The sequence below is a fragment of the Roseomonas chloroacetimidivorans genome (assembly GCF_049629625.1).
Classification (GTDB): domain Bacteria; phylum Pseudomonadota; class Alphaproteobacteria; order Acetobacterales; family Acetobacteraceae; genus Roseomonas; species Roseomonas chloroacetimidivorans.
Genome location: NZ_JBNBZS010000001.1, coordinates 113787 through 169036, shown reverse-complemented (window position 1 = coordinate 169036; position 55250 = coordinate 113787). Strand labels below are relative to the sequence as shown.

Genomic DNA, 55250 nt, shown 5'->3' with positions numbered 1-55250 from the left:
GCGCGGACATCGAGCCTGCCATCCTCCGGCGCCGCCATACGGAGAAGCCCGGCCTTTCCCATTGAGCGCGCGAGGGCCCGGACGGCGGCGTCCGTCTCGCCTTCCGAGAGGCGCTCGGCGTTGGCGGCGGCCCAGGTCTCGACCTCAACCGCCCAGTCGCGATGACGGGGTTCGAGGAAGGGCCAGGAAAGGAAGTCGCGGTCGGGCATCAATCGCCCTCGAAGACCGGGCGGCGCTTGGCGGCGAAGGCCTCGTAGGCCCGGCGGAAATCCTTTGTGGTCATGCAAAGGGCCTGGGCGACGGCTTCGGCCTCGATCGCCTGCTCGATCGACATGGCCCATTCCAAGGCAAGCATTCGCTTCGTCATGGCATTGGCGAAGCCGGGACCTTCCGTGATCTGGCGGGCCAGTTCGGCGGCGCTTTCCATTAGCGTCTCGGGCTCGACGGCGCGGGAGAAGAATCCCCAATCCAGCCCTTCCTGCGCGGACATGGAACGACCGGTGTAGAGGAGTTCCGAGGCGCGGCCCTGGCCGATGATGCGGGGCAGCATGGCGCAGGCGCCCATGTCGCAGCCCGCAAGGCCAACACGGTTGAAGAGGAAGGCGACCTTCGCGCGCGGCGTGGCGATGCGGATGTCGGAGGCCATGGCGATGATGGCGCCAGCCCCGGCCGCCACGCCGTCCACCGCCGCCAGAATGGGCTGCGGGCAGGCGCGCATGGCCTTGACCAGATCGCCGGTCATGGCGGTGAACTGCATCAGGCCCTTGGTGTCGCGATCCAGCAGCGGGCCGATGATCTCGTGCACATCGCCGCCGCTGCAGAAATTGCCGCCGGAGCCGGAGACGATGAAGGCGCCGACCGTGTCGTCCTGCACGGCGGCGCGGAAGATCTGCACCAGTTCGGCATAGGATTCGAAGGTCAGCGGGTTCTTCCGCTCCGGGCGGTCGAGCAGGATGAAGGCGGTCTTGTCCTCGACCGTCAGGCGGACATGTTGGGCCGAGAAATCCTTGAGGCTCATGCCCCGTCCTCCGAAATGGCGGCGCGCACGCCGCGGCGGGTGCGGTCCAGCAGGCGCAGCAGCGCGGCGCGGTCGGTGGCGGAGAGGCCGCCAAGAAGCTCCGCCACCCAATCCTCATGCGCAGCCGATTGGCGGGCGAATTCGCGGCGGCCCTGCGGCGTCAGGCGCAGGGTAACGGCGCGGCGGTCACCCTCCACGGCGCGGCGCTCGATCAGCCCCTCTTCCTCCAGCCGCGCGGAGAGGCCGGTGACGTTGCCGCCCGTGACCATCATGCGGCGGCTGAGCTCGCCGGGGGTCAGGCCGTCCGGGACGCGTTCGAGTTGTGCGAGGAAGTCGAAGCGGGGGAGGGTGGTGTCGAAGCTGGCGCGCAGGCGGCGGCGTATCTCGGCCTCGATCAGGCGGGTGCAGGAAAGCAGGCGGAGCCAGAGGCGGAGATCGTCCTTATGGCCAGCGGGGGCGGGGCCGAGGGCGGTTTCGGCATCCACATGGGTGTCGGGCGGGGTCATGGAACCTCGCCTCCGTCCACGGCGATGGCGCGTCCGTTCACCGCGCTTGCCGCGTTGCCGCAGAGAAAGAGAACGGCGGCTGCCACTTCCTCCGGCTGGACGAGGCGGCCCTGGGGGTTGTGCTTCGCGAGTTCCGCGCGGGCCTCGGCCTCCGACCGGCCGGTCTTTTCCATGATGAGGGCGACGCTTTCGGCGACGATGTCGGTTTCCGTGAAGCCCGGGCAGACGGCGTTCACAGTCACACCCTTGGTCGCGACTTCCAGGGCGAGCGCGCGGGTGAGGCCGAGCAGCCCGTGCTTCGCCGCGGTATAGGCGGTGACATAGGGGTAGCCGCGCAGGGCGGCGGTGGAGGCGATGTTCACCACCCGGCCCCAGCCGGCGGCGAGCATGGCGGGCAGGACGGACCGGGTAGCCGCGGCGGCGCCGAGCAGGTTCACGCGCAGCATGCGTTCCCAGAGCTCGTCACCGGTTTTCAGGAATGGCGCGCTTTCTGCCGCGCCTGCGGCGTTGACCAGGATGGCCGGGGACCCGCTGCGTTGCAGCACGGCGGCGAAGGCGCCCTCGGCGGTGATATCGGCGATGGCGAAATCGGCGGCGTGGCCGGAATGCACGGCTGCGCACAGCGGGGCCTCGCGCCGGCCGAGCACGGTGACGCGCGCGCCCGCGCGGGTCAGTGCACCCGCCACGGCCAGGCCAATGCCCGAGCCGCCACCGGTGACGATCGCATGGCGTCCGCTGATGCCGTCCATGATCCTCGAACCAGAGGGCGATGCTTGAAGCCTAAAGGAATCCTGCGCCGGGCCGCAAGCGGGAGTTGAAAGGCAAGAAGCTTGAAGCCTAAACTATCTCCTCACTGGCTCCCAGGAGGGTCTTCCATGCGGATCGCAGTCATCGGCGGCGGCCCGGCCGGGCTCTATTTTGCCATCCTGATGAAGCGCGACCGGCCCGAAGCCCGGGTAACGGTGGTGGAGCGAAACCGGGCCGACGACACATTCGGCTTCGGCGTGGTGTTCAGCGACCAGACGCTGGAGACCTTCGAGAAGGCGGACAAGCCGTCCTACGAGGCGATCACCGACGCCTTCGCCTATTGGGACGATATCGAGATCCACGCGAAAGGGGCCGTTCACCGGATCGGTGGAAACGGGTTCTGCGGCTGCTCCCGCCGTACGCTGCTGATGCTGCTGCAGGCACGGGCGCGGGAGTTGGGGGTGGAGCTGGAATTCCGACGCGAAGCGCGGCCGGAGGATTTCCCTGATGCCGATCTGATCGTGGCGGCGGATGGCATCAACAGTGCGGTGCGGCAGAGCGACCTGGAGCATTTCTCGCCAAAGCTGGACCTGCGGCCCAACCGCTTCGCCTGGATGGGCAGCACCCGGCCCTTCGATGCCTTCACCTTCTTCTTCAAGGAGCGGCCCGAGGGCATCTTCATCGCCCATTGCTACCAGTACGAGGCCAATGCCAGCACCTGGGTGCTGGAGACTGATCCCCAGACCTTCGAGCGGGCGGGGCTGGGCGCCATGGATGAGGCCCGGAGCGCGGCCTTCCTGGAGGAGGTGTTCGCGGAGGAGTTGCAGGGACACCGCCTCATCACCAATCGCAGCCTGTGGCGGCAATTTCCGATGATGCGCTGCGCGCGATGGTCCAAGGGAAATGTCGTGCTGCTGGGGGATGCCAAGGCGACGGCGCATTTCTCCATCGGCTCCGGCACCAAGCTGGCGATGGAGGATGCCATCGCGCTGCATGCGGCCTTCATGAAGGGCGGTTCCGTCGAGGAAGCGCTGGCGCGCTTCGAGGGCGGGCGTCGCGAAGAGGTGGAGAAGACCCAGCACGCGGCGGATGTGTCGTTGGTCTGGTTCGAGCATGTCCAACGGTTCTGGCACATGCCGCCGACGCGCTTCGCCTTCGGGGTGATGACGCGGTCCAAGGCGATCACCTGGGACAACCTGGCCCTGCGCGCACCGGAGTTCGTGGAGGAATCACGCACGCTCTTTGAGGAAGAAGTGCGCGCGCAGGGGCTGCCCGCGGTAAAGGGCGCCCCGCCCATGTTCCAGCCTTTCCGGTTGCGTGGGATGGATCTGCCGAACCGCGTCGTCGTCTCCCCGATGTGCCAGTATTCGGCGAAGGACGGGATGCCGGATGACTGGCACCTCATGCATTACGGCGCGCGTGCGACAGGCGGGGCCGGTCTGATCTTCACGGAGATGACCTGCGTCGCGCCCGACGCGCGGATCACGCCGGGCTGTACGGGACTGTGGAATGACGCGCAGGAGGCGGGCTGGAAGCGGATCGTGGATTTCGTCCATGCCCATAGCGGCAGCCGCATAGCCCTTCAGCTCGGCCATGCCGGGCAGAAGGGCGCGACGAAGCTGATGTGGGAGGGCATGGACCAGCCGCTGGAGGAGGGGGCCTGGCCCATCGTCTCCGCCAGCGCGCGGCCCTATTTCCCGAACAGCCAGGTGCCGCGCGAGATCACGCGCGCGGAGATGGACAAGGTGCGCGACGACTTCGTGGCGGCCGCGCGGCGCGGAGCCCGGGCAGGTTTCGACATGCTCGAATTCCATTGCGCGCATGGCTATCTGATGGCCAGCTTCCTTTCACCGCTGACCAACCAGCGCACGGATCAGTATGGCGGCAGCCTGGAGAACCGGCTGCGCTATCCGCTGGAGGTGTACCGGGCGATGCGGGCGGTTTGGCCTTCCGACAAGCCGATGAGCGTGCGCGTCTCTGCTACGGATTGGGCGGATGGCGGCATCACGGATGAGGATACGCTGGCCATTGCGCGTGCCTTCGCGGAGGAGGGCTGCGATCTGCTGGATGTTTCCACCGGCCAGACCGTAGCGGACAGCGCGCCGCATTACGGGCGCATGTATCAGGTGCCCTATTCCGACATGATCCGGAACGAGGCGAAGGTGGCCACCATGTGCGTGGGCAGCATCACCAGCGCCGACCAGATCAACACCATCCTGGCCGCCGGGCGCGCCGATCTAGTGGCGCTGGCGCGGCCGCATCTGGTGGACCCGGCCTTCACCATCCAGGCGGCGGCGCGCTACGGCGTCCGTACCGCCTGCCCGCCGCAATATCGCTGGGGACAGGAGGCGCTGCTGCGCAACGCGGCGCGGGAAGAGGCGGATCTGCTGGAGTTGCGGCGCAAGGCGCGGCCGAAGCGGCACGCCAAGGCGGGCTAGGCCGGGCAACCCCTGGCGGCGCGCGGCCGTTCCTCCCTCATGGCCTGGAGGAGGACGGCATGACCCGCATCATTTCTGCCCTGTTTGATAGCCGGGACGAGGCCGAAGCAGTGGTGACGCATCTGCGTGTGCACGACCACGTTCCGCCTGAGCGGATCGAAATTCATGCCTCCAACGCGCAGCCGGTGGAGGATCAGGGCTTCTGGCCGTCGCTCGGCCATTTGCTGATGCCTGATACGGAGCGCCATCTGGCGTCTGAGGGCATCCGGCGCGGCGGGACGGTGGTGACCGCGGAGGTGGAGGAGATGCTGGCCGACCATGTGATGCAGGTGTTCAACCGCCATGGCGCGGTGGACCTGGAGGCGCGGGCGGCGAGTTGGCGGGAGGAAGGGTGGCAGGATGACCCCACCGCGATTTCCGAGGCCGACCTGCCGGCCAATAGCTCCTTCGCGGTTGGGGCGGCGAGCATGGCCGGTACCGGCGTACCGATGGTGGATCGCGAAAATCCCGTGACCGGGCCGGGCTCCGGCCTCAAGACCTGACCAGTTCGAGCACGGCGCGAGCGGCAGCCTCGCTGGGGCTTCCGCCGGCGGGTGGACGCAGCATGGAGAGGACGCGGGCGAAATCGGCGCGCTGCGCCTCGGCGGCGGCGCTGTCCGTCAGCAGGCGTTCCAACTCGGCCGCGAGGCGATCGGGGCGGCAATCCTGCTGGATGTATTCGGGGATGACTGGCGCATCGGCCAGAAGGTTCACGATGCTGGCGTAGCGGACCTTCACGAGGCGCCGCACGATCTCGGCGGTGATGGGGTTGACGCGGTAGCCGACCGCCATGGGCACCCCGGCCAGCGCGACCTCCAGCGAGGAGGTTCCGGACTTGATCAGCCCGGCCGAGGCCGCGGCGAAGGCATCGTGCTTCTCGGCGAGGTCCCGGACCAGGATCGGACCGGGGGCCCAGCCGGCGGCGGCCTGGCGCACCGCCTCCTCCACCGGGCCGGCAAGGGGCACCACAGGGCGCAGGCCCGGCACGCGGGCGGAGAGGAGGCGCAAGGCTTCCCCGAAAATGGGCAGCAGGCGGCGGATCTCGGTGCGGCGGCTGCCCGGCATGACCAGCACCACGCGCTCCTCCGGCCGGATTCCGTGGGCCGCGCGGAAGCGGGCAGCGTTGCCCTGGTCGGCGCCGCTTTCCAGCACGGGGTGACCGACAAAGGTGACGGGAATGCCCGCGCGCTCGAAGAAGGGCGGCTCGAAGGGCAGGAGGGCCAGGATACGGTCCAGGCGATGTGCCATTTCCTTCACGCGGCCCTGGCGCCAGGCCCAGACCTGGGGCGCGACATAGTGGATGACCGGAATGCCCATCGGCTTGATGCGCTTGGCGAGCCGCAAGGCAAAGCCGGGGCTGTCGATCGTGACCAGCGCGGCCGGGCGGAGGGCGGCGATGTCGGCAACGGTCTGGTCCATGCGGCGGGCCAGGCTGCGGAGGTTCGGCAGGACTTCGAGCAGGCCCATTAGGGCGAGTTCGCGCATGGGGAAGAGGCTTTCCAGGCCCTGCTCCGCCATGCGGTCGCCGCCAATGCCAGCGAAGGAGAGGTCGGGGCGCATGGCGCGCAGGCGGGCCATGAGGCGGGCGCCGAGCACATCGCCGGAGGCCTCGCCGGCCACGATGTAGAGGGGCACGGAGCCCGGCGGGCCGCTGGGGCGGGGCGTATCGCCGGCGGCAGGCCCGGCCCAGTGTGAAATGTCCGACATGGAGGCTGCATAGGCGGGTGGCGGGCCGGGGGAAAGCGGCGGCGGCGGGGCGGCGGGCCAGGTGGGCAGCCGATCCAGAAAGCCCGACGCTGGAGCGTCAGCTTCCCGCCTCATTCCGGTTGTCACGAGAATCTCGTCGTGGCTCGGAGGCGGACATGGCCACGTAGAGCCTTTGCCCTCCTCGGCCCCGGCCGAGCCGGATCGGTCTACCCCCTCGCGGTGCCGAGCAGCTTGTCGAACTGGCGGCGAACGGCGCCATGGCATTCGCAGGAGGCCGCCTCGAGCCCCTCACGGTCCGTGATGGTCATCTGGCCGTGGCCGTAGCGAATGAGCCCTGCCTGCTGGAACAGCCGTGCCGCGACGGTGACGCCGGGGCGGTGGACGCAAAGCATCATCGCCAGGAACTCCTGGGTGATGGGGAACCGGTCGCCCTCGGCCCGGTCATGCGCTATCAGCAGCCAACGCGCCAGGCGCTGATCCAGGGCGTGGTGGCCGTTGCAGGCCGCGGTCTGGGTCACCTGCTGCTGGAAGGCCAGGGCATAGCGGAGCAGGAGTGTCCGCAGGGCCGGGCTTTCTTCAAGGGCCCTGTGGAACGCGCGCGCCTCCAGTCGCAGCGAGGTGCCGGAGCACTGCACCATGGCCTCGACCTGGCTGCTGTCGCTGCCGAGCAGGAGGGGCAGGCCGACCATGCCCTCACTGCCTACGATGCCGACCTCGGCAGATCGGCCATCCGCGAGGAGAACCAGCATCGAGGACCAGCCGGTCTCTGGAAAGTAGACGGCCGTGATCGGCTCGTCGGGCGCCGACAGGATGTGACGCACTTCCAGTTCTAACGGCTCAAGCTGCGGCCATAGGTGGGCAAGCTCCTCGGGCGGTAAGGCCGCGAGCAGGCGGTTGCGGGGTGTCGGAACGGCGGATCGCGAATAGGCCAAGGTAAGTTCCCGAGCGACGGTGTCGGCGGGAGCACTGGCTACTCTCAGCCGCCCGCGCCGGAGACCGCGGCGGGCGATAAACGGGATATGGGAGTTCTCGGGCGCGCCGCCAACGAATGATTTGGCCTGCTGGCAGCGGGACAGGCATGCCGCCCTCGCTGGCCGGTTCTGTACGACATCCGACAGCCAGCCCCGACGGATTGCGGCAAGAGACCCGCCTTCTCGGAAATGGATCGTGGCGTCCATGTCGTTAATGTATTCGGGGCCTCCGGTGCCGCACGATGGTGAGCCGCCTCGCGGGACCACCCAGCATCCTCCGGCGCAGACGCCGAACGGCGCGGGAGAGATGGCCGGGCTACCGGATGCGGAACGGCGGATCGCGGAGCTGGAAGCGGAGAACCGGGAGCTGCGGGCCGAGGCCGAGCGGCTCCGGCGGGTGCTGGACAGCGCCAGGGATCACGCGATCGTCACACTGAACCTTGCCGGCCAGATCACCGGCTGGAACGAAGGCGCCCGCGCCATCCTGGGTTATGGCGATGCCGAGGTCCTGGGGCGATCGGGCGAGTTGTTCTTCCCGGCCGAGGATCGAGCCCAGGGCGTGTTCATGGGCGAGCTGTGCCGGGCGATGGAGGAGGGCCGCGCCCCGAATGAGCGGTGGCACATCCGCCGCGACGGCAGCCGCTTTTGGGCGAGCGGGGCCATGCTGCCGCTGCTGGACGGGAATGGTCAGCCGGAGGGCTTCCTGAACGTCCTGCGGGACAACAGCGCGGTTCGGGCCGAAGAGGAGCGCAGGGCGCTGCTGATGGCCGAGATGGGGCACCGGGTGAAGAACACCCTGGCAGCCGTGCAGGCGGTGGCATCCCGGACCCTTCGCCGCGCCGGGGTGCCCCCGGACGTCCAGGAAGCGTTCACCGACCGGCTCATCGCCCTCGCGCGGTCTCATGACCTGCTGATGCGTGGAGGCTGGGAAGGCGCGCCGCTGGCCGATGTGCTGGAGCGTGCCCTCTCGCCCTATGGCGGAACCGAGCGCGCGCGGCTGGAAGGCCCGCCGGTGAGATTGATGGCGAACGCCGTGGAAATGCTCGGCCTGGCCTTCCATGAGATGGCGACCAACGCGGCCAAATACGGTGCCCTTTCAGTGCCGGAGGGGCTGGTCGCGGTCCGGTGGAGCTTGCGGCGAATCAAGAGCGGCAGCCGGTTGGTGGACATCGTCTGGTCCGAGCGCGGAGGGCCGCCGGTCCTTCCGCCTGCCAGACGGGGATTCGGCTCTGGGCTGCTGGAACGCGGGCTGACTCATGACCTCGGCGGCAGCGTGAAGCTGGACTTTCATCCCGAAGGGCTGGAGTGCCGGATCTGCCTGCCGATTGGAGCGGGGGCAGACGGAGAATGAGGCTTGGAGAGGGGATCCGAAAAGAGTCGTGAACCGCCACATGGCGGAAACGGGTCGGCTCCAGCAGCTCGGCCAGAGGTCTTTTCCCACCTTCCGCGATCTCCGGCCGGGCCGGCAGCAAGCTCCGGAACGCGGCGGCAGTTTTTCCAGCAAAGCGTGCCGCTTGTTGCATCCGCGAGATGTGGAAAGCGTTCTATTTTTCGCGCATGACCACGGGGCGGGCAGACCAATGACCGAAATGACGATCGAGCTTTCTGACGAGCTTGCCGAGGCCATCGAGCAGAAGGCGGCGGCGCTGGGAACCACGCCGGACCAGCTGCTTTCCGCCGTGGTGACCGAGGCGGTGGCCGAGATTCCGGAGCTCGAGGCGGACGACGACTGGCAGTACCGCTGACGCGTTGCTGCATGGTGCTGCGGCCGTGCTTCCAGCCGCAGCACCATCAGCCGACAGATCTGAGGGTGGCGTGCCCTACATGATCGGCGTGTAGCGGGCCATTTCCATGAAGATGTCGCGCACGGCGTTGCCGAGGGAGCGGGTCAGCTCATCCAGATCGGATACCTCGGTGATCCGCGCCTCGGCCGATTCGAGGGTTTCGCTACCCAGCAGCAGCGGCAGCACCCCGGCGGCGCGGGCGAGGCCGATCAGCAGGCTGTCGCGATGCGAGGGCGGATGGTCGTCGAAGATCACGGCCATCAGCCGCGCCTTCACCTCCCGTTCCTCCCTGTCGGAAATGGTGGGGTAGCGGCGCTCCGGGAAGATCCACAGGAAACGGCCCTCCTCTTCCCGCAGGATACCGCGGGCAACTAAGCGGGCGAGGATGGCCTCGCGGAAGCTGTCGGCCTCACCGCCCAGGGTTTCGATCCACCAGCGGCTGTCATGCGGCAGGTCGGCGGGCTCGTCCGGCAGGTGGCCGGGATCGGCAGCGATCCGGGCCAGGACGGGGTCCAGAAGCGGATCGCCGGTGGGGGTGGGATTGGTGACGAAGAGGCGGCCCGGGGCCGTGTCGATGCGATCCTCCAGCGCCAGCTCCGCCAGGATGGCGGCGGCGACAGCATAGCCCGAAGCGGGACCGGCCATCTCGTGCATCCGGCCGGTCCGGTCATCCAGCATCAGGAGGATCAGCTCCTCCGGCATGGTCAGCGGCATGGGAAACCTCGATTCCGTTGCGCGACGCCGGGGAGCAAGCGCCCGTGATAGGCGGGCCGTCAACCGGCTCCGCCCGCAAGGGATCGTTAGTGGCTGTGGCCGTAGAGGGCGGCCGGATCGGCCAGGACGGGCTCCAGCGGCTCCACCGAGCCCTCCTTCAGGCCCCAGGAGAAGCAGGAGCGGCGGCCGGTGTGGCAGGCGACCCCGTCCTGGTGAACGGTGGCGAGCAGCGCATCGCCGTCGCAGTCCAGGCGCAGCTCGATCAGGTGCTGCACCTGGCCGGAGGTCTCGCCCTTGCGCCAGAGGGCCTTCCGGGAACGGCTGTAATAAGTGACCCGGCCAGTGCTGAGGGTTTCTTCCACGGCCTCCGCATTCATCCAGGCCAGCATCAACACCTCGCCCGTGCCATGCGCCTGGGCGATGGCGGCGACCAGCCCGTTCACGTCGGGCTTCAGGGCGGCCAGGAAGCGGGCCCGGGCCTCGGGGGAGGGGGGCTGCCATGGGGCGAGATCTGCGGGGCGTTTGGGGGGCGTGGCCATGCGGCCTATATAGGCAGGGCCGGCGCCGGCGTCCTCCGCGCCGCGCAAGAGGACCGGATGCCCCACGGCGACCACCATCACGACCATGCACCAGCCAACCGCCTGACCGTCCTGCGCGGGGCGGAGGAGGCCTGCACCCGGCGCGGCGTCCAGCTCACCCCGCTCCGCCGCCGGGTGCTCGAGATGGTGCTGGAGGCGGACCAGCCCGTGGGGGCCTATGCCCTGCTCGACCGGCTGCGGGCGGAGCGGCCCGGCGCGGCGCCGCCCACCGTCTATCGCGCGTTGGACTTCCTGATGGCACAGGGGCTGATCCACCGGATCGAGCGACTGAACGCCTTCATTCCCTGCGCGGAGGCGGCGCATGGTCATGACCATGAGCACCCCCATCAATTCCTGATCTGCCGGAATTGCGGGCGCACCGCCGAACTGTCGGACGACTCTGTGGCCGCCGCCGTCGCGGCCGCCGCGCGGGCAGCTGGCTTCAGCCCAGCGCGGGCGACGGTGGAGGTGGAGGGCACCTGTGAGGCCTGCGCCGGCTTAGCCTGAACGTTCCGTTATGAATTTTGCGGGGGGCCGTTCCGCGGGCCCGGTCTCTCGCGCACACTGTCTTCCCAAGATTGACGACGCCGTCCCGCGCCGCATCCCGCGGCCGCAGGGTCCTTGCCTGATCTCGGGGAGACGACGCCATGCATGCCATCACCCGCCGCACCGCGCTGGCCGGCCTGGGGGCCGGGATCGGCGCCGCCGCCTTGGCGAGGCCGGCCGCGGCTCAGCAGACCGCACTGATTCGCAAGCCCATTCCCTCCTCCGGCGAGATGATCCCGGTCGTTGGGCTGGGCTCCGCCCGCCGTTACGAGGAAGCGAAGACGGAGGAGGATATCGCGCCACTGCGCGAGACCTTCCGGCGCTTTCACGCCCTGGGTGGCACGGTGCTCGACACTGCCCCTTCCTATGGCAACGCCGAGGCGATCATGGGCGGGTTGGTGGCCGATCTGGGCATCCGGCGGGATCTGTTCCTCTGCACCAAGGTGGGTGTGGACAACCCGGAACAGGGGAGGGCGCAGATCGAGCAGTCCTTCCGGAACTTGCGGACGGACCGGATCGACCTGCTCGCCGTGCATAACCTGCGCGACATCACCAACGAACTGGCGATCCTGCGGGAGCTGAAGGCGGCCGGGCGGATCCGCTATGTTGGCGCCACGACGTCCTTCGACCGGCAGTATGAAGCCTTCGAGGCGATGATGCGGCGCGAGGCGCTGGACGCCATCCAGGTGGACTACGCGCTGGACAACCGCAATGCTGCGGAGCGGATCATCCCGCTGGCCAGGGATCGCGGCATGGCGGTGTTCATCAACCTGCCCTTTGGCCGTGGCAGCGTGTTCCGGGCCACCCAGGGTAAGCCGCTGCCGGACTGGGCGGCCGAGATCGATTGCACGAGCTGGGCGCAGGTGATGCTGAAATACATCGTCTCCCATGAGGCCGTGACCTGCGCCGTGCCGGGCATGGCCCAGACCCGCTATGTCGATGACAACCTGAAGGCTGCCCAGGGGCGCATGCCCGATGCGGCGCTGCGCCGACGGATGGAGCAGTATATCGATGGCCTCTGACCCCCCCGCCGCGGCGGGCGAGGGCGGCTGGCTCTATCAGGGGCTGCGGCGGATCATCGATGTCCGCCCGGCCGAGGCGCGGGCGCTGGCCTGGTCCTGGCTCTACGTCTTCTCGCTGTTCCTTGCCTATTACGTGCTGCGGCCGATCCGGGACGAGCTGGGCGTCGCGGGCGGGGTGCGGAACCTGCCCTGGCTCTTCACCGGCACGCTTGTGGCGATGCTGGCGGTGAACCCGCTTTTTGCCTACGCGGTGCGGCGATGGCCACGCGAGCGCTTCATCGCCATCGCCTATCGTTTCTTCATGCTGAACCTGCTGGTCTTCATGGCGCTGCTGGCCGTCGCCACGCCCGAGCAGCATGTCTGGATCGGGCGGGCCTTCTTCATCTGGGTTTCGGTCTTCAACCTCTTCGTCGTCTCGATCTTCTGGTCCTTCGTGGTGGATGTATTCGACGGGGAGCAGGGAAAGCGGCTTTTCGGTTTCCTCGCGGCCGGCGCCACGCTGGGCGGGATCGCGGGATCAAGCCTGACCTCGGGATTTGTGGAGAGGATCGGGCAGACCTGGCTGCTGCTGGCCTCCATCCTGCTGCTGGAGGTAGCGGTGTTCGCGGTGCGGCGGCTGTCGCGCATCAGCGACGCATTCCAGCGTCCGGTGCAGGGCGACGATCCCCATAAGGCGGTGGGCGGCGGCATTTTCGCGGGAATGACGCATACGTTCCGCTCCCCCTATCTGCTGGGGATCGGTTTCTTCATCCTGTTCTACTCCGTTACCTCTACCTTCCTGTATTTCCAACAGGCTGAGATCGCGGCGGCGAATTTCCCGGGCCGAGCGGCGCGCACCGCCTTTTTCGCCGAGATCGACCTCTGGGTGAATGTGCTGACGCTGGTTTTGCAGGTATTTCTGACAGGGCGGCTGATGGGCTGGCTCGGCGTGGCGGTGACGCTCTGTGCCCTGCCACTGTTCAGTCTCTTCGGCTTCGCGGCCCTGGCGATGGCACCGACTATGGCGGTTTTCGTAGTGGTGCAGGTGGCGCGCCGCGTGAGCAACTTCGCCCTTGCCCGGCCGACGCGGGAGGTGCTGTTCACCTCGGTGCCACGGGAGGACCGCTACAAGGCGAAGAATTTCATCGATACAGTGGTGTATCGGGGCGGCGACCAGGTGGCGAGCTGGGCCTATACGGGGTTGATCGCGATGGGGCTAAGCATGACGGGAATATCCGTCGTGGCGGTGCCGCTCTCGGCCGCCTGGCTGGTGCTGAGCTTCTGGCTGGGGCGGCGGCAGGAGCGGGCGGGGGGGCGGAGCATTCCTGGCACGGCGTCGCCCATGGGGTGAAGGGAGCATGTGCCGATCCGGCCCGAGGTGGTCGTCCGGGTGTTTGCCCCGTCCCGCGGTCCACACTGTCCGGAACGCCTAAGGGCAGGCGGAAGCCTTCACAAGAAGTGATGCGCTGATTAGGAGGAGGAACGACTCCTCCAGTAGCGAGCAGCCCGCAGCGCACATGACAGACTTCAAGGTCGCCGTCCTCATTCCCTGCCACAACGAGGAGGTGGCGATCGGCTCAGTTGTTGCGGGTTTCCGCGCCGCGGTGCCGAACGCGACCATCTATGTCTACGACAACAACTCGACCGACGGTACGCGGGCGGCCGCGGCCGCTGCCGGCGCGGTGGTTCGTTCGGAAAACCAGCAGGGCAAGGGTAACGTGGTCCGGCGCATGTTCGCCGATGTGGAGGCCGATGCCTATTTGCTGGTGGATGGGGACGGTACCTATAACGCTGACGACGCGCCTGCCCTGCTCCGCCTGCTGGTGGAAGAGCACCTGGACATGGTGACCGGCGTGCGCGTGACCGATGCCGCCGCAGCCTACCGGCCGGGCCATCGCCTGGGAAACCGGGTGCTGACTGGCGTGGTCCGGCATGTCTTCGGAGACCGCGTGACGGATATGCTATCGGGCTACCGATGCTTCTCCCGCCGTTTCGTTAAGTCCTTCCCGGCCCTGGCGGCAGGCTTCGAGACGGAGACGGAGTTCACCGTTCATGCGCTGGAGCTCCGCATGCCGCTGGGCGAGTTGCGGACCGTCTACAGCGAGCGTCCGGCCGGCTCCTTCTCCAAGCTGCGGACTTACCATGACGGATACCGTATCCTTCGGATGATCCTCGCGCTGGTTCAGCGGGAGAAGCCGCGCCTGTTCTTCGGTGTCATCGCCGGCGTCACGGCCCTGGCGGCGGTGGTGCTCTTCATCCCGGTGCTGGAGGAATTCCTCGCCACTGGCCTCGTGCCGCGGCTGCCGACCTTCGTCGCCTCGGCGATGCTGATGATGCTGTCCTTCCTCTCCATCGCCTGCGGCCTCATCCTGGACACGGTGACGCGCGGGCGTATCGAGGCGAAGCGGATCGCCTATCTTTCACATCGGGCCCCGGGAAACGAGCCAGGCTAGGGCGAGCCGCCGCAGCCTGGTTTGAGCTGCGGCTGACCCATGCCGCCTAGCGAGACAGCCGGTCCAGCGCCTGGGCCAGGTCGGCGATCAGATCCTCCGTCTCCTCCAGCCCGATATGGATGCGGATGGCCGGGCCGCCGAGGGCCGGATCCTTCGCCGTCCGGGTGATGGAGGGTGCCGTCGGTAAAGCGAGGCTTTCATATCCGCCCCAGGAGGCGCCGATGCCGAAAAGGGCGAGCGCATCCACCACGCGCTCCGCATCCGCCTCGGAATAGCGGGGCTGGAGAACGACGCCGAACAGCGAGCAGGGGCCCGCGAAGTCACGTGCGTAGAGCGCGTGCTGCGGATGGGAGGGCAGGGCGGGATGCAGGAGCCGCAGCACCTCCGGGCGGGTCTCCAGCCAGCGCGCGACCTTCAGGCCATTTTCGGCCTGCTGCTTCAGACGAACCGGCAGGGTGCGGAGGCCGCGCAGGCACAGCCAGCAATCATCGGGGCTCGCGAACTGTCCAAGCTGGTTCGTGGCCCCCTTTATGATCTCCCAGTCCTCGGGCGTGTTCACGGTCACGCTGCCCAACAGGATGTCGGAATGGCCGCCGGCATACTTGGTCAGGGCCTGGATGGAGACATCCACGCCATGGGTGAAGGGCTGGAAATTGTACAGGCCCCAGGTGTTGTCCATCAGCACCTTGGCGCCCGCGGCGTGGGCGGCGCGGGCGATGGCCGGGATGTCCTGCAGCTCGAAGGTGTGGCTGCCCGGGCTCTCCGTGTAGACGACCTTGGTGTTGGGGCGGATCAGGGCACGCATCCCGGCCTCGTCCACCACCGGGTCGTAATAGGTTGTCTCGATGCCCCAGCCCTTCATCAGCCCATCGGCCAGGTTGCGCGCCGGGCCATAGACGCTGTCGGGCATCAGGCAGTGGTCGCCAGCCTTCAGATAGGCGAGCAGCGGCACCATCACGGCAGCAAGGCCCGTGCCGACAATGACGCAGCGCGTGCCCCCCTCGATCTCGGCAATCATGTCCTCAAGCATGTGATGGGTCGGGCCGCCAGCGGTGCCATAGGTCAGCACCTGCTCGTAGCGCTGCTTGGCCGCCGACTTGCGGGACTCGCAATCCGGGAAGAGGACGGTGGAGCCGCGATGGACCGGCGGGTTGACGAAGCCATGCACCTTGGCCCCCGCGCGGCCGAGATGGGACATTCGGGTTGCGAAGCCGAGACTCTTGTCGGCGGAATCGGCCATCAGGCGTGGTCCTTGGTGGTCTTGGGTGTTTCGGGGCGCAGCGCCCATTCGGTCCAGGAACCGTCATAGACGGAGCCCTCGGGCAACCCGGCCTCGACCAGGCCGAGCGCCAGCACGCAGGCTGTGACGCCCGAGCCGCAGGAGAGAATGACCGGGCGCTCGCAATCGGCGCCGGCCCGCGCGAAGCGGGCGCGAAGCGCATCGGGCGGCAGCATGGTGCCATCCGGCGCCAGCAACTCGGTGAAGGGGATATTGGCGGCGCCTGGCATGTGGCCGCTGGGCAGGCCGGCGCGCGGCTCCGGCGCCGTGCCGTCGAAGCGGCCCGCCGCGCGGGCATCGAGGATCAGCGCCTCGCCGCCGCCCTGGCGGACGATGCGCTTGATATCGCCGATGCCGCGCAGCCGGTCGGCACGGAAGTCAGGAATGAAGGTGGCGGAGGGCGGGCTGGGGGGCTCTCCGGATTCGACCTTGCGGCCCTCCCGCTTCCACTTCGGCAGGCCGCCATCCAGGACGAAGGCGGCGTCGTGCCCCATCAGCCGCATCAGCCACCAGCCGCGGGCCGAAGCACGCAGCCCGTGCTGGTCGTAGAAGACCACGCGGCTGCCATTCGAGATCCCGAGCGCCCCGGCCAGCTTCGCGAAGCGCGCGGGCGTCGGGACCATATGCGGCAGGTCGCTGTCCGGATCCGCGAAGAGATCGATATCGAAGAGGCGCGCGCCGGGGATGCGAGCTTCCCGGAAGGCGATGAACTTGTCGCCGGGTTCGTTGGGCAGGAACAGCGTGCAGTCCAGCACCACCAGGTCTGGCTTGCCGAGCTCGGCCTCCAGCCATTCGGTCGAGACGAGTTCGCTCATTTCGGATCCTCCGCCAGCACGATGTGGATGCGCCGGTTCTGCTTGCCCTTGCTCTCCATCTTCGTCACCTCCACACGGCCGATCTCGCCGGTGCGGCGCACATGGGTGCCGCCGCAGGGCTGGAGGTCCACCGGGGATTCCTCGCTGCCGATCCGCACCAGGCGGACCTGCCCGGCGCCGCGGGGCGGCTGGACGGAGAGGGTGCGGACGAGGCCGGGATTGGCGTCCAGCTCGGCCTCGGTGATCCAGCGCTCGCCAACCGGGTGATCACCGGCGATCAGCGCGTTCAGCCTCTCCGTTACCCATTCCTTGGTAGGAGGCTCGGGCAGGTCGAAGTCGAGGCGAGACTTCTCGGCGCCGATCTGGTTCCCGGTGGCGTAGATGCCGGGCATGGCAGCGCAGAGCAGATGCAGGGTGGTGTGCATCCGCATGTGCCGGTGGCGCCGGGTCCAGTCGAGCCTGACCGCGACCTTGGCGCCGACAGGCGGAAGGGCGGCACCCGGGGCGGGGATGTGCAGGGCGGAACCGTCCGGCGCCTTGACGGTGTCGGCCACGGGCATCTCGCCCCCTTCCCAGGCCAGGATGCCCGTATCGCCGGGCTGGCCGCCGGCGCGGGGATAAAAGACGCTGTGGTCAAGGACCACGCCGGCTTCGGAGGCTTCGAGGACGATGGCCTCGTTCTCCCGGGCATAAGCGTCTTCGCGGAAAAGCGGGGTGGTCTGCATCACTTGGTCCATTCGGCCTTGAGACGGGCGTGGTTCACCTGGAGCCAGAGCAGGGCCAGGGCCGCGGGCGCGTTACGGATACGGTTTTCGGCGACCATCGCGAAGGCCTCGGCGGCATCCACCACCATCACCGCCGTTTCCTCATTCTCCGCGGCAAGGCCGCCGACCTGCCCGGGACCGCTTTCGAGCGATACCTGGGCAAGCTGGAAATGCACCTTCTCGTCCGAGGAGCCCTGCACCAGCATGAAGGTGCCCATCGGCTCGATCCGCGTGCAGGAAAGGCCCGTCTCCTCCTCCAGCTCGCGGCGGGCCGTGTCCTTCGCATCCTCGCCCGGCTCCATCAGCCCGGCGGGTAGCTCCGTCATGCGCGGCTCCTCCCCGGCGGCCAGGGCGGGCAGGCGGAACTGCTCGATCAGGGCGATGCGGTCGGTCACGGGATCCCAGGGCAGGATGACCGTCGCCTCGCCACGCCGGAGGAGTTCCCAGGTGACGGGGCCGGAGAGGCTCCCGTCCCGCTTGCGATAGCGGAAGCGCACGCGCTGGACGGGGAAGCGGCCGTTCCAGACCACCTCGTCCGCCTCTGGGACAAAAAACGGGTGGGGCGGGACGGGCGGCGCCTTGGCCGGCCGGCTGGTTGCGGGAGGAGGGGCCGGGCGGTCTTGCTCTGTCATGCGGCGCGGACGCTACAGCGGAACGGAAGCGGTTGAAATCACCCAGGCGGCAGGTTGTTCCGGGCTGGCCGGGGCTTGCGGGAGTGGCGGCCGGGCGGAGAATGGACAGGCCGTCACGCGAAGTTCCCGCCCCACATGGACTCCTCCACTCCGCCCGCCCCGTCGCGTGGCCAGCGCGCCGCGCGGGTTCGGGCGATCGCCTGCGTTGTCGGTTCGTCCGGCCTCTACGCCCTGGCCGCGACCGGCGTGAAGGCGCTGGAGGGCACGATCCCGCTTTCCGAGGTGGTGTTCTTCCGCAACGCCCTTGCCTTGCCGGTGCTGCTGCTGCTGGCGCATTGGACAGCACCCGGCGGGCTGCGCTCCGCTCTCCGGACCCGCTATCCGCGCCGTCATGTGGAACGGCTGTTTGGCGGGCTGGCCGGGATGTATGGCTCCTTTTACGGCTATGCCCACCTGCCGCTGGCGAGCGTGACGGCATTGAACTTCACCATGCCGCTGTTCCTGACAGGACTTTCCGTCCTGCTTCTGCGGGAGCGGGTGGGCTGGCGGCGACTGTCGATCGTGGTCGTGGGCTTCGTGGGCGTGCTGCTGATGCTCCAACCCGGCGGGGGCGAAGCGCCCGATCCAGGCGCGGTGGGGGCGGTCCTGCTATCCGCGCTCGGCTGGGCCTATGCGATGGTCTCCATCCGCAGGATGGGCGAGCTCGGCGAGGCCGGGATCACGATCGTGCTCTGGTTCGCGATTGGCGCGGCCATCGTCACGGCCATCCTCTCGGTCCCCGTCTGGGTATGGCCGGCGCCCTGGCAATGGGGCTTTCTGCTTGTGACCGGGCTGGTCTCCGTGATTTCGCAGCTTCTCATGACCGCCGCCTACCGGTCAGCGGACACCACCCTTGTCGCCCCCTTCGAGTACACGGCCATCCTCTGGACCACGACGCTGGGCGTGCTGTTCTGGGGTGAAGTGCCCGATGCCTGGGATGCGGTTGGCTTCCTGGTCCTGGTCGGGGCCGGACTGGCGATCTGGAAGCTGGAGGTCACCCGGGCACCGGGCTGAGGCGCGGCTCAGGAGCCTTCCCGGCGAATGGCTTCGGCCAGAGCCCGCGCCTCAGTGGCCGCCTGACTGCGCGGGGCAAATTCCGCCACGCCCAGACCCTCCGCAAAGGCAGCGGCGAAGGCGGTACGGTTGCCGAAGGGGGCGGGAAGGAGCGGAAGCTTGCGCTCCGCCAGGATGGCCGCCACCTCCTGCGGCGCCTTTCCCTGGGCGGGGACGCGGTTGAGCATGAGGGCCACGGGGCGGCGTTCGGCCGCGGCCACATCCAGCGTCGCCTCCATGGCCCAGAGATCGGGCACGGAGGGTTGCAAGGGGATCAGGACGAGGTCGGCGGCGCGCATGGCGACACGGCTGTCCGTATCTGCATGGGGCGGGGTGTCCAGCACGATGAAATCCATGGTCTTGCGGAGCCGGTCCACGGATTGCGGCACGCGCCAGCCGGAGGGGTTCTCAAAGGGAAGAGGCGCGGCGGACTCGCCGCGCAGCCCGTGCCAGCGGGTGAGGGTTGCCTGGGGGTCGGTATCCAGGAGGGCGGCGCGTGCGCCGGATGCCACCAGGGCGACGGCCAGATTGGCGGCGACGGTGGACTTGCCCGCCCCGCCCTTGCGCTGCGCAACTGCCACCACGAAGGCCATGGGCCAGCTCCCGCTGATTCGGCCCCTAGGTTAGACCGGATCGTGGGAGAAGACTGGCAAGAACCGGACCGGCCGGGTTTTTAGGCCGATGCTGCCACGGCTTGCCGGAACCGCGTGGCGAGGGTGGCGGCTCGGCCGGATTTCCGGGGCCGTCGTGAGGCCGGTGCGGCCCTGGTCAGGGCCCCTGCCAGAGGAGGAGGTTCCATGGAACAGGCCCCAGCGATGACCCCGAACCGCCATTCGCCGCCATGGCCTCTGGACCTGCTGTCGCCCGCCGCCATGGCGCGGGCGGATGCGAGCTCCTCCGTTCCGGTCGGGCGGCTGATGGAGGCGGCCGGGCGGGCAGTGGCCCGCGCCGCCATGGCGCGGTTCCGGCCCTGCCGCACCCTCGTGCTTGTGGGGCCAGGGAATAATGGCGGGGACGGCTATGTGGCGGCGCGGCTGCTCCATCAGGCTGGCTGGCCGGTCGCGGTGGCCGTGCTGGCGCCACCCAGGTTGGGCGGCCCGGCTGCGGAGGCCGCGGCGCGCTGGCAAGGACCAGTGGTGCCCTTTGCCGTGGAGGAGGCCCGGCGGGCCGGATTGGTGATCGATGCCGTCCTCGGCGCGGCGCCAAGCCGACCATTGGAGGAGAAGGCTGCCGCCGTGCTGGGGGCTGCGGGCGGACCCATCCTGGCCGTGGATGTGCCGAGCGGGCTCGATGGTGCGACGGGGCAGGCGCTGGGTGCGGTTGCTGCGGCGGCGGTGACGGTAACCTTCGCCCGGTTGAAGCCCGGCCACCTGTTGCTGCCAGGGCGGCGGCTCTGCGGGGCGCTCGTGCTGGCCGATATAGGGCTGCCGGAAGAGGCGGTGCAGGCCGGGCTCGCTGCGGAGCCGGCGCGGAGCTTCCGCAACGCGCCCGGCCTCTGGCGCCTGCCGGGCCTGGACATTGAGGCGCATAAATATAAGCGCGGCCATGTGGTGGTGGCGGGTGGGGCCATGCCGGGTGCCGCTCGGCTGGCGGCTGCTGCGGCGCGGCGGGCCGGGGCGGGGCTGGTCACGCTGGCTGCCGCCTCCGAGGAGGCCGCGGCGGCATTCCGGGCCGGGGAGCCTGGCTGCATCGTGGCGGGGCCGCCGGTGGAACCGCTTCTGGAGGATTCGAGGCGCGGCACCTGGGTGATCGGCCCTGGCCTGGCGCCGGACGGGGCGGTGCGGGACCTGCTGGCGCGGGCCGTGGCTGCCGGGCGGCGCGTGGTGGCGGATGCGGGGGCACTCGGCGCCTGCGCCGGCTCGCCGGAGGGGTTGCGCGGCGTCACCCTGCTTACTCCGCATTCTGGCGAATTCGCCCGGCTTTTCGGGGAGGTCGGGCCGGACCGGCTGGGTGCGGCCCGGGCGGCGGCCGCGCAGCTCGGCGCAGTGGTGGTGCTGAAGGGACCGGACACGATTATCGCCGCCCCGGACGGGCGGGCGGCCATCAACCACAATGCGCCCCCCAGCCTGGCCACGGCCGGGTCCGGGGATGTGCTGGCAGGGATCGCAGGGGGGCTGCTGGCCCAGGGGATGGCGGCCTTCGAGGCGGCCTGCGCGGCCGTCTGGCTCCAGGGCGCGGCGGCGCCATCCGGGCCCGGAACCCTGGCAGAAGATGTGGTTGCCGGGCTGCCCGCTGCGCTTGTAAGGGCGGGGCAGGGCGATCTGGCCGGGGGCTGAAACTGCCGCCGCTTGGAAAGCCCGCGTTGTTGCGCTAAGGCGCCCCCCTTCGGCGCCGCGCGAGGCGGGCGTGGTGGAATTGGCAGACACGCTGGATTTAGGTTCCAGTGGCGCAAGCCGTGGGGGTTCAAATCCCTCCGCCCGCACCAAGCACGTTTGGCGCCGTCCTGAATGTCCTGGATGTGGAACTGAGCGAATGCAGGTGACGGAACTCTCGGCCGAGGGGCTGAAGCGGTCCTTCTCGGTGGTTGTGCCGGCAGCGGAGATCGAGGCGACGCGCGACAAGCGGCTCGCCGCGCTGGGCCGCGACCTGCGGATCCCGGGCTTCCGGCCGGGCAAGGTGCCGATGTCGGTGGTGAAGAAGCGCTACGGCACGGCCGTGACGGGCGAGGTGCTGGAGCAGCAGGTCCAGGACGCCACGCGCGAGCTGCTGACCGGCCGCGGCCTGCGCCCGGCCCTGCAGCCCAAGGTCGAGCTGGTCGGCGACTTTGCCGAGGGCCAGGATCTGTCCTTCAATATCGAGATGGAGGTTCTGCCCGAGATCCCGATGCCCGATTTTTCGGGGATCGAGGTGGAGCGCCCGCGCGCGGAGCCTTCCGATGAGGAGGTGCAGAAAGCGCTGGAGGGGCTGGCTGCCCGCAACGCCAAGCTGGAGGACGTGACCGAGGAGCGGCCGGCCACCAAGGGCGATGTCGTCGTGGCCGACTTCGTGGGCCGGCTGATTGAGGGCGAGGGCGACGAGGCCAAGGCTGGCGAGCCCTTCCCGGGCGGCACGGCCAACGACATGCCGATCGAGGTGGGCGGTGAGGGCTTTATCCCCGGCTTCACCGAGGGGCTGGAGGGCATCCGCCCAGGCGAGACCCGCAAGGTCCGGGTGAGCTTCCCGGAGGGCTATGGTTCGGCCGAGCTGGCCGGCAAGCCTGCGGAATTCGAGATCACGGCCAAGGGTCTGAAGACCCGCCAGCCGACGCCAGTGGACGACGAGTTCGCCAAGTCGCTCGGGCTGGAAAGCGTGGAGAAGCTGCGGGACGAGGTGCGTTCCTCGATCCAGCGCGAATATGACAGCCTGACCCGCCTGCGGGTGAAGCGCGCCCTGCTGGACCAGCTGTCCGAGCGCGCCGATTTCCCGGTGCCCGAGGGCATGGTGGAGGCCGAGTTCAGCCAGATCTGGCCGCGTGTGGAGGAGGACCGCAAGGCGGGCCGCCTGGATCCCGAGGACGCTGGCAAGGACGAGGAGACACTGAAGACCGAGTACCGGAAGATCGCCGAGCGGCGCATCCGGCTGGGCCTGCTGCTTTCCGAGATCGGTCGGACCAACAACATCCAGGTCGGCCAGGACGAGATCTTCCAGGCCATGCGCCGGGAGGCCTCCCGCTATCCCGGGCAGGAAAAGCAGGTCTTCGAGTTCTTCCAGAAGAATCCGCAGGCCATGGAGAACCTCCGCGCCCCGATCTTCGAGGAGAAGGTCGTGGATTTCATGCTGGAACTGGCCAAGGTGACGGACACCTCGGTCAGCCCGGCTGACCTTCAGGCGGCCTGAACCCTTCTTTATCCGGCATCCGGCCCCGCCCCCCTTTCGCGGGGGGGCGGGTTGCCCCATCTTGGGGATGAATATTGCCGGCGAAGGGGACCGGACGGGTGCCGCGGCCTGGCCGGGCAGCCGTCCGGGCGGTGCCATCGGGGACGCACTTCTCCGCCGGCGGGGAAGGACAAACGATGACTCGCTCAGTATTCGTCGATCGCGACCCGGTTGATGTCTACAATAACTCCCTGGTCCCCATGGTTGTCGAGCAGACGGCACGCGGGGAGCGCGCCTACGACATCTATTCGCGCCTCTTGAAGGAGCGGATTATCTTTCTGACGGGCCAGGTTTTCGATCAGGTTTCCTCGCTCATCTGCGCCCAGCTTCTGTTCCTGGAGAGCGAGAATCCGAACAAGGATATCGCGTTCTATATCAACAGCCCGGGCGGCGTGGTCTCGGCCGGTCTCGCGATGTACGATACCATGCAGTACATCCGCTCCCCCGTCTCCACGGTGTGCCTGGGCATGGCGGCCTCCATGGGCTCGCTGCTGCTGACCGCCGGGGAAAAGGGCAAGCGCTTCGCTCTGCCGAACAGCCGGATCATGGTCCACCAGCCCTCGGGCGGTGCCCAGGGCCAGGCGACGGACATCGAGATCCAGGCCCGGGAGATCCTCGATCTCCGCAAGCGGCTGAACCAGATCTATGTCCATCACACCGGTCAGCCCGTCGAGGAAATCGAGCGCAAGCTGGAGCGCGACACCTATATGTCGGCTGAGGAGGCGCAGGCCTTCGGGCTCATCGACCAGGTGGTGGCCAAGCTCCCCGCCGGCGGCGCCATGACAGCGCCTGCGGTGGAAGGGCCCAAGAGCTGATGGGCGGTCGCCTTCCCGGCTGGTTCCGGCTCGGTTCGGGTCGGCCGGGAAGGGCGGCCGTCACAATTTCGTCCCACGCTTCCCCCGAGGGGGGAGGGTGGCTATTCTGCCTTCTTGACGCCTCGGGCGCGCCATATGGCCCGGCCAGGGGCGAGGAGCGCACATGACCAAGTCCGGCGATTCCAAGAACACCCTCTACTGCTCGTTCTGCGGCAAGTCCCAGCACGAGGTAAGAAAGCTCATCGCCGGCCCGACGGTGTTCATCTGCGACGAATGCGTCGAGCTGTGCATGGACATCATTCGCGAGGAGCATAAGACGCACCTCGTGAAGTCCCGGGACGGCGTTCCGACGCCCAAGGAGATCTGCAAGGTCCTCGATGACTATGTCATCGGGCAGGAGCACGCGAAGAAGGTGCTCTCCGTGGCCGTGCACAACCACTACAAGCGGCTGGCCCATGGGGCCAAGACCGGCGAGGTGGAGATCGCGAAGAGCAACATCATGCTGATCGGGCCCACGGGCTCAGGCAAGACGCTGCTCGCCCAGACCCTGGCCCGTATCCTCGACGTCCCCTTCACCATGGCGGACGCGACGACGCTGACCGAAGCCGGTTATGTCGGCGAGGATGTGGAGAACATCATCCTCAAGCTGCTCCAGGCCGCCGACTACAATGTCGAGCGGGCCCAGCGCGGCATCGTCTATATCGACGAGGTGGATAAGATCAGCCGCAAGTCGGACAACCCTTCGATCACGCGCGATGTGAGCGGCGAGGGTGTCCAGCAGGCGCTGCTGAAGATCATGGAGGGTACGGTGGCCTCCGTCCCGCCCCAGGGCGGCCGGAAGCACCCCCAGCAGGAGTTCCTGCAGGTGGATACCTCCAACATCCTCTTCATCGTAGGCGGCGCCTTTGCGGGGCTGGAGAAGATCATCGCGGCCAAGGGCAAGGGCTCGGGGATTGGCTTCGGCGCGGATGTCCGCGGCCCGGATGAGCGCCGGCCCGGCGCGGTCCTGCGTGACGTCGAGCCTGAGGACCTGCTGAAGTTCGGCCTGATCCCCGAGTTCATCGGCCGCCTGCCGGTGATCGCGACCCTTGAGGATCTGGACGACAAGGCGCTGATCGAGATTCTCACCAAGCCGAAGAACGCGCTGCTGAAGCAGTACCAGCGGCTCTTCGAGATGGAGGGAACGAAGCTCACCTTCACGGAGGATGCGCTGAAGTCGGTCGCCGCCCGCGCGATCCAGCGCAAGACGGGCGCCCGCGGGCTGCGCTCCATCATGGAGAGCATCCTGCTTTCCACCATGTTCGACCTTCCCGGGCTGGATGAGGTGGAGGAGGTGGTCGTGAACAAGGAAGTGGCCGAGAACCGTGCCCAGCCCTTGTTCATCTATGGTGAGCGGCCGGCGGAGCAGACGAGCGCCTGAACCGGTCCGCCCGCCCCTGTCGCCCCTGAGGCGGCCGGGGCGGGCATCCTTTTTGCAGGCCCTGATGAATAGGGAGGATCCCGTCCGCCGTTGTGGACGGGGCACCCGCGCACCACATAAGGGCTCTACCCCGTGGCGACGGGGACGTGCCTGATCGGGGCGTTCCTGCGCCGACTGTCCAAGTGAGGTCCCCATGGCGGATTCTGAAGTGGAGCTGGTTCGGGGCGAGGCGCTGCCCGTCCTTCCCCTCCGCGACATTGTCGTCTTTCCCCATATGATCGTCCCGCTCTTTGTCGGGCGCGAGAAGTCCGTGCGTGCGCTGGAATCAGTGATGCGCGAGGACAAGCAGATCCTTCTGCTCGCCCAGCGCAACGCGGCCCAGGACGATCCTGAAGCCTCCGACCTGTTCGAGGTCGGTACGGTTTCGACCGTGCTCCAGCTTCTGAAGCTTCCGGACGGCACCGTGAAGGTGCTGGTCGAGGGTGGCCGCCGCGCGCGCGTGGTTGGCTGGAAGGAGAGCGGCACGCATTTCGAAGCCTTCACCGCGCCGGTCGAGGAGACTGCCCCCGACCCGCGTGAGGTCGAGGCGCTGAGCCGCTCGGTCGTCAGCCAGTTCGAGGGCTATATCAAGCTCAACAAGAAGATCGCGCCCGAGGTGCTGGTCTCGATCAACCAGATCGAGGAGCCGGCCAAGCTGGCCGACACCGTCGCCGCACATCTGAACCTCAAGATTGCCGAGAAGCAGGAGCTGCTGGAGACGGTGGGCGTGACCGCCCGCCTGGAGCGGGTCTTCGCCCATATGGAAAGCGAGATCGGCGTCCTGCAGGTCGAGAAGCGCATCCGGAACCGCGTGAAGCGGCAGATGGAGAAGACGCAGCGCGAGTACTATCTGAATGAGCAGATGAAGGCCATTCAGAAGGAGCTTGGCGAGGGCGAGGAAGGCAAGGACGAGATCGCGGAGCTGGAGGCCAAGATCAAGGCTACCAAGCTCACGGCCGAGGCCCGCGAGAAGGCAATGGGCGAGCTGAAGAAGCTGCGCGGCATGTCTCCGATGTCGGCCGAGGCGACTGTCGTCCGGAACTATCTGGACTGGATGCTGACCATCCCCTGGAAGAAGCGCACCAAGGTGCGGATCGACCTGGAGGAGGCGCAGCGCGTTCTCGACGCCGACCATTTCGGCCTGGAGAAGGTGAAGGAGCGGATTATCGAGTATCTGGCGGTGCAGTCGCGCAGCCAGAAAATCCGGGGTCCGATCCTGTGCCTCGTCGGCCCGCCCGGCGTCGGCAAGACCTCGCTTGGCAAGTCCATTGCCAAGGCGGTGAACCGCAACTTCGTTCGCATGTCGCTGGGCGGCGTCCGGGATGAGGCGGAGATCCGCGGCCACCGGCGGACCTATATCGGCTCCATGCCCGGTAAGGTCATCCAGGGCATGAAGAAGGCGAAGACGTCCAACCCGCTCTTCCTGCTCGACGAGATCGACAAGCTCGGCGCCGATTGGCGCGGGGACCCGTCCTCGGCCCTGCTGGAGGTGCTGGACCCCGAGCAGAACGGGACCTTCAACGACCATTACTTGGAGGTCGATTACGACCTGTCGGACGTGATGTTCATCACGACCGCCAACTCGTTGAAGATGCCCCAGCCGCTGCTGGACCGCATGGAGATCATCCGCATCCCCGGCTACACCGAGGATGAGAAGATCGGCATCTCCCGCCGCCACCTGATCGCCAAGGTCACCGAGGCGAACGGGCTTAAGCCGGAGGAGTGGAGCGTGTCGGACGACGCGATCCGCGACCTCGTGCGGTACTACACGCGTGAGGCGGGCGTCCGGAACCTGGAGCGCGAGATCGGCGGTCTGGCCCGCAAGGCCGTCCGTGAGATCGTCTCTGGCAAGGCGACGAAGGTGGAGATCACTGCCGAGAACCTCGGCAAGTATGCCGGCGTGCGGAAGTTCCGCTACGGCGAGGCCGAGGCCGAGGACATGGTGGGCGCCGTCACCGGCCTCGCCTGGACCGAGGTGGGGGGCGAGATCCTGACGATCGAGTCTGTGCTGCTGCCCGGCAAGGGTGCCGTGAAGCACACGGGCAAGCTCGGCGACGTCATGCAGGAGAGCGTTTCAGCGGCCGTGTCCTATGTCCGCAGCCGGGCGACCACCTTCGGCATCAAGCCGACCGTCTTCGAGAAGCGGGACATCCATGTCCACGTGCCCGAGGGCGCGACCCCGAAGGACGGGCCTTCCGCGGGCATCGCGATGGCGACGAGCATTGTCTCGATCCTGACGGGCATCCCTGTCCGCAAGGATGTGGCGATGACCGGCGAGATCACGCTGCGCGGCCGGGTGCTGCCGATCGGCGGGCTGAAGGAGAAGCTGCTGGCGGCCCTTCGGGCCGGCGTCGGCACGGTCTTCATCCCGAAGGAGAATGAGAAGGACCTGGTCGACATCCCGGAGAGCGTGACCAAGACGCTGAAGGTGATCCCCGTGTCCCATGTGGACGAGGTAATCTCCCAGGCTCTGGTGCGCCGCCCGGAGCCGATCGACTGGATCGAGCCGGAGGAGGTCACGCCCTCCAAGCCGGCGGCCGGGGATCCGGCGGGGGCGAGCTTGCCCCATTGATTCCGGCAGGGGTTTTGTGATTGTTGGCGGGGCGCTGGCGGAATGCTGGCGCCCCGTTGCGTTTCGGGCGGGCGCTTAGCTCAGCGGTAGAGCGCCTCGTTTACACCGAGGATGCCGGGGGTTCGAATCCCTCAGCGCCCATTCGACGTTCTAGGAAATCAGCAAGTTACGGCTGATCATTGCGCTTTCAGTGCATCTTTCGATAAGTTCGGCCCGGGCTGGATGGTGGATCCGGCTGATACGAGGGACGACTGGTCGATGATTTTCCGCAATGGCCTTCTGGCGGCCGTTTCTGCTGTCGCGCTCTGCGGTTGCCTACAGCAGGGCGGGGCGAGCGGCCCGGTCATGGGGGCCGCGGCGGGCGGCGTTAGCACCGGCACGGGCATTGTGCGATGCCCGGAAACTCTCGGCACCCTGGCTGTCGATGATGGCCGGCAGGCCAGCTGGTGGGGCCCTTTCTCGGCGCAGACGCAGATGACAACGATCGAGCCGATGGTCCGGCTGATCGTTCAGCAGTCCAACTGCTTCGTCCTGACGGCGATGGGCAACAGCCGGCTTGAGGGACGGATGCGCGGCATGATCGGCGACATGCGCGACAGCGGTGAGTTCCGGGCCGGCTCCAATATGCAGCGTGGGCAGCGCGTGGCGGCGGATTACTTCCTGGAGCCGGCTATTCTCTTTGCCAATCAGGACACACGCGGGCTGGGCGCGGGAGTTGGCGGCTGGGCAGGGGTGGGACTCGGCCTGGCCGGTGCGGCGTTGTCCCAGTCCTCGACGCAGGTCACTCTCTCGTTGTTCAGCATTCGGGCCGGCACGCAGATCGCAGCCTCCGAGGGATCCTCGACCGCCACGAATTTCGGGGCGGTGCTGGCCGGATTTGGTGGAGGGACTGCGGGGGCCCTGAGTGGCTATCAACGCACCCCGGCGGGGCAGGCGACGGTCGCGGCCTTTGTGGACGCCTACAACAAGATGGTCGTCTCCCTTCAAAACTATCAGGCGCAGGACGTACGCGGTGGACTGGGGACGGGCGGCAGGCTGCGGGTCAACTGAGCGCCCGGTGCGACTGCCTGGTGTTCCGCTGCGCCTGGCCGAGAGACCCCAGCGATGGCGGTGCGATCCGTGGCCAGGAGGCCGCCCGCGGCCGAGCAGCGACCCGGCGGGACGTTGCGTCGCGGCGCGGATGAGGTGCTCCCACCTCGCGCGAGCCTGAAGGTTGGACGCGCGCATGCCGCTGAGCCGCTGCATGCGCGCGTGCAGGGGGGGGGCGCTCTCCTCAGCTGGCGAGGCTTGAGGTGGCTTCTACTCCTCGTGGGAGGGGTGGCAGCCCGATGGGGCGAAAGCAGGCTGCTGGCACCCCCCTGGCAGCCCTGCATGCCCCGACGGGACCGGCTTTGGTGGGAAGGGAGAAGTGGGCGGCCAGCCCGCCACCGTAGGCCGAAGCACCTGTCTGCTCCGGCCTAACACGTTGCCGGTCCCGATCAATCTTGGACGGCGTATTGACAGGGGGGGCGCCAACCCATAAACGCCCCCCACGTCGCAAGCGGGTGTAGCTCAGTTGGTTAGAGCGCCGGCCTGTCACGCCGGAGGTCGCGGGTTCGAGCCCCGTCACTCGCGCCACGCGATGCGATCAAGACGCCGCCCCTAGGGGCGGCGTTTTTCGTTGTAGGGGCCTTCGATCGTTGGAAGTCCGGCCTCTTGCGAATGGCTCGCAGGCGTTGATTACGCTGCATTCATTGTGCGAGGATGGGGTCGCGCCCCTATGGCGGAAGCCTCTCCTAGCCTATATGTAGCGCACGTTGCGCTGCGGCATGGCCCCAGCGCTAATGGCGCATCCGGAGTCGTCCGTGGCCCCGGCTGTCGCGAAGCTCCGAGGGGCATGATGACCCAGCCGCTGCTGGCCGAATACTTTCCGATTCTGGTTTTTCTGGGCATCGCCGCGGTGATCAGCATCGCCATGGTGGGCGGTTCCGTGCTGGCGGCCCGGCAGAAGCCCGATCCGGAGAAGCTGTCGACTTACGAGTGCGGCTTCGAACCGTTCGACGACACGCGCCGCCGCTTCGATGTGCGATTCTACCTGGTGGCGATCCTGTTCATCATCTTCGACCTCGAGGTGGCCTTCCTGTTTCCCTGGGCGGTTTCGCTCGGCGGAATCGGCTGGTTGGGCTTCCTCTCGATGATGGGCTTCCTGGGCCTGCTGACGGTGGGCTTCGTGTACGAGTGGCGCAAGGGCGCGCTGGACTGGGAATGAGCCGCGCGGCACAGCGTGGCGAGACGCGCCGTTTTCCCGCAGGGAATTTGGCACGCAGGATTATGACGCGCGGTGACGCGCGGGGGACGATGCGATGAGCGGCGTCAACACAGAGCAAGTGGCCTGGAACAATCAGGCGCTTCCGCCAGGGCCGGCGCAGGACGAGGTTCTGCGTGGTGTGACCGGGGAGATCGAGGAGAAGGGCTTCGTCGTCGCCAACCTGGACAAGGTGGTGAACTGGGCCCGTACCGGCAGCCTTTGGCCCATGACCTTCGGTCTGGCCTGCTGCGCGGTGCCGATGATCCACGCCTATATGGCGCGCTATGACCTCGACCGCTTCGGCGTGATCCCGCGCGGGTCGCCGCGGCAGTCGGATGTGATGATCGTCGCGGGCACGCTGACCAATAAAATGGCTCCGGCTCTGCGGCGGGTTTACGACCAGATGAGCGAGCCGCGCTGGGTCATCTCCATGGGAAGCTGCGCCAATGGCGGTGGCTATTACCACTGGAGCTACAGCGTGGTGCGTGGCTGCGACCGGATTGTGCCGGTGGATGTCTATGTACCGGGCTGCCCGCCGACGGCGGAGGCGCTGGTCTACGGCATCATGCAGCTGCAGAAGAAGATCCGCAGGACGGGGACCATCCTTCGTGGCTGACCTTACCGAACTTGGCGCGGCTGTCGCGGCGGCGCTGCCCGGCGCGGTCACCGATGCGCGAGTCGTGCGCGGCGCGGAGCTGACCATCCGGATCCGGCGTGAGGCCGTGCGCAATGTGATGGCGTTGCTGCGGACCGATCCGCGCTTTGCCTTCGAGCAGTGCATGGATATCTGCGGCGTGGACTTCCCGGAGCGGCCCGAGCGCTTCGAGGTCGTGTGGAACCTGCTCTCCCTGACCCACAATCACCGGATCCGCGTCGTGACCACGACGGATGCCGAGCATCCCGTGCCGAGCGTCACCGCCATCTGGCCGACGGCCGGCTGGTTCGAGCGCGAGGCCTGGGACATGTACGGCATCGCCTTCGAGGGGCTGGAGGATATGCGCCGGCTTCTCACGGATTATGGGTTCCAGGGGCATCCGCTCCGCAAGGACTTCCCACTGACCGGCTATGTCGAGGTCCGCTATGACCCCGAGCGGCGTGAGGTGGTCTACGAGCCGGTGAAGCTCCAGCAGGACTTCCGTAATTTTGATTTCCTCTCCCCGTGGGAGGGCCTGACCACCCTGCCGGGCGACGAGAAGGTTCACCTGAACCGGATCGCGCCGCCACCGGCATCGCTTCTGGAGAAGCCAGAAGCGGAGAAGCAGTCATGAGCCTGACGACCTCCGACGCCATCCCCGCCGGGACGGGCAATGCAGAGCCCGAGACTCGGCGTGTGGAGGTGGACAGCCACACGATCAATTTCGGCCCGCAGCATCCCGCCGCGCATGGCGTGCTGCGTCTTATCCTGGAGCTGAAGGGCGAGGTGATCGAGCGGGCCGATCCGCATATCGGCCTGCTGCACCGCGGCTCCGAGAAGCTGATCGAGTACAAGACCTACATCCAGGCGATGCCGTATTTCGACCGGCTCGATTACGTGTCGCCAATGTGCATGGAGCATGTGTTCGCCCTGTCTCAGGAGCGGCTCCTCGGCATCGAGGCGCCGCTGCGTGCGCAGTACATCCGCGTGTTGTTCGCGGAGATCACGCGCATCCTGAACCACCTGCTGAACATCACGACCTATGCGCTGGACTGCGGCGCGATCACCCCGCCGCTTTGGGGTTTCGAGCAGCGCGAGATCCTGCTGGAATTCTACGAGCGGGTTTCGGGCAGCCATTATCACGCAAACTATTTCCGCGCTGGCGGCGTGAATCGCGACCTGCCGGCCGGGCTGACGGAGGATATCCGCCGCTGGGCGAATGGCTTCCCCAAGTTCATCGACGACCTTGACCGCCTGCTGACCGGCAACCGCATCTTCAAGCAGCGCACCGTCGATATCGGCGTGATGACGGCCGAGCAGGCGATGGACTGGGGTTTCTCCGGCCCGTGCCTCCGCGCCTCCGGCATGGCATGGGATCTGCGGCGGCAGCAACCCTATGACGTCTATGACCGGATGGAGTTCGAGATCCCGGTCGGGCGTCATGGCGACTGCTACGACCGCTACCTCGTCCGGATGGCCGAGATGCGGGAGAGCCTGAAGATCATCCATCAGTGCCTGGACCAGATGCCGTCCGGCCCTGTGAGGATTCAGGACAACAAGATCATGGGGCCGCCGCGGAGCGAGATGAAGCGCTCGATGGAGTCCCTGATCCATCACTTCAAGCTCTACACCGAGGGTTACCGTATTCCCCCCGGCGAAACCTATACGGCGGTCGAGGCACCGAAGGGTGAGTTCGGCGTGTATCTCGTCGCGGACGGGACCAACCGGGCCTATCGCTGCAAGATCCGGGCTCCGGGATTTGCGCATCTCCAGGCCATGGAGGTGCTGACCAAGGGGCATATGCTGGCGGATGCCGTGGCGGTGATCGGCAGCCTCGACATCGTTTTCGGGGAGATCGACCGATGACCGAAGCTGCCGTCGACCACCTCGACCCGAACTGGCGGAACAGCCGCGCGGAGCCGGACAGCTTCGAGTTCGATGCGGAGAGCGAGGCGCAGATCGCCAAGATCCTGGCGCGCTACCCGGAGGCCAAGAAGGCTTCGGGTGTCATCCCGCTTCTCTATGTTGTGCAGAAGCAGATGGGCCGGCAAACCGGCAGTGCCTGGGTGCCGCGCATTGCGATGGACAAGGTGGGCGAGCGTCTCGGGATGCCGCCGATCCGCGTCTACGAGGTCGCGACCTTTTACTTCATGTTCAACACCAAGCCGATTGGGCGGTTTCACCTCCAGGTCTGTGGCACGACGCCCTGCATGCTTCGCGGGTCGGATGACGTGCTGCGCGCCTGCAAGGATGCCGGGAAGCTCAAGGGGTATGGCGACACCAGCGAGGATGGGCTCTTCACACTGACCGAGGTGGAATGCCTTGGCGCCTGCGTGAATGCGCCGGTCCTGCAGGTGGATGACGACTACTACGAGGACCTGGATTACGACCGCACGGTGCAGCTGATCGAGACGCTGCGGTGCGGCGAGCGGCCGAAGCCGGGCAGCACCATCGGGCGCCAGACCAGCGCGCCGGAAGGTGGCCCGCTGACGCTGCTCGAGGTGCCGACGGTCGATACGGCGAAGGGGAACTGACATGGCCCTTCAAGATAAGGACCGCATTTTCACTAACCTCTACGGCATGCAGCATTGGGGGTTGGACGCGGCGCGCAAGCGCGGCAACTGGGACGGCACGGCGGCTCTCCTCGCCAAGGGACGCGACTGGATCATCGAGGAGGTGAAGCAGTCCGGCCTGCGCGGGCGCGGCGGCGCTGGCTTCCCGACGGGGCTGAAGTGGTCCTTCATGCCCAAGCCTGATCCGAGCGGTAAGCCCTCCTATCTCGTCGTGAATTCGGACGAGTCGGAGCCCGGCACCTGCAAGGACCGCGACATCCTGCGCCACGATCCGCACACGCTGATCGAGGGCTGTCTGATCGCGGCCTTCGCGATGGGGGCCAGCGCCGGCTACATCTATGTGCGTGGCGAATACTACAATGAGCACCTGGTGCTGCAGGCCGCGATCGACGAGGCCTATGCGGCCGGGCTGATCGGCAAGAACGCCTGCGGGTCGGGCTATGACTTCGACCTCTACGTCCATCGCGGGGCGGGTGCCTATATCTGCGGCGAGGAGACGGCGCTCATCGAGTCCCTCGAGGGCAAGAAGGGCATGCCGCGTCTGAAGCCGCCTTTCCCGGCGGCGGTGGGCCTCTATGGCCGCCCCACCACGGTGAACAATGTCGAGACCATCGCGGTGGTGCCGACGATCCTGCGGCGGGGAGGGGCTTGGTTCGCGGGCTTCGGCCGGCCGAAGAACTCGGGAACGAAGATCTTCTGCATCCAGGGGCATGTGAACAAGCCCTGCAATGTGGAGGAGGAGATGAGCATCCCGCTGCGGGAGCTCATTGAGCGCCATGCCGGCGGCGTGCGCGGGGGCTGGGACAACCTGCTCTGCGTGATCCCCGGCGGATCTTCGACGCCACTGTTGCCGAAGCATATCTGCGACGATGTGCTGATGGACTTCGACGCGCTGCGCGAGCACAAGTCGGGCCTCGGCACGGCGGGGGTGATCGTGATGGACAAGTCCACGGACCTGATCCGCGCCATCGCCCGCCTTTCCAAGTTCTACAAGCATGAGAGCTGCGGCCAGTGCACGCCCTGCCGCGAGGGCATGGGCTGGGTCAGCCGCATGATGGACCGCATGGTCGAAGGCCGTGCGGAAATCGAAGAAATCGACGTGCTGGAGAGTGTGACGAAGCGCATCGAGGGGCACACGATCTGTGCGCTCGCCGATGGCGGCGTCTGGCCAGTTCAGGGCCTTATCCGGCACTACCGCCCGATGATGGAGGAGCGGATCGCCGCCTATAAGGCGCGCCATGCCGCCCCCGCCATGCCGATGGCGGCGGAGTGAATGACATGAGCGATGTGAAGCTCATCAAGGTCACGGTGGACGAAACGGAGATCGAGGTGCCGCTGGGCGCCACGGCTCTCCAGGCCGCCGAACTGGCCGGCAAGGAAATCCCGCGCTTCTGCTACCATGAGCGCCTGTCGATCGCTGGCAATTGCCGGATGTGCCTCGTCGAGGTGGAGAAGGCGCCGAAGCCTGTTGCCTCCTGCCACTTCCCCGTGGCCGAGGGCATGAAGATCATCACAGACAGCCCGGTGGTGCGGAATGCGCGCCGGGGCGTGATGGAGTTCCTGCTGCTCAACCATCCGCTGGACTGCCCGATCTGCGACCAGGGCGGCGAGTGCGACCTGCAGGACCAGGCCATGGCCTATGGCCATGACACCAGCCGCTACCACGAGCACAAGCGCTCGATCACCGACAAGTATTTCGGTCCGCTGATCAAGCCGATCATGACGCGCTGCATCCAGTGCACCCGCTGCGTCCGCTTCTCGGACGAGGTGGCGGGTGTGCCGGAGCTGGGCGCGGTCGGCCGCGGCGAGGCGATGCAGATCACCAACTATGTCGAGAAGGCGATCTCCAGCGAGCTGTCGGGCAACCTGATCGACATCTGCCCGGTCGGCGCGCTGACCAGCCGTCCCTATGCCTTCGTCGCGCGCCCTTGGGAGTTGGCGAAGACGGATAGCGTGGACGTGCTGGATGCGACCGGCACGAATATCCGCGTGGACAGTCGCGGACCTGACGTGCTGCGCATCCTGCCGCGTGTGCATGAGGAGGTGAACGAGGAGTGGATGGCCGATCGTGGCCGCTTCTCCTTCGACGCGCTCAAGCGCCGCCGCCTGGACCGCCCCTGGATCCGCAAGGACGGCAAGCTGCGCGCCGCCACTTGGCCGGAGGCCTTCCAGGCGATCGCTTCCAAGCTTCAGGGCCTGCCGGGTGACCGGATCGGGGCGGTTGCCGGCGGGCTGGCAGATGCAGAGAGCATCGTCGCGCTGAAGGACCTGATGACGGCCCTGGGCTCGAAGAACCTGGACTGCCGTGAGGACGGTGCGGCGCTAGATGGCTCCAACCGCGCCTTCTACCTGTTCAACACCACCATTGCCGGAATCGACCAGGCGGATGCGGTGCTGATCATCGGCAGCAACCCGCGTGTCGAGGCGCCGGTGCTGAACGCGCGGATCCGCAAGCGTGCCGTGCTGCGCGTGCCGGTGGGTGTGATCGGGCCGGCTGTGGACCTGACCTACCCGTCGCAGCACCTGGGCGATGGCCCGGAGACGCTGCGCCGCGTCATGGAAGGCGCCTTCGGTGACGTTCTGCGGAACGCCAAGCGTCCGCTGATCCTTCTGGGCCGCGGTGCGCTGGCTCGGCCGGACGGCGCGGCGGTGCTGGCAGCCACCTGGGCGCTGGCCCAGTCGCTGAACGCCATTACCGATGAGTGGAACGGCTTCAACCTGCTGCATCTGCAGGGCGGGCAGGTCGCTGCGCTCGATCTCGGCTTCCTGCCGGGGCAGGGGGGCAAGGATCTCGGCGCCATGCTGGGTGGTGGGGTTGATGCGCTCTGGCTGCTGGGCGCGGACGGGTTCGATCCCGCCCTGATCGCGCCGGAGACCTTTGTGATCTACCAGGGCCATCACGGCGATCGCGCCGCGGCGCGGGCTGACGTGATCCTTCCCGGGGCGACCTATATCGAGAAGGACGGCACCTATGTGAGCACGGAGGGCCGGGTTCAGCGCGGCCGCCGGGCCGTCTTCCCGCCCGGCGAGGCGCGCGAGGACTGGCGCATCCTGCGGGCCGCGAGCGAGTTGCTCGGCCATTCCCTGCCTTATGACGACTGGGCCGGGATCCGGGCGCGGCTGATCGAGGCGAACCCGGTCTTCGCACGTGTGGATCAGGCGCCGGTGCCCGCCGTCGTCTCCGCGAAGCCGGCCGGCGATGCCGGGGCGATGGGAACGCAGCCTTTCGCCCTGCCGATCACGAACTACTGGCAGACCGATGCGATCACCCGGGCCAGCGACGTAATGGCCACCTGCGCGCGTGAGTATGCGCCGATCCCGGCGATGGCGGCTGAGTGATGGACGGATTCCTCGACACCCCGGTCGGCATCTTCGCACTGACCGTCGCTCAGGCGCTGGCGCTGCTGGTGCCCCTGCTGATCGGCGTGGCCTACATGACCTGGGCCGAGCGCAAGATCATGGCGGCGATGCAGCTGCGGAAGGGGCCGAACGTGGTTGGCCCCTTCGGCCTGCTGCAGCCCTTCGCCGATGCCGCCAAGATGCTGATGAAAGAGACCATCGTGCCCACGGGGGCGAGCCGGGTCCTCTTCATCATGGCGCCGATGCTGACCTTCGTCCTGGCGATGATCGCCTGGGCAGTCATTCCGGTGAATGAAGGATGGGCGATCGCCGACATCAATGTCGGCGTCCTCTACCTCTTCGCCATCTCCTCGCTGGGGGTGTACGGCATCATCATCGCGGGGTGGGCCTCCAATTCCAAATACGCCTTCCTCGGAGCGCTGCGCTCGGCGGCGCAGATGGTGTCCTACGAAGTCTCCATGGGCTTCGTGATTGTCACCGTGCTGCTCTGCGTGGGGTCGCTGAATCTGACGGACATCGTGCTGGCGCAGAAGGGGCTGTGGTTCTTCATCCCCCTCTTCCCGATGTTCATTATCTTCTTCATCTCCACCCTGGCGGAGACGAACCGGGCACCCTTCGACCTGCCAGAAGGTGAGTCCGAGCTGGTGGCGGGGTTCTTCGTGGAATACTCCGCGATGACCTTCGCCCTCTTCTTCCTCGGTGAGTACGCGAACATGATCCTCATGTCCTCGCTCACCACCATTCTTTTCCTTGGCGGATGGCTGCCGCCCTTCGATGTGGCGCCGCTGAATTGGATCCCGGGGCCGATCTGGTTCATTCTCAAGATCTGCCTCTGCCTTTTCACCTTCGTCTGGGTCCGCGCGACCTTCCCGCGCTACCGCTACGATCAGCTGATGCGTCTGGGCTGGAAGGTCTTCCTTCCGATTAGCCTGGTCTGGCTGGTGCTGACCGCGGCCGCGCTGAAGATCTTCGGGTGGCTTCCGGCATGACCCGCCTCAACACTGCTAGTGGAAAGGTCCGTCCCTGATGGCGACGCTCGACCGAGCGGCACGCAGCCTCCTGCTGTCGGAGCTCGCCTCCGGCATGTGGCTGACGCTGAAGGCCTTCTTCCAGAAGAAGGCGACGATCAACTACCCGTCTGAACGCTCTCCCCTGAGCCCGCGTTTCCGGGGGGAGCACGCGCTTCGCCGCTATCCGAACGGCGAGGAGCGCTGCATCGCCTGCAAGCTCTGCGAGGCGGTCTGCCCGGCCGTGTGCATCACCATCGAGGCCGAGCCGCGCGATGACGGCTCCCGGCGGACGACGCGCTACGACCTCGACATGACCAAGTGCATCTATTGTGGCTTGTGCGAGGAGGCCTGCCCGGTGGACGCCATCGTCATGGGGCCGAACCTGGAGTTCGCGACCGAGACGCGCGAGGAGCTGATCTATAACAAGGAGAAGCTGCTCGATAACGGCGATCGCTGGGAGCCGATGCTGGCGGCGCGCCTCAAGGCGGATGCGCCCTACCGATGATCGCTGGACTCGCCTTCTACGCCTTCTCCGCGGTGCTGATCGCCAGCGCCGTGATGGTGGTCACCAGCCGGAACCCGGTCTACAGCGTGCTGTACCTGATCCTGGCTTTCTTCAACGCTGCCGGGCTTTTCCTGATCGCCGGCGCCGAGTTCCTGGCGATGATCCTGGTCATCGTCTATGTCGGCGCGGTCGCGGTGCTGTTCCTTTTCGTGGTTATGATGCTGGACATCGACTTCACGCAGTTGCGTGAGGGCTTCCAGCGTTACGCCCCCATCGGCGCGGTCATTGGCGGCATTCTCTTCCTAGAACTGGTCTTCGCCCTTGGCGCCTGGCAGTCCAGCGGGCAGGCGGAGGGACTGCGCCTCAATCCGGTGCTGCCGGACGTGCAGAACACCGCCGCCATCGGGCGGGTGCTCTACACGGACTATGTTTTCCTCTTCCAGGGCGCGGGCCTGATCCTGCTGGTCGCGATGATCGGCGCCATTGTGCTGACCCATCGTGACCGCCATCGCAGCCGCCGCCAGGACATTGGCGCCCAGGTGGCCCGCCGGACACAGCTCGACATGGCCTCGGTGCCGGTCGGCGCCTCCATCGGGCAGCTTGGTATCCTGCGGCCGCTGCCGCCAGAGGAGGCGAAGCCGAAGGCGGTCGCTCATGATGACCATGGTCACGGGGGGCACCACTGATGCTCGCGATCGGACTGGGCCACTACCTGACAGTGGGCGCGATCCTCTTCGTGCTCGGCGTCTTCGGCATCTTCCTGAACCGGAAGAACATCATCGTCATCCTGATGTCGGTGGAGCTTATTCTGCTCTCCGTGAACCTGAATCTCGTGGCCTTCTCGGCCCAGCTCCAGGATCTCACGGGGCAGATCTTCGCTATGTTCATCCTGACCGTCGCAGCCGCCGAGGCGGCGATTGGTCTGGCGGTGGTGGTCATCTACTTCCGCAACCGAGGCACGATTGAGGTGGAAGACGTGTCCACCCTGAAGGGTTAGGGCGCCATGTTCGTCGGTGCCGTCTTCTTTCCCCTCCTGGGCGCCTGCCTGGCCGGCTTTTTCGGACGCTGGCTGGGCGATCGCCTGTCCATGTGGGTCTCGGTAGGCTGCATGGTGCTGGCCGCGATCTGCGGCGTCTCGGCCTTTGTCGAGGTCGGGCTGCATTCCGCGCCCCGCACTATCACCATCACCGAATGGATCGATGTCGGCGGCCTGACCGTCGACTGGGCGCTCCGCTACGACACGCTGAGCGCGATGATGGTGGGGATGGTGACCTTCATCTCGACCTTCATCCATCTCTACAGCGTCGGCTACATGTCCCATGATGAGACGCCGCCGCGCTTCTTCGCCTATCTCGGCCTCTTCACCTTCGCCATGCTGATGCTGGTGACGGCGGACAACCTGGTCCAGCTGTTCTTCGGCTGGGAGGGTGTCGGCCTCGCGAGCTACCTGCTGATCGGCTACTGGTACGACCGCGAGAGCGCGAACCGGGCTTCGATGAAGGCCTTCATCGTGAACCGCGTCGGCGACCTGTTCTTCATGCTGGGCATGGCGCTGACCTTCTGGACCTTTGGCGCGCTCAACTTCGGGGACATCTTCGGCCGGGTTGAGGAGATGCGGCAGGCCACCTTCGCTGGGATGCCGGCGCTCGAGGTGATCTCAATCCTGCTGTTCCTGGGCGCCTGCGGTAAGTCGGCACAGATCGGCCTGCATACCTGGCTGCCGGACGCGATGGAGGGGCCGACGCCGGTATCCGCGCTGATCCATGCGGCCACGATGGTGACCGCCGGCGTGTTCCTGCTGGCCCGCATGTCGCCCATCTTCGAATACGCCCCGACGGCGCTGACCATCGTAACCATCGTCGGTGCGACCACCGCCTTCTTTGCGGCGACGATTGGTTGCGTGCAGAACGACATCAAGCGGATCATCGCTTATTCGACCTGCTCGCAGCTCGGCTACATGTTCTTCGCCATTGGCGTCGGAGCCTATCAGGCGGCGGTCTTCCACCTCTTCACCCACGCCTTCTTCAAGGCGCTGCTCTTCCTCTCGGCGGGTTCCGTGATCCACGCGATGTCGGATGAGCAGGACATCCGGAAGATGGGCGGCATCTGGACGAAGATCCCCGTCACCTATGTGGTGATGTGGATCGGCAGCCTGGCCCTGGCCGGCGTTCCCTTCTTCGCCGGCTACTACTCCAAGGACATGATCCTGGAGAGCGCCTTCGCGGCCCATACCGGGGCCGGGATGTACGCCTTCGTCATGGGCCTGATCGCGGCCTTCCTCACCGCCTTCTACTCCTGGCGGCTCCTCATCGTGACCTTCCACGGCAAGCCGCGGGCGGACCACCATGTGATGGAGCATGTGCATGAGAGCCCGGCGGTGATGCTGATCCCCCTGCTGGTCCTGGCGGTGGGCGCGCTCTTCACCGGCGCCGTGTTCTCCGACCTCTTTGTGGGCCACCACGAGCATGAGTTCTGGAACGGTGCCATCTTCACCGCCGAGCACAACCACGTTCTCCATGCGGCACATGAAACACCTGAATGGGTCGGACTCGCCCCGACAGTGATCGGCATCGCCGGCATCGCCCTGGCCTATATCTTCTACATGTTCGCCCCGGGCATCCCGGTGCGGCTGGCGCAGACCTTCTCGGGACTGCACAAGTTCCTGCTGCACAAGTGGTATTTCGACGAGCTGTATGACGCGATCTTCGTGCGGCCCTTCCGGCGCCTCGCGCGGGTGTTCTGGAAGACGGGCGATGCGACGATCATCGACGGCGTCCCGAATGGCGTCGCGGCCATCACCGTGGATGCCGCCCGCGGCGTGGCGCGCTTCCAGACCGGGCGCGTGGCCAATTACGCCTTCACCATGATCGCGGGCCTCGTGGTCTTCGTCTCCGTCATCTTCCTGGGCTTCACCCGATGAACGCGGTCGGCTTCCCGCTGCTCTCCCTACTCACCTTCCTGCCCTTGGCAGGGGTGGTGGCGATCCTCTGCGTCCGGGGGGATGAGGCGACCGTCGCCTCCAATGCCCGCTGGACCGCGCTCTGGACCAGCCTGATCGTCTTCGTCCTGTCGCTGATCCTCTGGTTCCGTTTCGATCCTACTGTGGCGGACGCGCAGTTCGTTGAGCGGGCATCCTGGCTTCCGGAGTTCGGCGTCAACTACCATATGGGCGTGGACGGTATCTCGATGCTGTTCGTCCTGCTCTCCACGCTGCTGACCCCGATCTGCATCCTCGCTTCCTGGGAAGCGGTACAGACCCGGGTGCGGGAGTACATGATCGCCTTCCTCGTCCTGGAGACGATGATGGTCGGCATGTTCTGCGCGCTGGACCTCATCATCTTCTACGTCTTCTTCGAAGGCGTGCTGATCCCGATGTTCCTGATCATCGGGGTATGGGGCGGGCAGCGCCGCGTCTACGCGGCCTTCAAGTTCTTCCTCTACACGCTGCTCGGCTCCGTGCTGATGCTGCTTGCGATCCTCGCGCTCTGGTACAATGCCGGTAGCACGGACATCGCAACGCTGATGCAGGCCACGGTGCCGCCCTCCTGGCAGTATTGGATGTTCCTGGCCTTCTTCGCCTCCTTCGCGGTGAAGGTGCCGATGTGGCCGGTGCACACCTGGCTGCCGGACGCGCATGTGGAAGCCCCGACCGCGGGCTCGGTGATCCTGGCTGGCGTGCTGCTGAAGATGGGAGGCTATGGCTTCCTGCGCTTCTCCATCCCGCTCTTTCCCGAGGCATCGCAGTTCTTCGCGCCGCTCATCTTCGCCCTGAGCGTCATTGCCGTGATCTACACGAGCATGATCGCCTTCGTTCAGGACGACATGAAGAAGCTCATTGCCTACTCCTCGGTGGCGCATATGGGCATCGTCACGATCGGCCTGTTCACCTTCAACCAGCAGGGCATCTCGGGCGCCCTGTTCACCATGCTCGCGCATGGCGTGGTTTCGGGCGCGCTCTTCCTCTGCGTCGGAGTGCTTTATGACCGCGTGCATTCGCGGGAGATCGCGCGCTACGGCGGGGTTGCGAAGATCATGCCGATCTACGCCATGGTCTTCATGCTCTTCACCATGGCGAGCGTCGCTCTGCCGGGCACGGCGAACTTCCCGGGCGAGTTCTTGGTGATTGTCGGCGCCTGGCGCTCCAATCCCTGGGTGTCGCTGGGGGCGGGCCTGGGTATGATTTTGGGCGCGGCCTATATGCTCTGGCTGTACCGCCGTGTGATCTTCTCCAAGGTCACGAAGGACGAGGTGCTGCGCCTAGTCGACCTCTCCCCGCGGGAGATCGCGATCTTCGCGCCGCTGATCCTCCTTACCCTTTGGATGGGGGTCTATCCGTCCTCCTTCACCCATGTCTGGGAAGCCTCTGTCGCCGCTCTGGTGGAGCGGCATGAGGCCGCCCTCGCCGTGCCGCGCGTGGCCGGGCTGTGAGCCGATGAACTGGACCCTCGCTCTTCCTGAGATCTTCCTGGCAGTCGCCGCGCTGGTGCTGCTGCTGGTCGGCGTCATTCCAAAGCGGGAGATGACCTTCCCGATCACCATGGGCACGCTCGGCGCGCTGCTCGTGGCGGCGGTGATAGCCATGGCCACGCCGGACGGCATGGCCTTCGGCAATCAGTTCATCTCGGACAGCTTCGCACGCTTCGCGAAGATCCTGATCCTGCTCGGCGCCGCCACCGGGCTGATGCTCGCGCTGGACTGGAACGAGAAGCAGGGCATCGCCCGCTTCGAGTTTCCGATCCTGGTGCTGCTCAGCACGGTCGGCATGATGGTGATGGTGTCGGCCTCCGACCTCATCACCCTCTATATGGGCCTCGAGCTGCTATCGCTTTCGCTCTATGTCATCGCGGCCTTTGACCGGGACAACGCGCGTTCCGCTGAAGCCGGGCTGAAGTACTTCGTGCTCGGCGCGCTCGCTTCTGGCCTTTATCTCTACGGCGCCAGCCTCACCTATGGCTTCGCCGGCTCGACCAATTTTGCGGCGATTGGGAATGCGGTGTCGGGACAGGAGGGCGTGCCTCTTGGTCTGGTGATCGGCATGACCTTCGTGACCGCGGCGCTGGCCTTCAAGATTTCGGCCGTCCCCTTCCACATGTGGACGCCGGATGTCTATGAGGGCGCGCCGACGCCGGTGACGGCCTTTTTCGCCTCGGCGCCGAAGGTCGCAGCGGTGGCGCTGCTGGTGCGCGTGCTGGCGGATCCCTTCGCGGATCTGGCGGCGCAGTGGCAGGGCGTCATCTGGCTGGCCTCGCTGGGTTCGATGCTGCTGGGATCGCTTGCGGCCATCCGGCAGCAGAACATCAAGCGGCTGATGGCCTATTCTTCCATCGGCCATGTCGGCTACGCGCTGATGGGCCTGGTGGTTGCCACCGATGTCGGCCTGCGTGGCGTGATGCTCTACATGGCGATCTACTTGGTCATGAATGCCGGTACTTTCGCGGTGCTGGTTTCCATGCGCCGCCAGGGGCGCGCGCTGGAGCGGATTGAGGACTTGGCTGGCCTGGGCCGCACCGATCCGGCCATGGGCCTCGCCATGGTGGTGTTCATGTTCTCCATGGCTGGCATTCCGCCGCTCGCGGGCTTCTTCTCGAAGCTCTATGTTTTCTTGGCCGCAGTGCAGGAGGGGTACTGGTTCCTCGCGACGGTGGGCGTGCTCACCAGCGTGGTCAGCGCCTATTACTACCTGCGTATTATTAAGGTGATGTATTTCGACGCGCCCGAGGGTGCGCTGGACCCGCGTTCGGCTTCGGTGTCGCTGGTCCTGGCGGGGGCGGGGCTCTTCAACGTGCTCTTCTTCCTCTTCCCGGCGCCGATCGTGGCGGCGGCCGCGACGGCTGTCGCGGCCCTGGGGGGGTGACGCCCGTCCCGGCGGGCTGGCGGCTTCAGGTTCATGATCTGCTCCCCAGCACCGCCGACCTGATCCGGAACAGGGCCGAGGCGGGGGAGGCGGATCGGCTCGCCATCCTCGCCCGCCGGCAGACAGCCGGGCGAGGCACCCATGGCCGGAGCTGGGAGTCGCCGGCCGGCAATCTTTTTCTGTCCGTATTGCTGCGGCCGCAGGCGGCGGCCCGCGAGGTTCCGCAATGGAGTCTCCTGGCGGCGGTTGCGGTCTATGAGGCGCTGTCGCCTCATGCCGGGCCGGGGCTGACTCTTAAATGGCCGAATGACCTGCTTCTCCGCGGGGGGAAATGCGCGGGCATTCTGACCGAGGCGGCGCTGGATGCCTCGGGCGGGCTTGCCTGGCTCTGCTTCGGCTTTGGTGTGAACCTGGCCTATGCGCCGGAGGTGCCCGGCCGCGCGACGGCGGCCCTGCCTCCGCCGGCGCTGGAGCCAGAGGTGGCGACAGCGCTGATTCTCGCGGCGTTGGACCGGTGGCAGGGCATCCAGGCTGCCCAGGGCTTCGGCCCTGTGCGGCAGGCCTGGCTCACCCGGGGCCATGCACCTGGTGCGATGCTGACCGTCACCGTCCCCGGTGGGGTGCGGCAGGGCCATTTCGAAGGCCTGGACGACACCGGTGCATTGCGCCTTCGCACCGCAACAGGCATGGAAACGGTCATGGCCGGGGATGTGAACCCCTAGAGGCCCTGGAGGATTTGCGCCCATGCTCCTGGCTATCGACGCTGGCAACACCAATGTCGTTTTTGCCGTGCATGATGGGGCCGAGTGGCGCGGCCGCTGGCGCATCGCCACCCGGGCAGACCGGACGAGCGATGAATATGCCGTCTGGCTTCTTACCCTTCTCTCACATTCCGGGCTGAAGCCGACGGATATTACGGGCTGCGCCATCGGCACCGTAGTGCCCGCCGCCCTTTATAGCCTACGACGCCTCTGCCGGGACTGGTTCAATTGCGAGCCCCTGGTTGCCCGGGCGGGCAGCGTGGAATGGGGCTTTGACATCCTGGTGGACCGCCCCATGGAGGTCGGCGCCGACCGCCTGCTCAATGCGCTGGCGGCCCACCACCGCTACATAGCGCCGCTGATCGTCATCGATTTCGGCACCGCGACGACCTTTGACGTAGTAGGCGTGGGCGGCGCCTATGTGGGCGGGGTGATCGCCCCGGGGATCAACCTTTCCATCGAGGCGTTGCATCGGGCGGCCGCCCGCCTGCCGCGGATCGGCATCGGCAGGCCCCAGTCCGTCATCGGCCGGGACACAGTGCCCGCCATGCAGTCCGGCATTTACTGGGGTTATGTCGGCTTGGTCGAAGGGCTGGTAGCCCGGATCCGGGTGGAGCACGGTGGTCCCCTGAAGGTGATCGCGACAGGAGGGCTCGCCCCCTTGTTCGCGGAGGGCACCACCGTCATTCAACATACCGACCCCGATATCACCTTGGACGGGCTTCGCCTGTTGGCGGCCCGGAACCCACCCCCCATCTTCCATAAGACAACGCTCCCAGACTCTCTCAAGAACGAGAACGAATGACATTCGACGCGACCGACGACCTCGCCTTCCTCCCGCTCGGGGGGACGGGGGAGATCGGCATGAACCTCAATGTCTATCGCCTGGACGGCCAACTCCTGGCGGTGGACTGTGGCATCGGCTTCGGCGGCGCTGAGTCGCCGGAGGCTGAAATCCTGGTGCCGGACCCGGCCTGGCTCACCGAACGGCGTGACCGCTTGGTGGGGCTGGTCATCACGCACGCGCATGAGGACCATCTGGGGGCCGTGGCCGCTCTCTGGCCCTTCCTGCGCTGCCCTGTCTACGCCAGCCCCTTTGCCAGCGCGGTTCTTCGCCGAAAGCTCGGCGAGGCCGGGCTCCTGAACGAGGTAACGCTCCACACGGTCCCGCTCTCCTCGCGGATGAAGGTCGGGAACTTCGACCTCCAGTTCCTGCGCGTCGCGCATTCTGTGCCCGAGGCGCAGGCACTGGCCATCCGGACCCGGCACGGGATCGTGCTGCACACGGGTGACTGGAAGCTGGACCCCAATCCGCTGACCGGCCCACCGACCGACGAGGCAGGCTTCGCCGCGCTCGGCGAGGAGGGGGTGCTGGCCATGGTCTGTGACAGCACCAATGCCCTGGTGGACGGGCATTCGGGTAGCGAGGCCGATGTGCGGGAGGCGCTGACCTCCCTGATCGCCGGGCTGAAGGGCCGGGTGGCGGTGGCCTGCTTCGCGACAAACATTGCCCGTGTGGAATCGATCAGCCGGGCCGCCATGGCTGCGGGGCGGCGGGTAGCGCTGTTCGGGCGCTCCCTCCGCAACGCCGATGCCGCGGCGCGCGAGACCGGCTATCTGACGGATCTGCCCCCCTTCCTCGATGAAGAGGAGGCGGGCTACCTGCCGGATGACGAGTTGCTGATCATCTGCACGGGCAGCCAGGGCGAGCCCCGCTCGGCGCTGGCGAAGATTGCGGCCGACACCCATCCCCAGATCTCGCTGGGTGAGGGGGATACGGTGATCTTCTCCTCCCGCATGATCCCGGGGAATGAGAAGGCGATCATGAATGTGGAGGCCGCGCTCTACCGCGCTGGTTGCCGCGTGATCACTCCTGATTCGGAGCATCCGGTCCATGTTTCCGGCCACCCGGCCAAGGACGAGCTGCGGCGCCTCTACGAATTGGTGAAGCCGCGCCATGCCGTGCCCGTGCATGGCGAGTGGCGCCATCTGCAGGAGCATGCCGCCCTGGCGCGGGAGTTCGGCTCCGAGCCGCACCTGATCGAGGATGGCGACGTGCTCTGCCTGGGGCCGGGCCCGGTCGAGGTCTGTGAAACCGTTCAGAGTGGCAAGCTGGCGCTGGACGGCACGCGGCTGCTGCCACTTGAGGGTGGAGTGCTGGGCGCACGGCGCCGCATGCTGTTCAACGGCGTCGTCGTCGGCTCCCTGGCCGTGGACGATGCAGGGCGGGTGCGGGGCATACCGCAGATCTCCGCCCCCGGGCTTTTCGAGCAGGGGGAAGACGCGCCAGCCCAGATCGCCGCGGACCTGGCGCGGCTGGTCAACGACCTGCCCGCGCCATTGCGGCGGGAGGATGCAGCCTTGCGCGAAGCGGCACGGGCCGCCCTTCGCAAGGCCATCGGCCGCCGCGTTCGCAAGCGGCCGCTGGTGGAGCTGCACCTGCTCCGGGTGTGACGCCGCTCAGCGAATGTTGAACTGCAGGACCGGAGCGGGAGGGGCGTAGGCCACCGGCGGGCCATAGGCGTTGTGGCGGCGCCACTCCTCGTAGCGGCGTGCCTCGCGCCAGCGCTGGCGGTGCCAGCGCTCCTCGCGGCGGGCCTCACGGCGCTCCTGGCGTTCCCACCGGCGGTGTTCGCGCTCCCACCGGCGATACTCGTCCCGGTCCGGACGGGCCTCGGCCTCTTGTGGCAGCATCGGCAGCGCCATCAGGGCGAGGCCGGCAAGAAGCGTGATACGTCGCATGGCGATCTCCTTTCCGGACTGTCCGGCGAGAAGAACGCCGGGGATGGCCGCGGGATTACGGCAAGGACAGGGCAAGGCAGCTCATGGGCTGGGTTACGGGTATCGTTGTCTACTTCCTGGTCTGGTGGACCGTGCTCTTCGCCGTGTTGCCGATCGGGGTGAATCCTGATCCGGACGGTGAGGCGGCCGGCGGCTGGCGCGGCGCCCCGCGGCAGGTGCGGGCGCTTCGGGTGGTGTTGCTGACGACCCTGATCTCCGTCCTGGTTTGGCTGTTCATCGAATGGCTGGTTCGCGCCGACTGGCTGTCCTTCCGCGAAGGATGGCTCGCGAAGCCTAATGATTAGGCAGATGCGCCAGACGTGGGCTGACTTGAATATAAAATGCGCAATTACGAGCTGATAAGCCTGTTTTTTCAGCCGAAGCCCGTCGAAAAACCTTTCATCGGACGCTGCAGGGCAGCATCATCGGGACATGGAAGAGGGCTCTTCCTCTTCCGCCGTGTGACTGGCGTTTCCTCCCTAAACTCGGGCCGTTCCTTCGGGACGGCCCTTTTTTTTCTCAGATGCCGGCCGAGGCGTGCGCCACTCCGCATCCGGAAACAGCCCGAGACGGTTTGATGGCGGATTCCCTGCTTCGGGCGATACCGCGCCCGGCCGATCCGCATTAGGTTGCGCCCGATTTCACCGGAGCCACCTGCCTTGCGCCTCTCCCGCGCCTTTCTGCCCACGCTCAAGGAAACGCCCGCCGAGGCGCAGATCGTCTCGCACCGCCTCATGCTGCGGGCCGGCCTCATCCGCCAGACCAGCGCCGGCATCTATGCCTGGCTGCCGCTGGGGCTGCGCGTCCTACGGAAGGTCTCGGACATTGTCCGGCAGGAGCAGGACCTGGCCGGGGCGCAGGAAATCCTGATGCCGACCATCCAGCCGGCCGAACTCTGGAAGGAGAGCGGCCGCTATGACGACTATGGCAAGGAGATGCTGCGCATCACCGACCGGCATGACCGGGAGATGCTCTACGGCCCGACCAACGAGGAAATGGTCACCGACATCTTCAAGACATACGCCAAGTCCTACCGGGACCTGCCGCGGAATCTCTACCATATCCAGTGGAAGTTCCGGGACGAGATCCGCCCCCGCTTCGGCGTGATGCGCGGCCGCGAATTCCTGATGAAGGACGGCTATTCCTTCGACCTGGATGCCGAGGGTGCGCGCCAATCCTACCGGCTGATGTTCCGCGCCTATCTGCGGACCTTCGCGCGGATGGGGCTGAAGGCCATCCCGATGCAGGCCGATACCGGCCCGATCGGCGGCAACCTCTCCCACGAGTTCATCATCCTGGCGGAGACGGGCGAGAGCGAGGTCTTCCTGCACAAGGACCTGCTGGACTTTGACGTGCTGGCGCAGGACCCGAGCGGCACGGGCGATCCCTCGCCGGTGGTCGATTTCTGGACCAGCCGCTACGCGGCGACCGACGAGAAGCACGATCTGGATGCCTGGAACGCCATTCCCGCGGAATCGCAGGTGACGGCGCGCGGCATCGAGGTGGGCCATATCTTCTACTTCGGCACGAAGTACTCCAAGCCTATGGGGCTGACCGTGGCCGGGCCGGACGGCACGCCGGTGAACCCGGAGATGGGCTCCTACGGCATTGGTGTCTCCCGCCTGCTCGCCGCCATCATCGAGGCCGGGCACGACGAGAACGGCATCATCTGGCCGGATGCGGTGGCGCCCTTCGCCTGCGCCATCCTCAATCTGAAGCCGGGCGATGCGGCGGCGGATGCGCTTTGCGAGCAGCTTTACGCCGCCCTGCCGGGCGAGGCCGTCTATGACGACCGCGGTGAGCGAGCCGGCGCCAAGTTCGCCGATGCGGATCTGGTCGGCTATCCCTGGCAGGCGATCGTGGGGCCACGCGGCGCCGCGAAGGGCATCGTGGAACTGAAGCGCCGTGCGACCGGTGAGCGGCTGGAGCTGCCGTTGGAAGAGGTCGTCGCGAAGATCAAGGCCAGCATTCCCTGATGTTCTCGCCTTTCGAGCGCGCCGTCGCCTTCCGGTATCTGCGCGCCCGGAAGGGCGAGCGCTTTGTCTCCGTCATCGCCATCTTCTCGCTGGTGGGCATCGCGCTTGGTGTCGCGACGCTCATCATCGTCATGTCCGTGATGAACGGCTTCCGGCAGGAGCTGCTGGGCCGAATCCTCGGGCTGAACGGGCATCTCGGCGTCTATGCCCAGAACGAGGAGGGGCTGCGGGATTTCGACGACATCGCCGCCCGCGTCCGCCAGCTTCCCGGCATCGTCTCCGCGACGCCAATTGTCGAGGGACAGGTTCTCTTCACGAGCGAGCAGGGCGGGGCGACCGGTGGCCTGGCGCGCGGCATCCGGCCGGAGGATCTGCGGACACGGCCTTTGATCGCCGACAATATCCGCGCCGGCGACCTGTCGCGCTTCGGCGGGGACGACACGATCGTGGTCGGTACCCGCCTGGCCAGGCGTCTGGGGCTGCGGATCGGGGACAAGATCACCCTTGTTTCGCCCCAGGGCCGTGCCACCGTTGTCGGCACCGTCCCGCGCCTCAAGGCTTATGAGGTGGTGGCGATGTTTGAGGCGGGGATGCAGGAATACGATTCCAGCTACGTCTTCCTGCCCTTCCAGGCCGCCCAGCTCTATTTCCAGCACCGCGACACGGCGACGCAGGTGGAGGTTTTCGTCGACAACCCAGACCATGTCCGCAACGCCACCCGCGCGATCTTCGAGGCGTTGCGCGGCCGGCCTGTGCGCGTGCTGGACTGGCAGGCCTCCAATTCCTCCTTCTTCGCGGCGGTGCAGGTGGAGCGGAACGTGATGTTCCTGATCCTGACGCTGATCATCATCGTCGCGGCCTTCAACATCATCTCCTCGCTGATCATGCTGGTGAAGGACAAAGGGCGGGATATCGCAGTGTTGCGGACGGTGGGCGCCACGCGGGGGTCGATCCTGCGCATTTTCCTGCTGGCCGGGGCTTCGATCGGCGTGTCCGGCACGCTGATCGGTTTCCTGATCGGGCTGGTTTTCTGCCTGAACATCGAGCACATCCGGCAATTCCTGCAGTCTCTGACGGGGACGGATCTGTTCAATGCCGAGGTCTATTTCCTGACGAAGCTGCCCGCGGTGGTGGAACCGATGGAAGTGGCGCAGGTCGTCATCATGGGCCTTACCCTCTCACTGCTCGCCACCATTTATCCGTCATGGCGCGCGGCCCGGCTCGATCCCGTGGAGGGATTGCGCAATGGCTGAGGCGCCGAACGGGGCGCCGCTCGTCCTGCGCGGGGTGGAGCGGCGTTACCGCACCGAAGCCGGGGAGCTGCCCGTGCTGCGTGGGGCGGATCTGGACTTGCATGCCGGGGAGATCGTGGCGCTCGTCGCACCATCGGGCACCGGCAAGTCCACGCTTCTGCATGTGGCTGGGTTGCTGGAGAAGCCGGATGCCGGCCGGGTGCTGGTCGAAGGGCGCGATTCCGGCAGCCTGGGCGACGATGCCCGGACAGCGCTACGCCGGGAGACGATCGGCTTCGTCTACCAGTTCCATCACCTGCTGCCGGAATTCACGGCGGAGGAGAACATCGTCCTCCCGCAGCTTGCCGCCGGGAAGCGGCGCCGGGACGCGGTGGCGCGCGCGCGCGAGCTTCTGGGCACCTTCGGGTTGCAGAACCGCCTCGACCACCGGCCCAGCCGGCTGTCGGGCGGCGAGCAGCAGCGTGTGGCCATCGCGCGTGCCCTGGCGAATGGGCCCAAGGTGCTACTGGCCGATGAGCCCACTGGCAATCTGGACACGGGCACAGCCGACCGCGTCTTCGCGGAACTGCTGGACGCTGTGCGGGGCAGGGGCCTGGCCGCGCTGATTGCCACCCACAACCCGGATCTGGCGGCGCGGATGGACCGGACCGTCACCCTTCGGGACGGGCTGATCGTTCCCGCCTAGCCACACCCCCGTCCGTTCCGGCCCCGCCGCCCGGGAATCGCCTGCGGCTCGGGGCCGGACCTCCTATATTCCCCCCATGTCCGGCAGCTTCGTTCATCTCCACGTCCACTCCGCCTATTCGCTCGCGGAGGGCGCCATCAAAGCGGACAAGCTGCCCGGCATGGCCCGCAAGGCCGGTATGCCCGCCTTGGCGCTGACCGATACCGCCGTCATGTTCGGCGCCCTGGAATTCAGCCAGTACGCGACCAAGGAGGGGGTGCAGCCAATCATCGGGTGCCAGCTCTGGCTGGCCCGCGCGAAGGAACCGGAGCGGCCGGAGGCAGCGCGGTTGCCGCCTGACCCTGTGGTGGCGCTGGCCATGACGAAGCCGGGGCTGGAAAATATCCAGCGCCTGTCCTCCCTGGGCTGGCTGGGGGAGGACCCATCGGGTAAGCCCGCGATCAATCTAGACCAGCTGCGCGCCCATGCGGAAGGCGTCTTCCTGCTGACCGGCGGCACGCTGGGCCCGCTGGGCCGCCTCTTGGCCGAGGGACGGCGCCCCCAGGCCGAGGGCCTATTGGCTGCGTTGCGCGAGGCCTATGGCGACAATCTGGCGGTGGAACTGACCCGGCACGGCACGGAACGGGACCGGGCCGTGGAGCCGGGGCTGCTGGCCATCGCCGACGCCGCCGCCGTGCCGATCGTGGCGGCCAATGACGTGTATTTCGCCGCCTCGGCCGCGCATGAGGCGCATGACGCGCTGCTCTGCATCGCAGAGGGCCGCACCCTGGCGGAGCCTGACCGCCGTCGGGTAACGCCCGAGCACTGGTTCAAGCCTCCTTCGGTGATGCGGGAACTGTTCAAGGACCTGCCGGAGGCCTGCGACAACACCTTGGCCATTGCCCGCCGCTGCGCCGTCATGGCCGAGACGAAGAAGCCGGAACTGCCCATCAGCCGTAAGGTGCAGGAGGGCATGACCGAGGCGCAGATCGTCCAGGACATGGCCCGGCAAGGGCTGGAGAAGCGGCTGGATGTGCAGGGCACGCCCGAGGAGCAGCGCCCGGCCTACCGCGAGCGGCTGGAGTTTGAGCTGGGCATCATCGAGAGGATGGGCTTCTCTGGCTACTTCCTGATCGTGGCCGACTTCATCCAGTGGGCGAAGGCGCATGACATCCCGGTGGGGCCGGGACGTGGATCGGGCGCGGGCTCGGTTGCCGCCTGGGCGCTGACCATCACCGACCTGGACCCGATGCGCTTCGGCCTGCTCTTCGAGCGCTTCCTGAACCCCGAGCGCGTGTCCATGCCGGACTTCGATATCGACTTCTGCCAGGACCGGCGCGAAGAGGTCATCAATTACGTCCGGAACGAGTACGGGCCGGATCGCGTAGGGCAGATCATCACCTTCGGCCGCCTGCAGGCGAAGGCGGTGGTGCGCGATGTCGGCCGTGTCATGGGCCTGCCCTTCGGCCAGGTGAACAAGATTGCCGAGCTGATTCCCTTCAACGCCGCCAAGCCGCCCACGCTGCAGGAGGCGCTGGATGGCGAGCCGCGGCTGCGGGAGATGCGTGAGACGGACGAGAATGTGGACCGCCTGATGCAGACGGCGCTCCAGCTCGAAGGCCTGTACCGGAACGCCTCCACTCACGCGGCGGGCGTGGTGATCGGGCGGAAGCCGCTGATCGAGATCGTGCCGCTCTACCGCGATCCCCGCAGTGAGATGCTCGTGACGCAGTACTCCATGAAGTATGTGGAGAGCGCGTCGCTGGTAAAGTTCGACTTCCTTGGCCTGAAGACGCTCACGGTGATCCAGCGTGCGCTGGATATCCTGGCGGGTCAGGGCAAGCAGATCGACATCACCACCATCCCGCTGGACGATGCCAGGACGTTCGAGATGCTCGCCAAGGGCGATGCGGCCGGCGTGTTCCAGTTCGAAAGCCAGGGCATGCGGGACGTTCTCCGCATGATGCGCCCAGACCGCTTCGAGGACCTGATCGCGGCGGTGTCGCTCTACCGCCCGGGCCCGATGGCCAACATCCCGGCCTATTGCGCCCGCAAGCATGGGCAGGCCTGGGAGCCCGTGCATCCGGCCATGCGGAAGCTGGTGGAGGAGACCTACGGGATCCTCGTCTACCAGGAGCAGGTGATGCAGATCAGCCAGGAGCTGGCGGGCTATTCGCTCGGCGGCGCCGACCTGCTGCGCCGCGCCATGGGCAAGAAGATCCGCTCCGAGATGGAGGCGCAGCGCAAGATCTTCACCGAGGGGGCCGTGAAGAACGGCATCCCCGAGGATAAGGCGGGCGAGATCTTCGACCTGATGGAGCGCTTCGCGGAATACGGCTTCAACAAGTCGCACGCCGCCGCCTATGCGCTCGTCTCCTACCAGACGGCCTGGCTGAAGGCGAACCACCCCGTCGAATTTCTGGCGGCGATCATGTCGCTGGACATGACCAACACGGACAAGCTCGCCTCCCATCTCTCGGAAGCCTCGCGCCTCGGCATCAAGGTGCTGCCGCCCGACGTGAACAGAAGCGAGGCAGAGTTCGCGGTGGAAATGCAGGAGGACGGGAAGAAGAGCATTCGCTTCGCCCTGGCGGCGGTGAAGCGGGTGGGCTTGGCCGCGATGAAGGACCTGGTGGCGGCACGTAAGGAGGGTGGCCCGTTCAAGTCGCTCTCCGACTTCGCGGATCGCGTCGATCCGAAGCTGCTGAACAAGATGCAGGTGGAGAACCTGGCCCGCGCTGGCGCCTTCGAATCGCTGGACCCGAACCGCGCACGCGTGACGGAAGGGGCGGAGCAGATCATCCGCCGCGCGCAGGCGGCTGCCGAGGACCGGGCCAGCGCGCAGATCGGGCTGTTCGGCATGCCGGGCGCCGCTGCCGACACGCCGCCTCTGCGCCTGCGCGACATGCCGGATTGGCCGCAGCTTGATAAGCTTTCCCAGGAGGCGGATGCGATCGGCTTCCACCTCTCGGCCCATCCGCTGGATGCCTATAAGGACGTGCTGGCCAAGCTGCATGTCTGCCCGATTGCGAAGATGACCGAGCGTGCCCAGGCCGGGGCAGCACGGCTGAAGCTCGCCGGCACCGTGATCGGCACGAAGGAACGCACGACCAAGACCGGCAGCCGCATGGCCTGGGTCCGCATCTCCGACGCGTCCGGCAGCACGGAGGTGACCTGCTTCTCCGAAATTCTCGGCAAGTGCCGGGAGATGCTGACCGAGGGCAACGCCGTCCTGTTCACCTCGGAGGTCCGCGCCGATGGCGAGGCGGTGCGGCTGACTGCGCTCGATTGCGAGCCGCTGGAGCGTGCCGCCCAGTCCGTCGGCGCCGGGCTCCGGATCGAGATCGCGGCGATGGACGCGCTGGAGCCGCTGCGTGCGTTGCTGGAACGCGAGGGAAGGGGCAAGGGGGAGGTGATCCTCATCCCCCGCACTGGCCCGGGGCAGGAGGTGGAGCTGACCCTACCTGGCCGTTGGAACGTCTCCCCGCGCCTGGCTCAGGCGCTGAAGGTTATCCCGGGGGTAGAGGCGGTGGAGGCGGCCTGAGCCGCCCCACTAGGGCGCGGCCTCGCGCCCGAGGCCAACTCCGTCCCGCGTTATTTCAGCCCAAAGCCCATGGCCTTCAGCGTCTCCGTCATGGTGTGGCGCCCGCTGAGCGATTCGGGGCCGGCGACACGCTTCAGCATCCGGTCGGACCACCCCACCCGGCCCATCCCATTGGCCTCGGAGAAGTTAGCCAGGGTCTCATCATAGGCTGTAACCCCGGCCTGCTCGTCAGAGGCGTCATAGGTTTCGCGGTGCAGGACCAG

At 67.1% G+C, this 55250-nt stretch carries 52 protein-coding genes and 3 tRNA genes (2 of these 55 cut by a window edge); 40 read left to right on the top strand and 15 right to left on the bottom strand.

Annotated features, from left to right (window positions below; genetic code table 11):
• The 4 genes in view from ACO1BU_RS00790 to ACO1BU_RS00775 are tightly spaced (each overlapping or abutting the next) and all read right to left on the bottom strand, a layout consistent with a single transcriptional unit that may run on beyond the window.
• Positions 1–209 carry the beginning of an acyl-CoA dehydrogenase family protein gene (locus tag ACO1BU_RS00790; RefSeq protein WP_424133985.1) on the bottom strand. Its footprint begins 952 nt before the window's first position, so only the first 209 of its 1161 coding nucleotides appear in the window; its start codon is at positions 207–209; its stop codon lies beyond the left edge, outside the window.
• Positions 209–1018, bottom strand: coding sequence for an enoyl-CoA hydratase family protein (locus ACO1BU_RS00785; RefSeq protein WP_424133984.1), 810 nt, complete (start codon positions 1016–1018; stop codon positions 209–211). Before ACO1BU_RS00785 ends, ACO1BU_RS00790 begins: the two co-directional genes overlap by 1 nt.
• A complete protein-coding gene (locus ACO1BU_RS00780) occupies positions 1015–1524 on the bottom strand; it encodes a MarR family winged helix-turn-helix transcriptional regulator (RefSeq protein WP_424133983.1) in 510 nt (169 codons plus the stop codon). The genes ACO1BU_RS00785 and ACO1BU_RS00780 overlap by 4 nt, the downstream gene beginning before the upstream one ends.
• Positions 1521–2273, bottom strand: coding sequence for an SDR family NAD(P)-dependent oxidoreductase (locus ACO1BU_RS00775; protein WP_424133982.1), 753 nt, complete (start codon positions 2271–2273; stop codon positions 1521–1523). Before ACO1BU_RS00775 ends, ACO1BU_RS00780 begins: the two co-directional genes overlap by 4 nt.
• Before the next feature lie 126 nt (positions 2274–2399).
• On the opposite strand from ACO1BU_RS00775, the gene ACO1BU_RS00770 reads away from it, so the two are divergent.
• Both ACO1BU_RS00770 and ACO1BU_RS00765 read left to right on the top strand, forming a co-directional pair.
• Positions 2400–4709, top strand: a complete 2310-nt coding sequence (locus tag ACO1BU_RS00770; RefSeq protein WP_424133981.1) for a bifunctional salicylyl-CoA 5-hydroxylase/oxidoreductase — start codon at positions 2400–2402, stop codon at positions 4707–4709.
• 59 nt (positions 4710–4768) lie between these two features.
• On the top strand, positions 4769–5251 hold the full coding sequence (locus tag ACO1BU_RS00765) for a hypothetical protein (RefSeq protein ID WP_424133980.1): 483 nt from the start codon (positions 4769–4771) through the stop codon (positions 5249–5251).
• Here the strand turns inward: ACO1BU_RS00765 and lpxB are convergent.
• Together lpxB and ACO1BU_RS00755 are read right to left on the bottom strand one after the other, a co-directional pair.
• Positions 5241–6455: a lipid-A-disaccharide synthase gene (gene lpxB, locus ACO1BU_RS00760; RefSeq protein WP_424133979.1), complete on the bottom strand. Its 1215-nt coding sequence runs from the start codon at positions 6453–6455 to the stop codon at positions 5241–5243. The genes ACO1BU_RS00765 and lpxB overlap by 11 nt on opposite strands.
• Positions 6456–6661: 206 nt before the next feature.
• Positions 6662–7387 carry a Crp/Fnr family transcriptional regulator gene (locus tag ACO1BU_RS00755; protein ID WP_424133978.1) on the bottom strand — a complete coding sequence of 242 codons (726 nt, stop codon included), beginning with the start codon at positions 7385–7387 and terminating at the stop codon, positions 6662–6664.
• A gap of 346 nt (positions 7388–7733) precedes the next feature.
• Between ACO1BU_RS00755 and ACO1BU_RS00750 the strand changes: the two genes are divergently transcribed.
• Positions 7734–8777, top strand: coding sequence for an HWE histidine kinase domain-containing protein (locus ACO1BU_RS00750; protein ID WP_424133977.1), 1044 nt, complete (start codon positions 7734–7736; stop codon positions 8775–8777).
• Between the two features lie 28 nt (positions 8778–8805).
• On the top strand, positions 8806–9171 hold the full coding sequence (locus ACO1BU_RS00745; RefSeq protein ID WP_424133976.1) for a hypothetical protein: 366 nt from the start codon (positions 8806–8808) through the stop codon (positions 9169–9171).
• Between the two features lie 75 nt (positions 9172–9246).
• Here ACO1BU_RS00745 and ACO1BU_RS00740 read toward each other — a convergent pair whose 3' ends face one another.
• Both ACO1BU_RS00740 and hisI read right to left on the bottom strand, forming a co-directional pair.
• Positions 9247–9924, bottom strand: a complete 678-nt coding sequence (locus ACO1BU_RS00740; RefSeq protein ID WP_424133975.1) for a GOLPH3/VPS74 family protein — start codon at positions 9922–9924, stop codon at positions 9247–9249.
• Positions 9925–10010: 86 nt separating this feature from the next.
• Positions 10011–10463, bottom strand: a complete 453-nt coding sequence (hisI, locus tag ACO1BU_RS00735) for a phosphoribosyl-AMP cyclohydrolase (RefSeq protein WP_424134185.1) — start codon at positions 10461–10463, stop codon at positions 10011–10013.
• A gap of 57 nt (positions 10464–10520) precedes the next feature.
• Here hisI and ACO1BU_RS00730 point away from each other — a divergent pair, with 57 nt between their 5' ends.
• From ACO1BU_RS00730 to ACO1BU_RS00715, 4 genes are all read left to right on the top strand, one after another.
• Positions 10521–11009 (top strand): Fur family transcriptional regulator, encoded by a 489-nt coding sequence (locus ACO1BU_RS00730; protein WP_424133974.1) that lies wholly within the window; start codon positions 10521–10523, stop codon positions 11007–11009.
• A 140-nt stretch (positions 11010–11149) separates the two neighbouring features.
• On the top strand, positions 11150–12070 hold the full coding sequence (locus ACO1BU_RS00725; RefSeq protein WP_424133973.1) for an aldo/keto reductase: 921 nt from the start codon (positions 11150–11152) through the stop codon (positions 12068–12070).
• The gene (locus tag ACO1BU_RS00720) at positions 12060–13400 is read left to right on the top strand and encodes an NTP/NDP exchange transporter (RefSeq protein WP_424133972.1); all 1341 of its coding nucleotides are present in this window, start codon (positions 12060–12062) and stop codon (positions 13398–13400) included. The genes ACO1BU_RS00725 and ACO1BU_RS00720 overlap by 11 nt, the downstream gene beginning before the upstream one ends.
• Before the next feature lie 166 nt (positions 13401–13566).
• Complete coding sequence (locus ACO1BU_RS00715; RefSeq protein ID WP_424133971.1) at positions 13567–14502, top strand: glycosyltransferase; 936 nt, start codon at positions 13567–13569, stop codon at positions 14500–14502.
• Between the two features lie 46 nt (positions 14503–14548).
• On the opposite strand, the gene metC is transcribed toward ACO1BU_RS00715, so the two are convergent.
• Genes metC through ACO1BU_RS00695 form a run of 4 tightly spaced genes read right to left on the bottom strand, consistent with a single transcriptional unit; the run spans position 14549 to position 17992 of the window.
• Positions 14549–15742 carry a cystathionine beta-lyase gene (metC, locus tag ACO1BU_RS00710; protein WP_424133970.1) on the bottom strand — a complete coding sequence of 398 codons (1194 nt, stop codon included), beginning with the start codon at positions 15740–15742 and terminating at the stop codon, positions 14549–14551.
• Entirely contained in the window at positions 15742–16596 is an 855-nt protein-coding gene (locus ACO1BU_RS00705) for a sulfurtransferase (protein ID WP_424133969.1), read from the bottom strand. Before ACO1BU_RS00705 ends, metC begins: the two co-directional genes overlap by 1 nt.
• Positions 16593–17321, bottom strand: coding sequence for an alanyl-tRNA editing protein (locus tag ACO1BU_RS00700; protein ID WP_424133968.1), 729 nt, complete (start codon positions 17319–17321; stop codon positions 16593–16595). Before ACO1BU_RS00700 ends, ACO1BU_RS00705 begins: the two co-directional genes overlap by 4 nt.
• Positions 17321–17992: an NUDIX domain-containing protein gene (locus ACO1BU_RS00695; protein ID WP_424133967.1), complete on the bottom strand. Its 672-nt coding sequence runs from the start codon at positions 17990–17992 to the stop codon at positions 17321–17323. Before ACO1BU_RS00695 ends, ACO1BU_RS00700 begins: the two co-directional genes overlap by 1 nt.
• A 135-nt stretch (positions 17993–18127) precedes the next feature.
• Between ACO1BU_RS00695 and ACO1BU_RS00690 the strand changes: the two genes are divergently transcribed.
• Complete coding sequence (locus ACO1BU_RS00690; RefSeq protein ID WP_424133966.1) at positions 18128–19045, top strand: DMT family transporter; 918 nt, start codon at positions 18128–18130, stop codon at positions 19043–19045.
• Positions 19046–19053: 8 nt separating this feature from the next.
• Here ACO1BU_RS00690 and parA read toward each other — a convergent pair whose 3' ends face one another.
• Positions 19054–19677, bottom strand: a complete 624-nt coding sequence (parA, locus tag ACO1BU_RS00685; RefSeq protein WP_424133965.1) for a ParA family partition ATPase — start codon at positions 19675–19677, stop codon at positions 19054–19056.
• Between the two features lie 204 nt (positions 19678–19881).
• Between parA and ACO1BU_RS00680 the strand changes: the two genes are divergently transcribed.
• The 26 genes from ACO1BU_RS00680 (at position 19882) to ACO1BU_RS00555 (ending at position 47223) form a co-directional block, all read left to right on the top strand.
• The gene (locus tag ACO1BU_RS00680; protein WP_424133964.1) at positions 19882–21360 is read left to right on the top strand and encodes an NAD(P)H-hydrate dehydratase; all 1479 of its coding nucleotides are present in this window, start codon (positions 19882–19884) and stop codon (positions 21358–21360) included.
• A gap of 64 nt (positions 21361–21424) precedes the next feature.
• Positions 21425–21509: transfer RNA gene (locus tag ACO1BU_RS00675), tRNA-Leu, on the top strand.
• A gap of 47 nt (positions 21510–21556) precedes the next feature.
• Positions 21557–22900, top strand: a complete 1344-nt coding sequence (gene tig, locus ACO1BU_RS00670) for a trigger factor (protein WP_424133963.1) — start codon at positions 21557–21559, stop codon at positions 22898–22900.
• A gap of 176 nt (positions 22901–23076) precedes the next feature.
• Complete coding sequence (gene clpP, locus ACO1BU_RS00665; RefSeq protein ID WP_424133962.1) at positions 23077–23754, top strand: ATP-dependent Clp endopeptidase proteolytic subunit ClpP; 678 nt, start codon at positions 23077–23079, stop codon at positions 23752–23754.
• Between the two features lie 163 nt (positions 23755–23917).
• Positions 23918–25174 carry an ATP-dependent Clp protease ATP-binding subunit ClpX gene (clpX, locus tag ACO1BU_RS00660; RefSeq protein ID WP_424133961.1) on the top strand — a complete coding sequence of 419 codons (1257 nt, stop codon included), beginning with the start codon at positions 23918–23920 and terminating at the stop codon, positions 25172–25174.
• 193 nt (positions 25175–25367) lie between these two features.
• Positions 25368–27785, top strand: a complete 2418-nt coding sequence (gene lon, locus ACO1BU_RS00655) for an endopeptidase La (protein ID WP_424133960.1) — start codon at positions 25368–25370, stop codon at positions 27783–27785.
• Between the two features lie 69 nt (positions 27786–27854).
• A tRNA-Val gene (locus tag ACO1BU_RS00650) sits at positions 27855–27926 on the top strand.
• A gap of 117 nt (positions 27927–28043) precedes the next feature.
• On the top strand, positions 28044–28835 hold the full coding sequence (locus tag ACO1BU_RS00645; protein ID WP_424133959.1) for a hypothetical protein: 792 nt from the start codon (positions 28044–28046) through the stop codon (positions 28833–28835).
• Positions 28836–29325: 490 nt separating this feature from the next.
• Positions 29326–29402, top strand: a tRNA-Asp gene (locus ACO1BU_RS00640).
• A 262-nt stretch (positions 29403–29664) separates the two neighbouring features.
• Complete coding sequence (locus ACO1BU_RS00635) at positions 29665–30033, top strand: NADH-quinone oxidoreductase subunit A (protein WP_424133958.1); 369 nt, start codon at positions 29665–29667, stop codon at positions 30031–30033.
• Positions 30034–30127: 94 nt separating this feature from the next.
• The gene (locus ACO1BU_RS00630; RefSeq protein WP_424133957.1) at positions 30128–30688 is read left to right on the top strand and encodes a NuoB/complex I 20 kDa subunit family protein; all 561 of its coding nucleotides are present in this window, start codon (positions 30128–30130) and stop codon (positions 30686–30688) included.
• Positions 30681–31340: an NADH-quinone oxidoreductase subunit C gene (locus tag ACO1BU_RS00625; protein ID WP_424133956.1), complete on the top strand. Its 660-nt coding sequence runs from the start codon at positions 30681–30683 to the stop codon at positions 31338–31340. The genes ACO1BU_RS00630 and ACO1BU_RS00625 overlap by 8 nt, the downstream gene beginning before the upstream one ends.
• Entirely contained in the window at positions 31337–32572 is a 1236-nt protein-coding gene (locus tag ACO1BU_RS00620) for an NADH-quinone oxidoreductase subunit D (RefSeq protein ID WP_424133955.1), read from the top strand. The genes ACO1BU_RS00625 and ACO1BU_RS00620 overlap by 4 nt, the downstream gene beginning before the upstream one ends.
• Entirely contained in the window at positions 32569–33240 is a 672-nt protein-coding gene (locus ACO1BU_RS00615) for a complex I 24 kDa subunit family protein (RefSeq protein WP_424133954.1), read from the top strand. The genes ACO1BU_RS00620 and ACO1BU_RS00615 overlap by 4 nt, the downstream gene beginning before the upstream one ends.
• Before the next feature lies 1 nt (position 33241).
• Entirely contained in the window at positions 33242–34552 is a 1311-nt protein-coding gene (gene nuoF / locus ACO1BU_RS00610) for an NADH-quinone oxidoreductase subunit NuoF (RefSeq protein WP_424133953.1), read from the top strand.
• A 5-nt stretch (positions 34553–34557) separates the two neighbouring features.
• Entirely contained in the window at positions 34558–36618 is a 2061-nt protein-coding gene (gene nuoG, locus ACO1BU_RS00605) for an NADH-quinone oxidoreductase subunit NuoG (RefSeq protein WP_424133952.1), read from the top strand.
• Positions 36618–37628 (top strand): NADH-quinone oxidoreductase subunit NuoH, encoded by a 1011-nt coding sequence (gene nuoH, locus ACO1BU_RS00600; protein ID WP_424133951.1) that lies wholly within the window; start codon positions 36618–36620, stop codon positions 37626–37628. Before nuoG ends, nuoH begins: the two co-directional genes overlap by 1 nt.
• 37 nt (positions 37629–37665) lie before the next feature.
• A complete protein-coding gene (gene nuoI / locus ACO1BU_RS00595; protein WP_424133950.1) occupies positions 37666–38154 on the top strand; it encodes an NADH-quinone oxidoreductase subunit NuoI in 489 nt (162 codons plus the stop codon).
• Positions 38151–38840: an NADH-quinone oxidoreductase subunit J gene (locus tag ACO1BU_RS00590; protein ID WP_424133949.1), complete on the top strand. Its 690-nt coding sequence runs from the start codon at positions 38151–38153 to the stop codon at positions 38838–38840. Before nuoI ends, ACO1BU_RS00590 begins: the two co-directional genes overlap by 4 nt.
• On the top strand, positions 38840–39151 hold the full coding sequence (gene nuoK, locus ACO1BU_RS00585) for an NADH-quinone oxidoreductase subunit NuoK (RefSeq protein ID WP_424133948.1): 312 nt from the start codon (positions 38840–38842) through the stop codon (positions 39149–39151). The genes ACO1BU_RS00590 and nuoK overlap by 1 nt, the downstream gene beginning before the upstream one ends.
• Before the next feature lie 6 nt (positions 39152–39157).
• Positions 39158–41074 (top strand): NADH-quinone oxidoreductase subunit L, encoded by a 1917-nt coding sequence (gene nuoL, locus ACO1BU_RS00580; protein WP_424133947.1) that lies wholly within the window; start codon positions 39158–39160, stop codon positions 41072–41074.
• Positions 41071–42582 (top strand): NADH-quinone oxidoreductase subunit M, encoded by a 1512-nt coding sequence (locus tag ACO1BU_RS00575; protein ID WP_424133946.1) that lies wholly within the window; start codon positions 41071–41073, stop codon positions 42580–42582. Before nuoL ends, ACO1BU_RS00575 begins: the two co-directional genes overlap by 4 nt.
• Before the next feature lie 4 nt (positions 42583–42586).
• Positions 42587–44008, top strand: coding sequence for an NADH-quinone oxidoreductase subunit NuoN (gene nuoN / locus ACO1BU_RS00570; protein WP_424133945.1), 1422 nt, complete (start codon positions 42587–42589; stop codon positions 44006–44008).
• Complete coding sequence (locus ACO1BU_RS00565) at positions 44005–44730, top strand: biotin--[acetyl-CoA-carboxylase] ligase (RefSeq protein ID WP_424133944.1); 726 nt, start codon at positions 44005–44007, stop codon at positions 44728–44730. Before nuoN ends, ACO1BU_RS00565 begins: the two co-directional genes overlap by 4 nt.
• Positions 44731–44752: 22 nt before the next feature.
• Positions 44753–45574, top strand: coding sequence for a type III pantothenate kinase (locus ACO1BU_RS00560; protein WP_424133943.1), 822 nt, complete (start codon positions 44753–44755; stop codon positions 45572–45574).
• The gene (locus tag ACO1BU_RS00555) at positions 45571–47223 is read left to right on the top strand and encodes a ribonuclease J (RefSeq protein ID WP_424133942.1); all 1653 of its coding nucleotides are present in this window, start codon (positions 45571–45573) and stop codon (positions 47221–47223) included. Before ACO1BU_RS00560 ends, ACO1BU_RS00555 begins: the two co-directional genes overlap by 4 nt.
• A gap of 6 nt (positions 47224–47229) precedes the next feature.
• Here ACO1BU_RS00555 and ACO1BU_RS00550 read toward each other — a convergent pair whose 3' ends face one another.
• Positions 47230–47511, bottom strand: coding sequence for a hypothetical protein (locus ACO1BU_RS00550; protein ID WP_424133941.1), 282 nt, complete (start codon positions 47509–47511; stop codon positions 47230–47232).
• 83 nt (positions 47512–47594) lie between these two features.
• Between ACO1BU_RS00550 and ACO1BU_RS00545 the strand changes: the two genes are divergently transcribed.
• The 5 genes from ACO1BU_RS00545 to dnaE all read left to right on the top strand — a co-directional run bounded on the left by ACO1BU_RS00545 (position 47595) and on the right by dnaE (position 54987).
• Positions 47595–47855: a DUF1467 family protein gene (locus ACO1BU_RS00545; RefSeq protein WP_424133940.1), complete on the top strand. Its 261-nt coding sequence runs from the start codon at positions 47595–47597 to the stop codon at positions 47853–47855.
• Between the two features lie 354 nt (positions 47856–48209).
• Positions 48210–49526, top strand: a complete 1317-nt coding sequence (proS, locus tag ACO1BU_RS00540) for a proline--tRNA ligase (RefSeq protein ID WP_424133939.1) — start codon at positions 48210–48212, stop codon at positions 49524–49526.
• Positions 49526–50779 carry a lipoprotein-releasing ABC transporter permease subunit gene (locus ACO1BU_RS00535; RefSeq protein ID WP_424133938.1) on the top strand — a complete coding sequence of 418 codons (1254 nt, stop codon included), beginning with the start codon at positions 49526–49528 and terminating at the stop codon, positions 50777–50779. The genes proS and ACO1BU_RS00535 overlap by 1 nt, the downstream gene beginning before the upstream one ends.
• Positions 50772–51464 (top strand): ABC transporter ATP-binding protein, encoded by a 693-nt coding sequence (locus tag ACO1BU_RS00530; RefSeq protein WP_424133937.1) that lies wholly within the window; start codon positions 50772–50774, stop codon positions 51462–51464. The genes ACO1BU_RS00535 and ACO1BU_RS00530 overlap by 8 nt, the downstream gene beginning before the upstream one ends.
• Positions 51465–51540: 76 nt before the next feature.
• Complete coding sequence (dnaE, locus tag ACO1BU_RS00525; RefSeq protein WP_424133936.1) at positions 51541–54987, top strand: DNA polymerase III subunit alpha; 3447 nt, start codon at positions 51541–51543, stop codon at positions 54985–54987.
• Positions 54988–55037: 50 nt separating this feature from the next.
• Here the strand turns inward: dnaE and ACO1BU_RS00520 are convergent, their stop codons facing one another.
• Positions 55038–55250, bottom strand: the 3' portion of a protein-coding gene (locus ACO1BU_RS00520; protein ID WP_424133935.1) for a nitroreductase family protein. The gene runs 621 nt beyond the window's last position; the window shows 213 of its 834 coding nt (coding positions 622–834); its start codon lies beyond the right edge, outside the window; it ends in the stop codon at positions 55038–55040.

Excerpts from the sequence above, each read along its gene's own strand:
- dnaE (WP_424133936.1), top strand. The coding sequence starts at position 51,541 with ATGTCCGGCAGCTTCGTTCATCTCCACGTCCACTCCGCCTATTCGCTC.
- ACO1BU_RS00690 (WP_424133966.1), top strand. The coding sequence starts at position 18,128 with ATGGACTCCTCCACTCCGCCCGCCCCGTCGCGTGGCCAGCGCGCCGCG.
- parA (WP_424133965.1), bottom strand. The coding sequence starts at position 19,677 with ATGGCCTTCGTGGTGGCAGTTGCGCAGCGCAAGGGCGGGGCGGGCAAG.
- ACO1BU_RS00615 (WP_424133954.1), top strand. The coding sequence starts at position 32,569 with ATGACCGAAGCTGCCGTCGACCACCTCGACCCGAACTGGCGGAACAGC.
- clpP (WP_424133962.1), top strand. The coding sequence starts at position 23,077 with ATGACTCGCTCAGTATTCGTCGATCGCGACCCGGTTGATGTCTACAAT.
- ACO1BU_RS00555 (WP_424133942.1), top strand. The coding sequence starts at position 45,571 with ATGACATTCGACGCGACCGACGACCTCGCCTTCCTCCCGCTCGGGGGG.
- ACO1BU_RS00715 (WP_424133971.1), top strand. The coding sequence starts at position 13,567 with ATGACAGACTTCAAGGTCGCCGTCCTCATTCCCTGCCACAACGAGGAG.
- ACO1BU_RS00535 (WP_424133938.1), top strand. The coding sequence starts at position 49,526 with ATGTTCTCGCCTTTCGAGCGCGCCGTCGCCTTCCGGTATCTGCGCGCC.
- ACO1BU_RS00645 (WP_424133959.1), top strand. The coding sequence starts at position 28,044 with ATGATTTTCCGCAATGGCCTTCTGGCGGCCGTTTCTGCTGTCGCGCTC.
- ACO1BU_RS00700 (WP_424133968.1), bottom strand. The coding sequence starts at position 17,321 with ATGCAGACCACCCCGCTTTTCCGCGAAGACGCTTATGCCCGGGAGAAC.
- ACO1BU_RS00590 (WP_424133949.1), top strand. The coding sequence starts at position 38,151 with ATGATCGCTGGACTCGCCTTCTACGCCTTCTCCGCGGTGCTGATCGCC.
- ACO1BU_RS00620 (WP_424133955.1), top strand. The coding sequence starts at position 31,337 with ATGAGCCTGACGACCTCCGACGCCATCCCCGCCGGGACGGGCAATGCA.
- ACO1BU_RS00550 (WP_424133941.1), bottom strand. The coding sequence starts at position 47,511 with ATGCGACGTATCACGCTTCTTGCCGGCCTCGCCCTGATGGCGCTGCCG.
- nuoH (WP_424133951.1), top strand. The coding sequence starts at position 36,618 with ATGGACGGATTCCTCGACACCCCGGTCGGCATCTTCGCACTGACCGTC.
- clpX (WP_424133961.1), top strand. The coding sequence starts at position 23,918 with ATGACCAAGTCCGGCGATTCCAAGAACACCCTCTACTGCTCGTTCTGC.
- ACO1BU_RS00730 (WP_424133974.1), top strand. The coding sequence starts at position 10,521 with ATGCCCCACGGCGACCACCATCACGACCATGCACCAGCCAACCGCCTG.
- ACO1BU_RS00705 (WP_424133969.1), bottom strand. The coding sequence starts at position 16,596 with ATGAGCGAACTCGTCTCGACCGAATGGCTGGAGGCCGAGCTCGGCAAG.
- ACO1BU_RS00695 (WP_424133967.1), bottom strand. The coding sequence starts at position 17,992 with ATGACAGAGCAAGACCGCCCGGCCCCTCCTCCCGCAACCAGCCGGCCG.
- nuoN (WP_424133945.1), top strand. The coding sequence starts at position 42,587 with ATGAACTGGACCCTCGCTCTTCCTGAGATCTTCCTGGCAGTCGCCGCG.
- metC (WP_424133970.1), bottom strand. The coding sequence starts at position 15,742 with ATGGCCGATTCCGCCGACAAGAGTCTCGGCTTCGCAACCCGAATGTCC.
- ACO1BU_RS00545 (WP_424133940.1), top strand. The coding sequence starts at position 47,595 with ATGGGCTGGGTTACGGGTATCGTTGTCTACTTCCTGGTCTGGTGGACC.
- ACO1BU_RS00530 (WP_424133937.1), top strand. The coding sequence starts at position 50,772 with ATGGCTGAGGCGCCGAACGGGGCGCCGCTCGTCCTGCGCGGGGTGGAG.
- ACO1BU_RS00560 (WP_424133943.1), top strand. The coding sequence starts at position 44,753 with ATGCTCCTGGCTATCGACGCTGGCAACACCAATGTCGTTTTTGCCGTG.
- nuoK (WP_424133948.1), top strand. The coding sequence starts at position 38,840 with ATGCTCGCGATCGGACTGGGCCACTACCTGACAGTGGGCGCGATCCTC.
- ACO1BU_RS00770 (WP_424133981.1), top strand. The coding sequence starts at position 2,400 with ATGCGGATCGCAGTCATCGGCGGCGGCCCGGCCGGGCTCTATTTTGCC.
- ACO1BU_RS00635 (WP_424133958.1), top strand. The coding sequence starts at position 29,665 with ATGACCCAGCCGCTGCTGGCCGAATACTTTCCGATTCTGGTTTTTCTG.
- lpxB (WP_424133979.1), bottom strand. The coding sequence starts at position 6,455 with ATGTCGGACATTTCACACTGGGCCGGGCCTGCCGCCGGCGATACGCCC.
- nuoL (WP_424133947.1), top strand. The coding sequence starts at position 39,158 with ATGTTCGTCGGTGCCGTCTTCTTTCCCCTCCTGGGCGCCTGCCTGGCC.
- nuoG (WP_424133952.1), top strand. The coding sequence starts at position 34,558 with ATGAGCGATGTGAAGCTCATCAAGGTCACGGTGGACGAAACGGAGATC.
- nuoF (WP_424133953.1), top strand. The coding sequence starts at position 33,242 with ATGGCCCTTCAAGATAAGGACCGCATTTTCACTAACCTCTACGGCATG.
- tig (WP_424133963.1), top strand. The coding sequence starts at position 21,557 with ATGCAGGTGACGGAACTCTCGGCCGAGGGGCTGAAGCGGTCCTTCTCG.
- ACO1BU_RS00765 (WP_424133980.1), top strand. The coding sequence starts at position 4,769 with ATGACCCGCATCATTTCTGCCCTGTTTGATAGCCGGGACGAGGCCGAA.
- ACO1BU_RS00575 (WP_424133946.1), top strand. The coding sequence starts at position 41,071 with ATGAACGCGGTCGGCTTCCCGCTGCTCTCCCTACTCACCTTCCTGCCC.
- ACO1BU_RS00740 (WP_424133975.1), bottom strand. The coding sequence starts at position 9,924 with ATGCCGCTGACCATGCCGGAGGAGCTGATCCTCCTGATGCTGGATGAC.
- ACO1BU_RS00780 (WP_424133983.1), bottom strand. The coding sequence starts at position 1,524 with ATGACCCCGCCCGACACCCATGTGGATGCCGAAACCGCCCTCGGCCCC.
- nuoI (WP_424133950.1), top strand. The coding sequence starts at position 37,666 with ATGGCGACGCTCGACCGAGCGGCACGCAGCCTCCTGCTGTCGGAGCTC.
- hisI (WP_424134185.1), bottom strand. The coding sequence starts at position 10,463 with ATGGCCACGCCCCCCAAACGCCCCGCAGATCTCGCCCCATGGCAGCCC.
- lon (WP_424133960.1), top strand. The coding sequence starts at position 25,368 with ATGGCGGATTCTGAAGTGGAGCTGGTTCGGGGCGAGGCGCTGCCCGTC.
- ACO1BU_RS00725 (WP_424133973.1), top strand. The coding sequence starts at position 11,150 with ATGCATGCCATCACCCGCCGCACCGCGCTGGCCGGCCTGGGGGCCGGG.
- ACO1BU_RS00720 (WP_424133972.1), top strand. The coding sequence starts at position 12,060 with ATGGCCTCTGACCCCCCCGCCGCGGCGGGCGAGGGCGGCTGGCTCTAT.
- ACO1BU_RS00680 (WP_424133964.1), top strand. The coding sequence starts at position 19,882 with ATGGAACAGGCCCCAGCGATGACCCCGAACCGCCATTCGCCGCCATGG.
- ACO1BU_RS00750 (WP_424133977.1), top strand. The coding sequence starts at position 7,734 with ATGGCCGGGCTACCGGATGCGGAACGGCGGATCGCGGAGCTGGAAGCG.
- ACO1BU_RS00775 (WP_424133982.1), bottom strand. The coding sequence starts at position 2,273 with ATGGACGGCATCAGCGGACGCCATGCGATCGTCACCGGTGGCGGCTCG.
- ACO1BU_RS00785 (WP_424133984.1), bottom strand. The coding sequence starts at position 1,018 with ATGAGCCTCAAGGATTTCTCGGCCCAACATGTCCGCCTGACGGTCGAG.
- ACO1BU_RS00630 (WP_424133957.1), top strand. The coding sequence starts at position 30,128 with ATGAGCGGCGTCAACACAGAGCAAGTGGCCTGGAACAATCAGGCGCTT.